This is a genomic window from Streptacidiphilus carbonis, assembly GCF_000787775.1.
Lineage (GTDB): Bacteria > Actinomycetota > Actinomycetes > Streptomycetales > Streptomycetaceae > Streptacidiphilus > Streptacidiphilus carbonis.
In genome coordinates, this window is sequence record NZ_BBPM01000006.1 from 26,430 (window position 1) to 74,636 (window position 48,207).

Annotated in this window: 43 protein-coding genes and 2 pseudogenes; 25 read left to right on the forward strand and 20 right to left on the reverse strand. The window is 71.4% G+C overall.

What is annotated here, in order from left to right:
- Positions 1-445: pseudogene (locus TR46_RS44000) on the reverse strand (hypothetical protein); the annotation flags it as partial.
- Positions 393-1,115 carry a molybdopterin-dependent oxidoreductase gene (locus TR46_RS06305; protein ID WP_174505098.1) on the reverse strand — a complete coding sequence of 241 codons (723 nt, stop codon included), beginning with the start codon at positions 1,113-1,115 and terminating at the stop codon, positions 393-395. The gene TR46_RS06305 and the pseudogene TR46_RS44000, both read right to left, overlap by 53 nt.
- Before the next feature lie 249 nt (positions 1,116-1,364).
- Between TR46_RS06305 and TR46_RS44005 the strand changes: the two genes are divergently transcribed.
- Complete coding sequence (locus tag TR46_RS44005) at positions 1,365-2,774, forward strand: BTAD domain-containing putative transcriptional regulator (protein ID WP_236655221.1); 1,410 nt, start codon at positions 1,365-1,367, stop codon at positions 2,772-2,774.
- Between the two features lie 77 nt (positions 2,775-2,851).
- Here TR46_RS44005 and TR46_RS43035 read toward each other — a convergent pair whose 3' ends face one another.
- Positions 2,852-3,298, reverse strand: coding sequence for a VOC family protein (locus TR46_RS43035; RefSeq protein WP_042395521.1), 447 nt, complete (start codon positions 3,296-3,298; stop codon positions 2,852-2,854).
- 63 nt (positions 3,299-3,361) lie between these two features.
- A pseudogene (locus TR46_RS44010) lies at positions 3,362-3,709 on the reverse strand (DUF2255 family protein); the annotation flags it as partial.
- A 143-nt stretch (positions 3,710-3,852) separates the two neighbouring features.
- On the opposite strand from TR46_RS44010, the gene TR46_RS06325 reads away from it, so the two are divergent.
- Positions 3,853-4,803 carry an alpha/beta hydrolase gene (locus tag TR46_RS06325; protein ID WP_042395523.1) on the forward strand — a complete coding sequence of 317 codons (951 nt, stop codon included), beginning with the start codon at positions 3,853-3,855 and terminating at the stop codon, positions 4,801-4,803.
- Between the two features lie 5 nt (positions 4,804-4,808).
- Here TR46_RS06325 and TR46_RS06330 read toward each other — a convergent pair whose 3' ends face one another.
- The 6 genes from TR46_RS06330 to TR46_RS06350 all read right to left on the reverse strand — a co-directional run bounded on the left by TR46_RS06330 (position 4,809) and on the right by TR46_RS06350 (position 10,386).
- The gene (locus TR46_RS06330) at positions 4,809-5,657 is read right to left on the reverse strand and encodes a helix-turn-helix domain-containing protein (protein ID WP_042395005.1); all 849 of its coding nucleotides are present in this window, start codon (positions 5,655-5,657) and stop codon (positions 4,809-4,811) included.
- Positions 5,658-5,728: 71 nt separating this feature from the next.
- Positions 5,729-6,157: an SRPBCC family protein gene (locus TR46_RS06335; protein ID WP_042395008.1), complete on the reverse strand. Its 429-nt coding sequence runs from the start codon at positions 6,155-6,157 to the stop codon at positions 5,729-5,731.
- 66 nt (positions 6,158-6,223) lie between these two features.
- Positions 6,224-6,460: a hypothetical protein gene (locus TR46_RS40730; RefSeq protein ID WP_152626321.1), complete on the reverse strand. Its 237-nt coding sequence runs from the start codon at positions 6,458-6,460 to the stop codon at positions 6,224-6,226.
- The gene (locus tag TR46_RS06340; RefSeq protein ID WP_042395011.1) at positions 6,457-7,311 is read right to left on the reverse strand and encodes a Bax inhibitor-1/YccA family protein; all 855 of its coding nucleotides are present in this window, start codon (positions 7,309-7,311) and stop codon (positions 6,457-6,459) included. The genes TR46_RS40730 and TR46_RS06340 overlap by 4 nt, the downstream gene beginning before the upstream one ends.
- A gap of 95 nt (positions 7,312-7,406) precedes the next feature.
- Positions 7,407-8,483 (reverse strand): alpha/beta fold hydrolase, encoded by a 1,077-nt coding sequence (locus TR46_RS06345; RefSeq protein ID WP_042395016.1) that lies wholly within the window; start codon positions 8,481-8,483, stop codon positions 7,407-7,409.
- Between the two features lie 292 nt (positions 8,484-8,775).
- A complete protein-coding gene (locus TR46_RS06350; RefSeq protein ID WP_042395019.1) occupies positions 8,776-10,386 on the reverse strand; it encodes a tannase/feruloyl esterase family alpha/beta hydrolase in 1,611 nt (536 codons plus the stop codon).
- A 427-nt stretch (positions 10,387-10,813) separates the two neighbouring features.
- Between TR46_RS06350 and TR46_RS06355 the strand changes: the two genes are divergently transcribed.
- On the forward strand, positions 10,814-12,463 hold the full coding sequence (locus tag TR46_RS06355) for an ABC-F family ATP-binding cassette domain-containing protein (protein ID WP_042395024.1): 1,650 nt from the start codon (positions 10,814-10,816) through the stop codon (positions 12,461-12,463).
- Positions 12,464-12,505: 42 nt separating this feature from the next.
- Positions 12,506-13,057, forward strand: a complete 552-nt coding sequence (locus TR46_RS06360; protein ID WP_042395026.1) for a CGNR zinc finger domain-containing protein — start codon at positions 12,506-12,508, stop codon at positions 13,055-13,057.
- Here TR46_RS06360 and TR46_RS06365 read toward each other — a convergent pair.
- The gene (locus tag TR46_RS06365; protein ID WP_042395031.1) at positions 13,054-13,245 is read right to left on the reverse strand and encodes a hypothetical protein; all 192 of its coding nucleotides are present in this window, start codon (positions 13,243-13,245) and stop codon (positions 13,054-13,056) included. The genes TR46_RS06360 and TR46_RS06365 overlap by 4 nt on opposite strands.
- 318 nt (positions 13,246-13,563) lie before the next feature.
- Between TR46_RS06365 and TR46_RS06370 the strand changes: the two genes are divergently transcribed.
- A complete protein-coding gene (locus tag TR46_RS06370; protein ID WP_042395034.1) occupies positions 13,564-16,305 on the forward strand; it encodes an AAA family ATPase in 2,742 nt (913 codons plus the stop codon).
- Positions 16,306-16,645: 340 nt separating this feature from the next.
- Entirely contained in the window at positions 16,646-17,170 is a 525-nt protein-coding gene (locus TR46_RS06375; protein ID WP_174505099.1) for a hypothetical protein, read from the forward strand.
- Between the two features lie 83 nt (positions 17,171-17,253).
- Here the strand turns inward: TR46_RS06375 and TR46_RS06380 are convergent, their stop codons facing one another.
- Together TR46_RS06380 and TR46_RS06385 are read right to left on the reverse strand one after the other, a co-directional pair.
- Positions 17,254-17,766, reverse strand: coding sequence for a tetratricopeptide repeat protein (locus TR46_RS06380; protein ID WP_236655222.1), 513 nt, complete (start codon positions 17,764-17,766; stop codon positions 17,254-17,256).
- A gap of 106 nt (positions 17,767-17,872) precedes the next feature.
- Positions 17,873-18,724, reverse strand: coding sequence for an MmyB family transcriptional regulator (locus tag TR46_RS06385; protein ID WP_042395036.1), 852 nt, complete (start codon positions 18,722-18,724; stop codon positions 17,873-17,875).
- Between the two features lie 121 nt (positions 18,725-18,845).
- Here TR46_RS06385 and TR46_RS06390 point away from each other — a divergent pair, with 121 nt between their 5' ends.
- The 4 genes from TR46_RS06390 to TR46_RS06405 all read left to right on the forward strand — a co-directional run bounded on the left by TR46_RS06390 (position 18,846) and on the right by TR46_RS06405 (position 24,382).
- Positions 18,846-19,598 carry an SDR family oxidoreductase gene (locus TR46_RS06390; protein ID WP_042395038.1) on the forward strand — a complete coding sequence of 251 codons (753 nt, stop codon included), beginning with the start codon at positions 18,846-18,848 and terminating at the stop codon, positions 19,596-19,598.
- 190 nt (positions 19,599-19,788) lie between these two features.
- Positions 19,789-20,019, forward strand: coding sequence for a tautomerase family protein (locus TR46_RS06395; protein WP_042395042.1), 231 nt, complete (start codon positions 19,789-19,791; stop codon positions 20,017-20,019).
- A gap of 207 nt (positions 20,020-20,226) precedes the next feature.
- Positions 20,227-22,950, forward strand: a complete 2,724-nt coding sequence (locus TR46_RS06400) for a SpoIIE family protein phosphatase (protein WP_084718003.1) — start codon at positions 20,227-20,229, stop codon at positions 22,948-22,950.
- 94 nt (positions 22,951-23,044) lie between these two features.
- A complete protein-coding gene (locus tag TR46_RS06405) occupies positions 23,045-24,382 on the forward strand; it encodes an NADH-quinone oxidoreductase subunit D (protein ID WP_042395043.1) in 1,338 nt (445 codons plus the stop codon).
- Positions 24,383-24,505: 123 nt separating this feature from the next.
- Here the strand turns inward: TR46_RS06405 and TR46_RS06410 are convergent, their stop codons facing one another.
- Complete coding sequence (locus TR46_RS06410) at positions 24,506-25,459, reverse strand: alpha/beta fold hydrolase (protein ID WP_152626322.1); 954 nt, start codon at positions 25,457-25,459, stop codon at positions 24,506-24,508.
- Between the two features lie 160 nt (positions 25,460-25,619).
- Here TR46_RS06410 and TR46_RS06415 point away from each other — a divergent pair, with 160 nt between their 5' ends.
- The 8 genes from TR46_RS06415 to TR46_RS06445 all read left to right on the forward strand — a co-directional run bounded on the left by TR46_RS06415 (position 25,620) and on the right by TR46_RS06445 (position 34,910).
- Positions 25,620-26,210, forward strand: a complete 591-nt coding sequence (locus TR46_RS06415) for a TetR/AcrR family transcriptional regulator (RefSeq protein WP_042395045.1) — start codon at positions 25,620-25,622, stop codon at positions 26,208-26,210.
- A gap of 318 nt (positions 26,211-26,528) precedes the next feature.
- The gene (locus tag TR46_RS06420) at positions 26,529-28,715 is read left to right on the forward strand and encodes an ATP-binding protein (protein ID WP_161790091.1); all 2,187 of its coding nucleotides are present in this window, start codon (positions 26,529-26,531) and stop codon (positions 28,713-28,715) included.
- Positions 28,716-28,938: 223 nt separating this feature from the next.
- Positions 28,939-29,679 carry a dienelactone hydrolase family protein gene (locus tag TR46_RS06425; protein WP_042395047.1) on the forward strand — a complete coding sequence of 247 codons (741 nt, stop codon included), beginning with the start codon at positions 28,939-28,941 and terminating at the stop codon, positions 29,677-29,679.
- Positions 29,680-30,088: 409 nt separating this feature from the next.
- Complete coding sequence (locus TR46_RS40735; RefSeq protein WP_052432585.1) at positions 30,089-30,469, forward strand: BlaI/MecI/CopY family transcriptional regulator; 381 nt, start codon at positions 30,089-30,091, stop codon at positions 30,467-30,469.
- Positions 30,470-30,514: 45 nt separating this feature from the next.
- Positions 30,515-30,979 (forward strand): MFS transporter, encoded by a 465-nt coding sequence (locus TR46_RS40740; protein ID WP_236655223.1) that lies wholly within the window; start codon positions 30,515-30,517, stop codon positions 30,977-30,979.
- Between the two features lie 228 nt (positions 30,980-31,207).
- Positions 31,208-32,287: an extracellular solute-binding protein gene (locus TR46_RS06435; RefSeq protein WP_052432586.1), complete on the forward strand. Its 1,080-nt coding sequence runs from the start codon at positions 31,208-31,210 to the stop codon at positions 32,285-32,287.
- Entirely contained in the window at positions 32,284-33,879 is a 1,596-nt protein-coding gene (locus TR46_RS06440; RefSeq protein WP_201776374.1) for an ABC transporter permease, read from the forward strand. Before TR46_RS06435 ends, TR46_RS06440 begins: the two co-directional genes overlap by 4 nt.
- Positions 33,876-34,910, forward strand: a complete 1,035-nt coding sequence (locus TR46_RS06445) for an ABC transporter ATP-binding protein (protein WP_042395049.1) — start codon at positions 33,876-33,878, stop codon at positions 34,908-34,910. The genes TR46_RS06440 and TR46_RS06445 overlap by 4 nt, the downstream gene beginning before the upstream one ends.
- A 40-nt stretch (positions 34,911-34,950) precedes the next feature.
- On the opposite strand, the gene TR46_RS06450 is transcribed toward TR46_RS06445, so the two are convergent.
- On the reverse strand, positions 34,951-35,730 hold the full coding sequence (locus TR46_RS06450; RefSeq protein ID WP_084718007.1) for a phosphatase PAP2 family protein: 780 nt from the start codon (positions 35,728-35,730) through the stop codon (positions 34,951-34,953).
- Positions 35,731-36,089: 359 nt separating this feature from the next.
- On the opposite strand from TR46_RS06450, the gene TR46_RS06455 reads away from it, so the two are divergent.
- From TR46_RS06455 to TR46_RS06470, 4 genes are all read left to right on the forward strand, one after another.
- Positions 36,090-37,202: a cation diffusion facilitator family transporter gene (locus tag TR46_RS06455; protein ID WP_084718009.1), complete on the forward strand. Its 1,113-nt coding sequence runs from the start codon at positions 36,090-36,092 to the stop codon at positions 37,200-37,202.
- Positions 37,203-37,490: 288 nt separating this feature from the next.
- The gene (locus tag TR46_RS06460; RefSeq protein ID WP_152626325.1) at positions 37,491-37,958 is read left to right on the forward strand and encodes an SsgA family sporulation/cell division regulator; all 468 of its coding nucleotides are present in this window, start codon (positions 37,491-37,493) and stop codon (positions 37,956-37,958) included.
- A gap of 157 nt (positions 37,959-38,115) precedes the next feature.
- Positions 38,116-38,535 (forward strand): nitroreductase family deazaflavin-dependent oxidoreductase, encoded by a 420-nt coding sequence (locus TR46_RS06465; RefSeq protein ID WP_042395050.1) that lies wholly within the window; start codon positions 38,116-38,118, stop codon positions 38,533-38,535.
- Positions 38,536-38,784: 249 nt separating this feature from the next.
- A complete protein-coding gene (locus tag TR46_RS06470) occupies positions 38,785-39,300 on the forward strand; it encodes a universal stress protein (RefSeq protein ID WP_042395052.1) in 516 nt (171 codons plus the stop codon).
- Positions 39,301-39,326: 26 nt separating this feature from the next.
- Here the strand turns inward: TR46_RS06470 and TR46_RS06475 are convergent, their stop codons facing one another.
- Together TR46_RS06475 and TR46_RS06480 are read right to left on the reverse strand one after the other, a co-directional pair.
- Positions 39,327-40,184, reverse strand: coding sequence for an ABC transporter permease (locus tag TR46_RS06475; RefSeq protein WP_042395056.1), 858 nt, complete (start codon positions 40,182-40,184; stop codon positions 39,327-39,329).
- Positions 40,181-41,164 (reverse strand): daunorubicin resistance protein DrrA family ABC transporter ATP-binding protein, encoded by a 984-nt coding sequence (locus tag TR46_RS06480; protein ID WP_042395058.1) that lies wholly within the window; start codon positions 41,162-41,164, stop codon positions 40,181-40,183. The genes TR46_RS06475 and TR46_RS06480 overlap by 4 nt, the downstream gene beginning before the upstream one ends.
- 154 nt (positions 41,165-41,318) lie before the next feature.
- Between TR46_RS06480 and TR46_RS06485 the strand changes: the two genes are divergently transcribed.
- Positions 41,319-41,909, forward strand: a complete 591-nt coding sequence (locus TR46_RS06485) for a TetR/AcrR family transcriptional regulator (RefSeq protein WP_042395060.1) — start codon at positions 41,319-41,321, stop codon at positions 41,907-41,909.
- 78 nt (positions 41,910-41,987) lie between these two features.
- On the opposite strand, the gene TR46_RS06490 is transcribed toward TR46_RS06485, so the two are convergent.
- Positions 41,988-42,422, reverse strand: coding sequence for a nuclear transport factor 2 family protein (locus tag TR46_RS06490; RefSeq protein ID WP_042395062.1), 435 nt, complete (start codon positions 42,420-42,422; stop codon positions 41,988-41,990).
- A 490-nt stretch (positions 42,423-42,912) separates the two neighbouring features.
- Between TR46_RS06490 and TR46_RS06495 the strand changes: the two genes are divergently transcribed.
- Positions 42,913-43,521 (forward strand): hypothetical protein, encoded by a 609-nt coding sequence (locus TR46_RS06495; protein WP_042395065.1) that lies wholly within the window; start codon positions 42,913-42,915, stop codon positions 43,519-43,521.
- 80 nt (positions 43,522-43,601) lie between these two features.
- Positions 43,602-44,885: a flavin-containing monooxygenase gene (locus TR46_RS06500; protein WP_042395068.1), complete on the forward strand. Its 1,284-nt coding sequence runs from the start codon at positions 43,602-43,604 to the stop codon at positions 44,883-44,885.
- A gap of 217 nt (positions 44,886-45,102) precedes the next feature.
- Here TR46_RS06500 and TR46_RS06505 read toward each other — a convergent pair whose 3' ends face one another.
- Together TR46_RS06505 and TR46_RS06510 are read right to left on the reverse strand one after the other, a co-directional pair.
- Positions 45,103-46,572 (reverse strand): aspartate ammonia-lyase, encoded by a 1,470-nt coding sequence (locus TR46_RS06505; protein WP_084718011.1) that lies wholly within the window; start codon positions 46,570-46,572, stop codon positions 45,103-45,105.
- Entirely contained in the window at positions 46,569-48,098 is a 1,530-nt protein-coding gene (locus TR46_RS06510) for an APC family permease (RefSeq protein ID WP_236655225.1), read from the reverse strand. Before TR46_RS06510 ends, TR46_RS06505 begins: the two co-directional genes overlap by 4 nt.
- Between the last annotated feature and the right edge of the window lie 109 nt (positions 48,099-48,207).

Sequence of the window (48,207 nt, forward strand, 5' to 3'; positions counted from 1 at the left end):
GCACCGGTGCCGGTGACCGCGCGGACCTCCCAAACTGCCTGTCAACCGCCTGGAGTCGCCGGGCGGTTCGGTTCAAGGTTGTCCTTGCAAGGTTCTCCTCCGCCCGCACGGCCGGGAGACTTCCCGTTCCGGAAGGGTCAGCCATGGTCATGTCCGCGGCGTTCGATGTGCACCCCACCGCGTGCGAGAGCAGGCCGAGCAGCAGCGGCGCGGGCAGCAGTATCCCCGACCACTCGTGCACGGTGACCATCAGGTGGCGACGGCCCACCAGTTGGGCCAGCGGGTTCAGGTACAGGCAGGCGGCGCTCGCCACGCACAGCAGCATCAGGATGCCGGTGCACCGGTGCACCATGCGCTCCCCGGCGCTGAAGCGGCGGATCCGCTCGGGGCGCTCAGGCTGCGTCACGGTGCTTGTCCGCGCCGTCGAGCCATCCGTCGACCGCATAGCCGTGCTCCTCCCAGTAGCCGGGGACGACCGTCTCGGTGACCGAGATGCCGGAAAGCCACTTGGCCGACTTGTAGAAGTACATCGGGGCCACATACAGGCGTACCGGTCCGCCGTGCTCATAGGTGATCGGCTTGTCCTGCATGTTGAGGGCCACCAGGACGTCGCTGCGGCGGGCCTGTTCCAGCGTCAGGCTCTCGCTGTAGGCCCCGTCGAAGCAGGTGAAGCGGATCGCGGCGCCCTTGGCGTGCGCTCCGGCGGCGTCGAGGAGGTCGGCGAGCCGCACGCCCTCGAAGGGGGTGTTCTCCACCCGCCATCCGTCGGTGCACTGCACGTCGTGGACGATCCGGGTCTGCGGCATGGCCTGCAGGTCCGCCAGCGTGTAGGTGCGCGGCCGGTCGACCAGGCCGTCGATCGTCAGCGCGTAGTCGGCGGCGTCCTTGCGCGGCACCGAGCCGACCACACTGTAGTAGCGGAAGCCGCCGGGGTTGGGCAGCAGGCCGGAGAGCCCGGTGGGGTCCTCCTGGGATGCCGTGGCGAGCACACTCTCCCAACCGTGCTGCAGATAGGGGGCGGCAGCCAGTCCGGCGGCGCCGGCGCCGAGCATGCCCAGCAGCGCGCGTCGCCCGACGGGTGGACCCTGTGTCTCCTTCGGCCGTTTCGCAGCCATGTGCACCTCTCCTCTGACGTCGCGCCGGTCGGGCGGGCTCGATGTTGCTGCCGGTAAACACGAGCGGCGCCGGATGTCAGTTCATTGAACATGTGTTTTGTGGGGCACACCCTTGCCGCCTTGACAACGGCGCCCATGGAGCGGGACCCTCGCGTCACCGGTTTAAGCGGTGACGCGATGGTCTCGAAGATAGCACCGCCTCCGGCACAGGCACGGACACAGGCACAGAAGGGCAAGGTCGGCCGCAAGATGCAGGCGAACGTGCACTACTCGCTTCTCGGCAGCGTGCGGGCGCTGCGCGGTGGCACCGAACTCGATCTCGGGCCGCCCAAACGGCTCGCCCTGCTTGCCCTGCTCCTGCTGCGCGCCCCCGGCCCCATGACGCTCAGCGAGGCGGTGGACATCCTGTGGGACGAGGAACCCCCCGTCAGCGCCGTCAACGTCGTACACCGGCACATCGGTGCGCTGCGCAGAAGCCTGGAGCCGGCGCTGCGCAGCCGCAAGGACGCGGAACACCTGGTGCGCGCCGCCGACGGATACCGGCTCCTGGTCGACGCCTCGTCGTCCGACCTGCTGCGTTTCCGCGAGCTGCGCACCCGGGCACAGGCCGCGGCCGGGGGCGGCGATCCGGCACGGGCTGTGCCCGACTTCACCGCGGCCCTGCGGATCTGGCGCAGCCCCGTCGTCGCCGCAGGCACGTCGGTGGCCCGGCATCCCGTCTTCACCTCGGTGGGCCACGAATTCGTGGCCACGGCGAAGGAGGCCGCCGACGTCGTCCTCGACTCCGCTCCCGAACAGGCGGAGTACGTGCTGACGGCCCTGCGCGCGGCTGCCGGGGCCCACCCCTTCGACGAGGCCCTGCACTCCCGGATCATCAGGGTTCTCGGAGCCACCGGCCGACAGGCCGAGGCGCTGCAGCACTTCGAATCCGTTCGCCGCACCCTGGACCACGAACTCGGCGTCGAACCCGGCCCCGACCTGTCCGCCGCGCGGCGACAACTGCTCCGGCCCAGGTCCTCCCCGACTCCCGGCGGCCCGGTCCGGGCGCCCGGAGCGGGGGCCCGACCACCGACCGCGCCCACACCTTTCATCCGGTGTCCCTGTCCCCGCCGACCGTGGGTTCGTCTCGACCGAGACATGTGTCGGCAATCGAGCCCTGTACTGCCTGAGCAGCCCCTCGGCCGAGGGGCAAACGCCCGGTACACGTATGCTCGGTCCATGAGCACCTCACCGGAGACCGCCGTCGCCAACTTGATCGCCCAGTACGCCGAGCGCGTCGACGCAGGGGACTTCGCGGGCGTCGGCGAGCTGTTCCAGGACGCCACGTTCCTCGGCAGCGGCACGCCGGCCGTGGGCCGCGACGCCGTGGAGGGCATGCTCCGGGAGAGCGTGATCCGCTACGAGGACGGAACACCGCGTACCCATCACATGACGACCAACCTCGTCATCGACGTCGACCCGCAGGCCCGAACCGCCACCGCCCGTTCCTACGTCACCGTCTTCCAGGCGCTGCCCGGCCTCCCGTTGCAGGCCGTGGCCGCGGGGACCTACAACGACCGGTTCAGCGGCGACGGCGGCCACTGGCGGTTCACCCACCGCCAGGTCCGCATCCGGCTGGTCGGCGACGTCAGCCGCCACCTGCGTCCCGCGCCGCGCTGAGCGGCCCCCGCGTTCCGGCGGGGGCCGCCGTCGTCGGCAGGACCTCCGCCGGATGTGTCACACGACCTCTGTGCGTCTCAGCGGCCGGGGGCGCGTTCCGTGATCTCCTGGAGGAACCAGCCGTTGCCGTCGGGGTCCTCGAAGGCGCCGAAGGTGCCGTAGCTGGCCCGGTCGGGGTGCAGGCCGGGCACGCGGTGACCGGTACCCGCGTGGCGGAAGGCACCGGTGGAGTCCCGGAAGGGGCCGGAGACCGTCACCCCGCGGGAGGCCAGCTCCTGCAGGGCCGCGACGATGTCGGTGACGGTCAGCTGAAGGCCGTGCAGGGTGCCCGGCTGCTGCTCGGAGAGGCCCTCCCCGAAGATGACCGAGCACTCCGAACCGGGAGGAGTCACCTGGACGATCCGGTAGCCGTCGTTGATCGGAAAGTCGGCGTCCAGGCGCCAGCCGAGCTGCCCGACGTAGAAGGCCTTGGCACGGTCGGCGTCGGACACGGGCAGGATGACGACTTCGAGCTTCATATCCACGGTGCTGTCTCGCTTTCGCTGGAGGTGTGACGTATGTGTCGGGGCCGGGGATATGCGTACTGTCGCCGTACGTGCCCCGGGGCTCGCCACCAGGGCGGCCGCGGTACTTCCGTACCTGCTGCGGTAGGCTCCGTCGATCTCGTCGGCGGGCCCGGTGTCGCCTGCGTGCAGGAGGACCTCACGGGTGGCGTCTCCGATCCTGACGCTGCCGCGTCCGTACCGCTGTGCCGCCCGGAACCAGCCCGAGCGCACTCCCCCGTAGGCACGGACGAAGAGTTGGCCGCCGACCAGGACCATGCCGAGCTCCACGCCTTCCTGACCGCTGCTTCCGGCGGTCAGGACCAGGGATCGGCTCTCGCTGAGCAGACTGAGTTCTTCGGCTGTCCAGCCGGCGGAGGTCGGCATATCCATGCATCCGAGTCTGGCATCGGCATCGTGGTCCGGTAACACATGTGGGGGGGCAGGTTTCTTCCCAGGCAGAAACCTGTCTCTTCCTCCCGGTGCGATCCGCCGTCATCGTGGAGACGTCAGCACCGATCAACGAGGAGCTCTCCATGGCGAGGACCAACGTCACCTTCGACAGCGCCGGCATCCCGATCGCCGCCCACCTCCACCTCCCCGACGCGCCCGCGCCGGGTCCGCTTCCGGCCGTCGTGGTCGGCCACCCCGGCACCGGGGTCAAGGAGCAGACCGCTGGTACCTACGCCCAGGCGCTGGCCGACCGCGGCTTCGCCGCCCTCGCCTTCGACGCCGCGTACCAGGGCGAGTCGGGCGGTGCGCCCAGGGGGCTGGAGGACCCCGCTCAGCGGGTGGAGGACTTCAAGGCCGCCGTCTCCTACCTCACCACGCGCGGCGAGGTCGACGCCGAACGCATCGGCGTCCTGGGCATCTGCGCCTCCGGCGGCTACTCGCTGTCCGCCGCCGGAGGCGACCACCGCATCAGGGCCCTGGCCACCGTAAGCGGCGTCGACGTCGCCCGCCAGTTCCGCTTCGGCGCCGACGGCGCCCAGGACCCGGCCCTCTTCCAGAGCCTCCTGGACGCCGCCGCCCTGGCCCGCACCGCCGCGGCCCGCGGCGAGGACCCCGGGGCGATGACCATGTTCCCCGACACCGCCGAACAGGCCGCGGCGCTCGGCGGGGAGCACGGTGTGGAGGGCTTCGAGTACTACTGCACCGCGCGCGGACTGCACGAGCGCTCGGCGAAGTCCCTGGCCTGGCCCAGCATCGACAAGCTGGCCTTCTTCGACGCATTCCGGGCCGTCCCGCTCATCGGTCCCCGCCCGCTGCTCCAGATCGTCGGGTCCCGCGCCATCACCTCCTGGATGGCTGTCGAGGTGCACCACCTCGCCACCGGACCCAAGGAACTCCACTGGATCGAAGGCGCCAGCCATGTCGACCTCTACGACCGCAAGGAGTACATCGACCCCGCCGTCGACAGGCTCGCCGACTTCTTCACGGCCAACCTCACCGCCGACCTCACCACCGCCCTCGGCGCCGGACGCTGAGACGGTCAGCCGAACAGGTTCCGGTCGGACGCCGTCAACGAGGTGAGGATGCGCAGGGCGTCATGGCTCGGGCTGCCGGGTTCGGCGGTCAGCACCATCAGCTGACCCGAGCCGTCCGGGCTGCTCCAGGTGTCGCAGTCGAGAGTGATGTCGCCGACCACCGGGTGCCGGTAGTGCTTGGTCCCGTAGTGGGATCCCATCACCCGGTGCTCCGCCCACCAGGACCGGAAGTCGGCGCTCCGGGCCGAGAGTTCAGCTGTCATCCGGGCGAGGCCGGGGTCCTCGTGGTCGGCTGCCGCGGCCATCCGCAGCGCGGCGACGGCGTCGCGGGCGTCGTGTTCCCACTCCCGGTGCATGCCGCGGACGACCGGGTGTGTGAACAGCAGGCTCACATAGTTGCGCCGCTCCGGCGGGACGGCGGAGAAGTCGGTGTACAGGGCCGCGGCGGCGGAGTTCCAGGCGAGGATGTCCAGGCGTCTGCTGAGCAGGATGCCGGGGGTCTCCGCGAGTTGGTCGAGCAGGCGCCGGACCACTGGCCGTACCCGCTGGGCGGGCTGCCGCCGGGGCCGGGCGTCAGCGCGGCCGGCGACCTCGTAGAGGTACCTCTGCTGGTCGTCGTCGAAGCGGAGGGCTCTGGCCAGGGTGGCCAGGACGGAGGCGGACGCGCGGACCCGTCCCTGCTCCAGCCGGGTGTAGTAGTCGACGCTGATGGCCGCCAACCGGGCCACCTCCTCGCGGCGCAGTCCGGCCACTCTGCGTGGTGAGTCCGTCGCGGGCAGGCCGCAGTCGTCCGGGGTCAGTTGGGCCCGCCGGGCCCTGAGGAAGGCCCCGATCTCGCGTTGGTCGGATGCCACGGTCGCACTCCTTCTTTCCCTGTGGTCGGACGTACCCGGGGCCGGCGGCGGGTGCCGCCGGCCCCTTCGGGTCACTTCGCCTTCAGCGGCACCGCGAAGGACTTGCGCAGGGAGGCGGGGGCGGCCAGCGGCAGCAGCGATGCCAGCACCTTTCCCTTGAGTGTGCCGGGCTGCCGTGTCAGTTCGACGTCGACGCGGGTGCCGTCGCCCTCCGGGGTCATGGTGAAGACCCAGCCGCCCCCGGCGCCGAAAAGCTTGGAGTCGAGTGTGGTGATGGTGACCTTGTCGCCCTCGGGGTTCCATTCGTAGCGGGCCCGCTCCCAGGCGGCGGCGGTGCCCTCGGTCACCTCGGCCCAGCCGTCGCCGAGTTGGTGGACCGTGAAGTGCTCGGCGTCGATCGTGGGCCAGGCCTGGGGTCGGCCGGGCCCGAAGTCGGTCAGCACCCCCATGACGTCCTTCGGGCTGAGGGTGGAGACGAGGTGGAAGCGTACGACAGCCATGAGTCTTCCTTCGAAAAAGTAACCGGTCTGACCGGTGATGAATGTTTCACGGAACTCAGTCACCGGTCAAGGCGGTGACGATGGATGCGCCAGGATGTGCGGATCGCACAGGTCTGGTGTGAACTGCTCCGGCGGAACCGTCCAACTGGACGCCAGTGGCACGGCGACGGGCAGACTGCCGGCGAGAACCCAGGCGATGTCGTCGCCACCGGCGAGCTGGGCCCCCGTCAGCGGCCAGGCGCCGCGGGTGATCGTCCGAAACAGCACGACCGGCGCCGAGAGCAGCAGCGCGGTCGGACTCAATCGTCGCCGCGCAGGATGGTCAGCACCCGCAGGGCCTCGAGGTAGATCCAGACCAGGGTCAGCGTGAGTCCGAAGGCCGCCAGCCACGCCTCGTCCCGCGGAGCGCCGTTGGCCTCCGCTTCCTCGATCTGTTTGAAGTCCAGTGCCAGGAAGGACGCCCCGAGGATGATGCCGACGATGCCGAAGGCGATTCCCAGGCCGCCGCTGTCGAAGCCGAGGCCGTTCCCGCTGCCGAAGGCGGAGAACAGCGAGTCGACGACCATGAGCAGGACGAAGCCGGCTCCCGCGGCCAGGACGAAGCCGGAGAACCGCGCCGTGACGCGGATCCACCGCATCCGATAGGCGATCAGCACGCCCGCCGAGACGGCCAGTGTGCCCAGTACCGCCTGGACGACGACGCCGGGTGCGACATACGTCGAGGTGACGTTGGACAGGACCCCGATGAAGACGCCCTCGAAGGCCGCGTAGCCGATGATCAGGGCCGGCACGGCGGTGCGCCTGACATTCTGGACGATCGCCAGGACGAAGGCGACCAGGGCGGAGACCACCGCGATGCCGTACGACCGGTTGACGTCCACTTCGTCCACCGGCAGCAGGGTCCAGGACAGCAGTGCCGCCACTGCGACGGTGCCCAGGGTCGCGGCGGCGCGGACCACGACGTCGTCCAGGGTCATGGTCCTGCCTTCGGCCGGGACCGCGCCCGCGGGGGCGCCGGCGTCGAACCCGGCGTAGCGCCCGGCCGACTGGTGCCCGGCGGCAGTGGCGGCGCCCACCGGGAGCGGGGCACCGGCTACCGGGGCGCCGCGGCGGCCGAATTCCTTCCGGGTCAGGATCGGATTGCTCGATTTCACTCTGGTTCTCCTTCTGGTGCCAGGACCGGCGGCCGCACTGGTACGTGCGGCCGCCGCTCCTGGATGGCGTGTCCTCCGAGCGAGTTGGCGGACCCTCAGAGGTGGTCGGCGTCGACGACGGCCTGGGCGAAGGCGGTCGGCGCCTCCTGCGGCAGGTTGTGGCCGATGTCGCCGAGGGTGCGGTGGGCGTAGGGGCCGGTGAAGAGGCCGCGGTAGCCGGAGCCGTTCCCGGCGGCGGTGAACGGGTCCAGTGCGGCGTCGAGGGTGATGGTGGGGACGGTGATCGTGGGTCGCGCCGCGAGCTGCTTCTCATAGGAGTCGTAGCGGTGCTCCCCGGCGGCCAGACCCAGCCGCCAGCGGTAGTTGTGGATGACGATGGCCGGGTAGTCCGGGTTCTCGAACGCCGCCGCGGTGCGCGCGAAGGTCGCGTCGTCGAAGTTCCAGGTCGGCGAGACGGTGGTCCACACCAGACGGCACAGCTCCGGGCGGTCGGTGGGGTTCTGCATGGCGAGCTGTCCGCGGTCGGTGGCGAAGTAGAACTGGTACCACCAGGTGTGCTCGGCCGCGGGCGGCAGCGGCGTCGCCTGCGAGGCGACATTGGTGATCAGATAGCCGCTGACCGACACCAGTGCCCTGACCCGCTCGGGCCACAGCGCGGCGATGATGTCCGCGGTGCGCGACCCCCAGTCGAAGCCGGCCAGCACGGCCTTGTCGATCCTCAGCGCGTCCATCAGCGCGATGATGTCCAGGGCGATCGCGGACTGCTGCGCGTTGCGGAAGGTGTGTGCCGACAGGAACCGCGTGGTGCCGTGTCCGCGCAGGTAGGGCACGATCACCCGGTAGCCCTGGGCGGCCAGCAGCGGGGCGACGTCCACGAAGCTGTGGATGTCGTAGGGCCAGCCGTGCAGGCAGATGACCACGGGACCCTGCTTGGGCCCGACCTCGGCGTAGCCGATGTCCAGCACACCGGCGCGCACCTGCTTCAGCTCGCCGAACGAGGTGTGCGTCCCCGGTGTGATGGTCGGCACGGTCGGGACGGCCCCGGTGCTCCCACCGGTCCCGGCAGGGGTCGAGGCGGTCGAGGCGTTCGCGGCGGTCGGCAGGCCGGTCAGCGACAGGGCCGCGGCGCCCGCGCTCATCCCGACGCCCTTGGTGAAGGTGCGCCTGTCCATGCTCTCTCCTTGGTGGTGGGGTGTGCAGTTCGTGTGTGGCCACTCTCGGCCACCAGGAAGCGGGTCACATCCGTCAGTTGACGGTGGGCCATGACCGAGTTCGCCGCGCCGCTCCGGGGACCGGACTCCAGGAGGGACTCAGTCATCCGACTGTCTGCCTCCGCCCGATCCCCGGGGGGCGCCTGCAGAAGCGTCGTGCCCTCCCCCGAACGCGACCGTCCCGGCCTGCGTGGACGCGGGCCGGGACGGGACGGGAGACGCGGTGGCCCGGGAGGGCCGGGGACGGTTCGGCTCAGCGGCGGCCGGTGGGGACGCAGCGGAAGCTGGCGGCGTCTGCCACGTCGCCGTGGCCGGTGTAGGCGGACACCAGCGGGTAGCGGCACAGGTCGCGGTTCACGGACTGGCCCGAGGCGGTGGTCAGGGTTGCGGCCAGGGTCTCCGGGGCCCGGCCGTGCTCCACCCAGTTGGTCAGGGCCCCCAGACCGTCGGTCTTGCCGCCGTTGAGTCCGCAGTGGGCGGTGCCCGGGGCGAGGAACAGCCGGTAGAAGGCGTCGACCTCCTTCGTGCCACCCATCAGCTGGTCGACGCGGTTGCGGTAGGCGACGGTGCCCTTGGCCGGGATCAGCTGGTCGGCGTCGCCCTGCCAGGTCAGCAGCTTGCCGCCGGTCTTCTTGAACGCCGACAGGTTCGGGTTGTCGGAGCCGATGACCGTGTCGTACTCGGCCACGGACTGCTTGAACACCTGGTCGAACTGGCTGTAGGTCAAGGTCGCCGTGTTGAAGGCGGGCTGCTTGAGCACGAAGTCGGAGACCCAGGCCGACGGGACCGCGAACGGCGCACCGGTGACGGTGCCGTCGGGGGCGGTCTGGATGGCGGCCAGGTCCCCGAAGGCGGCGCCGACGGGCAGGCCGTACCACAGCTTCTTGCCCGATGTGGTTCGCGGACCGTCCCAGATCCTGGCCACCACCGCGGCGTCGGCCGCCGTGATGGTCACCTGCTGCCCGTTGCACACCAGCGTGGTTCCGATGAGCTTGCGGGGGTCGAAGTGGCAGGCGTCGGGGTTGGAGATCAGGCCGTCGACCGCGCCGTCGAGCTTGTCGCAGGCCTTGACGGCGGCCTGGTTGAAGGCGTTGAACTCACACGTGGTGGGATAGGTCTTCGCCTCGTTCATCACCACCTGCGGCCACAGCGTGGCCACCTCGAACTGGGTCCAGTTGATGGCGGGCGCGTCGGCGAGGATGCCGTTGTAGTCGCCCGGGTACTGCTGGGCCTCCACGTAGCCCTCGCGTCCGCCGGTCGAGCAGCCGGTGAAGTAGGAGTAGGACGCCGCCTTGCTGTAGAAGGCGTCGACCACCTCCTTGCCCACGACGGCGGCCTCGTGCTGGGACCGGGTCGCGAAGTTCTCCAGCAGCGCCGCGTTGACCTGGTTCTTGCTGTTCAGCACCCAGCTGGTGTCGATCACATCGCCGATGCCGGCGTCGGTGGTCGCGGCGGCGTAGCCGCTCTTGACCGCCGTGGCCAGCCCGGTGCCGTTGTCGCCCGCGGCGTAGGCGCTGCCGCCGAGCCCCTCGAAGCGGCCGTTCCAACCGCTCACCGGCAGCCAGACCTGGACCTTGGCATGGTCGCCGGCGCCCGGGTGGGTGAGGGTGAGGGTGACGTCGCAGTATGGCGGGACGTCGGTGACGGTGCCGTTCAGCAGGCCGGTCCCTTGCACGGTCCCCCCGGCCTGGCTCACTGCGGTCACCGACTCGATGGTCGCCCCGGCCGGCGCCTTCACGGTCATGGCCGAGCAGTTGAGCGCGGCGGCCGCTGGACTCGCGGCCTGCGCCGAGGCGCCGGTCGGCAGGTACAGCGCGGCCACCAGCGGCACTGCCGCCACCAGGCAGATCTGAAGTCGTTTCATGGCTCCCTGTCCATAAGAAAAGTGTGTCCTGGAGCTGGAACACATGTGCTGCGAACCACTGCGGCACCGTGTTCCCGGCACCCTCCGGGAGCGGAGGCTGCGATCACCACTCTGGTCCGGGCACAGCTCACGCACATCAGTCACTTGACGGTCAGTCGTCGGCGACACAGGTGTGCGCACTCCCGATGTCACTCCGGCTCCGGGTGTTAGACTCCGAACGAACCTCGATCGTTCATGGAGGAGTCGGACAGAGGAGTCGGGCATGGGGTTGGACGACGACATCTCCGGGTGACAGCCCGGACCGCCAGACCGCCGGCCGCCGCCAGAGGCGCCGCCGCAGTGGCCCCGCTGTCGTTCCCTCACGTCACCATGTCTGCCCGGGCGGCGGCATGTCCCTTCGCCGTCCCCTGTTCACGAGGTCACCACCATGTCCGACGCCTCCGTCGTCTGCTCGAACCTGTCCTTCGCCTGGCCCGACGACACCCCCGTCTTCCAGGACCTGTCCTTCACCGTCGGGGCCGGCCGCACCGGCCTGGTCGCGCCCAACGGCTCCGGCAAGAGCACACTGCTCAAGCTGGTCGCCGGAGAGCTGCGGCCCGGTTCCGGTTCGCTGTCCGTGACCGGCGCCCTCGGCTACCTCCCGCAGAGCCTGCCGCTGACCGGTGACCTCACCGTCGCCGAGGTGCTCGGCATCGCCGAGGTGATCCGCGCCCTGGACGCCGTCGAATCCGGTGACGTGGACGAGAGGCACTTCACCGTCATCGGCGACGACTGGGACGTCGAGGACCGCACCCGGGCCCAGCTCGACCGGCTCGGCCTGGCCGGCCTGGCGCTGGACCGGTCTCTGGGCACCCTCAGCGGCGGCCAGGCGGTCTCCCTCGGCCTGGCCGCCCAGCTGCTGCGACGGCCCGACGTGATGCTGCTGGACGAGCCCACCAACAACCTCGACCTCGACGCCAGGCACCGGCTCTACGACGTGCTGGAGGACTTCACCGGCTGCCTGCTGCTGGTCAGCCACGACCGGGAGCTGCTGGACCGGATGACCCGCATCGCCGAACTGGAGCGGGGTGAACTGCGGTTCTACGGCGGCAACTTCACCGAGTACCAGGAAGCCGTCCGGGCCGGCCAGGAGGTCGCCGAGAAGAACGTCCGCAACGCCGAGCAGGAGCTGAAGCGCGAGAAGCGGGAGCTGCAGCAGGCCCGGGAGCGCGCCGAGCGCCGGGCGGGCAGTGCCGCTCGCAACCTGGGCAACGCCGGCCTGCCGAGGATCTTCGCCGGCACCATGAAGCGGGGCGCGCAGGAGTCCGCGGGCCGCGCCGGCCACGTTCACGCCGGCCGGGTCGGCGAGGCCAGGGCCCGACTGGACGAGGCCGGACGGGCCCTGCGCGAGGAACAGCGCATCACGGTGGACCTGCCGGACACCCAGGTTCCGGCCGGACGCAACCTGTTCCTCGGCGAACGGCTGCAGGTCCGGTTCGGCGGCCGGCCGGTCTTCGCCGGCGAGGGCGTCGCACTGACCGTCCGCGGACCCGAGCGCATCGCGCTCACCGGCCCCAACGGCGGCGGGAAAAGCACGCTGCTGCGGTTGCTGGACGGTGTCCTGGAGCCCGGGTCGGGACAGGTCACCAGGGCCGACGGCCGGGTGGCGTACTTGTCGCAGCGGCTGGACCTGCTGGACCCGCAGCGCACCGTCGCGGAGAACTTCGCCGCCTCCGCCCCGGACAGGCCCGAGGCCGAGCGGATGAACCTGCTGGCCCGCTTCCTCTTCCGCGGCGCGCGCGCCCATCTCCCGGTCGGCGTCCTGTCCGGCGGCGAACTGCTGCGCGCCACCCTGGCCTGCGTGCTGTGCGGGGAGCCGGCTCCGCACCTGCTGCTGCTGGACGAACCGACGAACAACCTGGACCTGGTCAGCACCGGCCAGCTGGAGAGCGCGCTGGCCTCCTACCGGGGGGCGTTCGTGGTGGTCAGCCATGACGAGCGGTTCCTGCGCGAGATCGGCGTGGGCCGGTGGCTGCGGCTGGACGGCGGTGAACTGCAGGAGACCGGCGCCCCGGATGCGCACCGGTCGAACCGGTGACGACTCTTGCGAGCCGAATGAGTCACCTGCCAGAATGGTGACATGAATCCCGAGCATGTCTTTGTGTGCGGCCACCCGGCCCTGGACTTCGCCGCCACGCTGCGGGCCCGTCGCAGCACGCGCTTCGAGATGTTCGGCACTCCCGAACGGCTGGCGGCCTGGTACCTGGAGTCCGGGGTCGTCGACGCTCTCGCCCCGTGCGAACAGGCCGACGTCGACCGGGCCACCGCCGTACGGGAGGGCGTCTACTCGCTGGTCACCGCCCGGCGCCTCGGTTCGGACTACGACGCCGAGGCGCTGGACCTGCTGAACGAGGCGGCACGGCAGCCCAGCGCCGTGCCGCAGCTGACCCAGGCCGGACGCTGGACCCGGGCGACGGCGCAGGAGGCCCTGTCCACCGTGGCCCGCCAGGCCGTCGACCTGCTGAGCGGACCGGACGTGCCGCTGCTCAAGGAGTGCGGCAATCCGGAGTGCACCCGCGTCTACATCGACCGCTCCCGGGGGATGCGGCGCCAGTGGTGCGGCATGGAGTCCTGCGGCAACAAGATCAAGGCCGCCGCGTACCGCGCCCGCAGGAAGAGCGCGGCCGCCTAGAGCCCCAGGTCCAGAGGCAGGCACGAGTAGAAGGTCCACGACCGCTCGGGGTCGTACCCCGGGCCCGCGCCGGCGTGTGACGAGACGTCACTCGTCTCGGTCATGTCCTCGAACCGGATCCGCTCGGGCAGTACCCGGAACCGCTCGCTCCGCGCCTCGGCGGCATCCGCCCCACCGTCGTCAGCCATGGCCGCTCTCCGCTCTCACACCGTGCGCCGTACCTCTGCGTGACCAGCATGCGCCCAGAGTTCGTCACCGGTCAAGGGGGTGACGTAGACGGAATGCCAAGAAGCGACGTCGACGAGGCAGGTGTCATCGCAGGCGCATATACATGTGTTAGCTTCGCACTGACACATGTCTTAGTGGCTCGCGGCGACCGCCGCCTGAACGACACCTCGAAGGCCCTCCGGCCGACCCACATACGCGGGCCCCGTGTCCTCCCCCGGCACGGGGCCCGCCGCCGGTCCAGAAGAAGGAGTGAAGCGGCCGTGGAATCGCTCGAAGCAATGGTCGGCCGGGAGCACGAACTGGCGCTCCTGGGCTCACTGCTGACGTCGCCCGGTGGACGGGCCCTGGTCCTGCGGGGTGAATCAGGGGTGGGCAAGACCACCCTGCTGGACCATGCCGTCGAACGCGCCACGGTGACAGGCCACCGCGTGGTCAGGGCCATCGGCGTCGAGGCCGAGTCGGAGCTTCCCTTCTCCGGCCTCCACCAACTGCTCCACCCGCTGCTCCCGCAGCTGGACCGGCTCGACGAGTCCGGCCGGTCGGTCTTCGGCGTCGTCTTCGGACGAAGCACCGAACCGGCACCGTCGGTCATGGCGCTCGGCATAGCAGTCCTCGATCTTCTGTCCGTGGCAGCCTCCCAGGAACACCTGCTGCTGGTGGTCGACGACGGTCAGTGGCTGGACGCCACCAGCACCGAGGTCCTCGGGTTCGTCGGACGCCGGACCGCGAGCAGCGCCGTGAGACTCGTCGTCGGACTGCGGTCCGACATCCCGTCCGGCTTCGACACGGCCGCCCTGCCCGAACTGGCCGTGTCGACCCTCTCCGCACAGGCCTCGGAACAACTGCTGGACACGCGGTTCCCGCTGCTGGACGCTGGGATCCGCCGACTGGTCCTGGACGAGGCCTGCGGGAACCCGTTGGCACTGCTGGAGCTTCCGCCGTTCCTGAGCAGCGTCACGGCCACGCAGGACACCGGGAAGCTGCCCGGATACAGCGGCCTGCCGCTTCCGCACCGGCTTCAGCACGTATACGGCACACGTATCGGGTCGCTCGGCGCGGGCGTGCGCGCGGAACTCCTCCGCGGCGCCCTGGACGGGGTCCCCGCGGGAGCCGGAACGGTGACCACCCGGGCGTCGCGGTACCGGATGACGGACGCCGACGAGGCGGCGGCCTCCGGTCTGCTGGACACCGATCCAGTCACCGGCGGGTTCGTCTTCCGGCACCCCCTGGTCCGCTCGACCGTCGTGCAGATGGCGACCCCCAATGAACGCCGGGACGCCCATGCGGCGCTGGCGCAGGTGCACCGGCAGGACCCGGAGCGGCATGCCGCACATCTGGCGGCGGCCGCGGTCGACCCGGATGAGCAGGTCGCAGCAGCGTTGGAGGCGGCAGCCGCCTCGGCGACCCGGCGCGGCGGTTCGGCCGGAGCGGTGGCCTGGCTGACCCGCGCCGCCGAACTCAGCGAGAACCACCACGACCGCTCCCGCCGGCTGGGCGACGCCGCCTTCGTCGCCGGCCACTCCGGGCTGCTGGACCACGCCCAGCGCCTGGTCCACTCCGACCGGGACCTTGGCGGAGCCGAATCACCGGCCGCGGTGGTCACCGCCGGGTACGTCGCCCTGTACGAGGACGGGGATGTGCGCTCCACCCGGGGCCAGGTGGTGGCGGCGATCGAGGCCCTGCGCGACAGCGGCCCGAAGGGGCCCGACGAGACACTGACCAGGCTGGTGAACCTGCTGCTGGTGATCAACCAGTACCGCAGCGACCAGGCGTCATGGCAGCAGGCCCACGAACTCCTCGACTCGCTGGACGGCCTGGTCCTGGAGAGTTCCCTGATCTACCAGGATGCCTGGAGCGACGTGGTACGGCGCGGGGCCGGCCTGCGCGAACGTGTGGACCGTGCCTTCGCCGCGCTGCAGGTGCTCGAACCGTGGGACGTGGTGCGGCTGGGGGTGGCCGCCTACCACGTGGACACCCTCAGCCAGTACCGCTCCCAACTGCAGCGCATCGTGGACCGCGAGGTGGAGACCGGCGCCATGGCCAGCGGCATGACCATGCTTCACCTGATCATGCTCGACCAGATGGCCGCCGGCGAATGGGACGAGGCGGAGCAGACCGGCCGGCGCAGCCAGGAGCTGACGACGGCTCACAGGCACCCGCTCTTCGCCCACCACAGCCGCGCCTACCTCGCCCTGCTGGCGGCCATGCGCGGGCAACTGGACACGGCACGGGAACTGCAGGCCGTCGTCGACGCCTGGGCACGCCCGCGACGTGTGGGCTTCCTCACCCAGATCGCCGACGCCGTCGGCACGACCGCCGCCCTGAGCGAGGGCGACTACGAGGCGGCGTACCTCTACGCCATCGGCATCACCCGGCCGGGTTTCTTCGAACCCTGCGCGCACCAGGCCTCGCGCACCCTGCTCGACCTCGTCGAAGCCGCGCTGCACACCGGACGCGCCGAACAGGCCCGGCAGCACGCCCTGGCGGCCCGGGCCGCCGGCCTGCCCGACGTCTCGCCCCGACTGGCCCTGATCACCTACGGGGCTCTGGCGATGACCGCCGCCGACGAGGACGAGGCCGGCGAGATGTACCGACGCGTCGAGGCGCATCCGGCCGGTCCGAACTTCCCCTTCGAGCTCGCCCGCGTCCGTCTGGCCCACGGCATCCGGCTGCGCCACGGGCCGGACCGCCAGGCCGCCCGCCGATCGCTGACCCTGGCCGCCGAATCGTTCGAACGGCTCGGCGCCGCAGGCTGGGCCGAGCGGGCCCGGACCGAGTTGCGTGCCTGCGGCATCGCCGCCCGCGCCTCCTCCGTTCGTCCGGACTCGCTGACCTGGCAGGAACGCCGCATCGCCGACCTCGCCGCCCGCGGCCTGACCAACAAGGAGATCGGCGAGCGCACCCACCTGTCCCCGCGCACCGTCAGCTCACACCTGTACCGGGTGTTCCCCAAACTCGGCATCACCTCGCGGGCCGCACTGCGCGACGCGCTGGGCAGGATCCCCGACGACACGGGCTGACAGGACCGCACACCGGGGACCGGGCGTGGAACCGCGCTCCGTGGATGAGGGCGGCGGGCCCACGGTTCACAGCTGCTCCTCCGGGTGTCGTGGCCGCCCGGCACGGCATGGGGGCGACCGTTCAAGGATCCACCGGGGAGTACTCCGACGGGAACAGTCGAATGACTTAATGTCCGCGAACGGACATGTCTGGCTGCGCCCGGGTACATTGCTCAGGACGCGGGAAATGCCGCACACCCGGTGGATCCGAACCGTCCCACGTCGCTCACACCCCTCGGCGCGGGCAGCCGGGCGTGAGTAGCATACGTGGCAGCATCCCAAGCTGAAGGAGTGAAGGTTTGTGACCAAGCAGGCAGCCGAATCGCTCCGAGCGCGGTACGTGGAACAGGCCGCATCGGATCTGCAGAAGAACCTCCGTCAGCAACACGAACTCGCCGAGCGGTTCAAGGCCCTGAAGGAGGAGGAGGCCCTGCTGGGTGACATCCTGTCGCTCGCCGAGCGGTTCGAAGGCTCGGCCGACCCCTCGGACCTGCCCGAGCAGGCACAGGACGAACCGGCGCTGCCGCGGACCCCGACGGAGCGCCCGGTCGCCGCCGCCGAGCCGAAGAAGCCACGGCAGCCTCTGCTCGGCGACCTCCTGTCGGAGCTGCTCAGTGCCCATCAGGAGCCGCGCCCGGCCAAAGAGCTCCGGGAGGAACTGCTGGAGCGGTACCCGGACCGGAGCCCCACGCCGCAGGTCGTGCGCAACACCCTCGAAGGCCTGGTCGCCAAGGGACGTCTGCGCCGCCACAAGCACCAGCGCTCGGTCACGTACACCCTGGTGGAACCCGGCAAACGTCAGAGCCGGGCAACCAAGGCGCGCTGAGAGACCAAGGCTCCCCGTTCCGGCGCGGGTTCGCGGTGACCGCCTGAATCGAGGCGGCCAACCCAATGTCCGTCCCGGGCCTCCTACTCGGGACGGCCGTCAGCGAGCCACTGGGCGAGGCCGCGCAGCCCGACCGCCCACCGCCCGAGGTCGGTGACCTCGGCGTGCCCGGTGACGACGGTGAGCAACTCGGCCACCGCCTCGTCACCCCGCTGGGCGTCATTGAGAGTCAGAGCGCGGAAGACGCGTACGGCGTCGGAGTCCGGGAACTGCTCGCGGGCGCGTTCGAGCACCGCCAGCGACTCGTCCAGCTTGCCCAGCCACTTCAGGGTGCTGGCGTACTGGCACAGGCACCGACGCAGGATGTCGCCCTCAAGGCCGAGGGCGAGCGCCCGCTCGTAGTAGCCACGGGCGGTCTCCTCCTGGCCCGCGGTGTCGTAGGCGCCGCCCACCTCGTACACCAGGACTGGATGGTCCGGGTGTTCAGCCAGCAGGGCCTGGAAGTAGGCGATCGTCGGTGCCATGTTCTCCCGGTCGCGCTGGTCGTAGCCACGCTGGATCGCTTCTTCCAGTTCGGACGTCAAGCCGATCGCCACAACTGCCCCACTCCCCCATGCCTGCAAGCTCGAAGATCGATTCACCCTATCGCAGCACCGCCCGCGAGAACCCCCCGACGAGCCCGCAGGGCTCTCCGCCCCGGTCTCAGTCGGCGTTCGGCACCAGGTTCTGTGTGCCGAGGACGGCGAGCAGTTCGAGTTTCTCCACTGCGTCCGTGCCCGGCACGGGGCTGAACCAGAGCAGGCGCTGGCGCCCGTCCTCGTTGAGCAGGTTGAGGCAGTTGACGTCGATCACGCCGAGGCTCGGGTGGACGATGCGTTTGGTGTCCAGTCGGCGCACGGCAACGTCGTGGCGCTCCCAGAGCTCGGTGAACTCACGGCTGCGCCGCTGCAGGTCGCCGACCATCCAGTTCGCCTCCTCGTCGCGCCCGCCCCGTCGGGCCACGGCCGCGCGCAGGTCCGCGACGAAGTTCTGGGCATGCCGGTCGTGGTCCTCCGGCGGGTAGATGGCGCGGGAGGCCGGATCGGTGAACCAGCGGTAGACGAAGCTCGCCCGCGGTCCGGTCTCCGCGGGGGCCGGGCCCAGCAGCGCTGCCGCCAGCGGATTCTGAAACAGCACCACATGCAGGTCCGTGATGACGCGGGCCGGGGTACCAGCCAGCCGGTCGAGCAGGTCGAGCATCCCGGGATGCACGTGCGAGGCGCTGCTTCCCGAGGGCGGGACCGGGCGTCCGGCCAGGTAGTAGAGGTGGTTGCGCTCATCGAGGGTCAGTCGCAGAGCTCGGGCGAGCGCGGCGAGCATCTGCTCGGAGGGCTGCGCACCGCCGCCGCGCTCCAGCTCGATGTAGTAGTCGACCGAGGCCCCCGCCAGCTGGGCCACCTCGTCCCGGCGCAGCCCCGGCACCCGGCGACGCGGTCCGGAGGGCAGCCCCACGTCGGGGGGCCGGATCCGGTCGCGCCGTGATTTGAGGAAGGCTCCGAGCTCAGCGAGGTTCACTTCTCCAGTCTGCGTTGGCGTTCGCGCCGGAGCCAGGGGATGGCGACCCCTGGGTGAGCGGCCACTGGATACCCCGGCGCCGGGAGCCCAGGGTGGGGATGTCACGAGAACGGAGCACACCATGAACATTGAGGCTGAGAGCACGGCGCCCCGGGTCGCTGTGGTCACCGGCGGCTCGCGCGGCATCGGCCGGGCGGTGGTCACCCGAATGGCCGACGAGGGATACGCGGTCGTGATCGGTTACGCGGGGCGCAAGGACCTCGCCGAGCAGGCCGCCGCCGAGGTGGCGGAATCCGGGGGCAGGGCGGTCGCGGTACAGGCGGACGTCGCCGACGAGCACGCTGTCGAGCGACTCTTCGACGAGGCACAGGCGCGCTTCGGCGGCGTCGACGCCGTGGTGAACGCGGCGGGGAAGATGTCCCTGTCGACGGTCGCCGACCTCGACCTCGCGGTCCTCGACGACCTGCACCGGACCAATATTCGCGGCACCTTCGTGGTCGCCCAGCAGGCCGCACGGCGTCTTCGGGCCGGCGGCTCCCTGATCACCTTCTCGACCTCGGTCGTCGGCACCAAGTTCCCCACCTACGGTGCCTACGCCGCCAGCAAGGGCGCGGTCGAGGCGTTGACGCTGATCCTGGCCCGCGAACTGCGCGGCCGCGACGTGACCGTCAACGCCGTCGCACCCGGTCCGACGGCGACGGACATGTTCCTCGACGGCAAGGACGAGGAGCTGGTCGCCCGGCTCGCGGACCAGTCTCCGCTCGGCCGGCTCGGTACACCGGCGGACATCGCCGAGGTCGTCGCCTTCCTCGCCGGGCCGCACGGTCGCTGGGTGAACGGTCAGGTCCTGCGCGCCAACGGGGGAATGGTCTGAGTCCGTCGGGGCCGCCCGCCGTCCCACGCGCCGTACCCCACGGCCAAGGCCGGACCGCACCCCCACCCCCCACCCGAATGCCGGGCTGGGCGCAGCCCTCAGGAGCGGCCCCAGGACCGGACGTTTCCACCGCATCGCAATCGCAGGCCTGCCACCTGCAGGCCCGCCACCAGAAGGAGCTGAATCAGTCATGCCGTTCGCAAATTTCAAGGTCCCCGCAGGCACCCTGAGTGCCGAGCAGAAGGAGACGATCGTCCACCGCACCACCGAGCTCTATGTGGAGCTCTACGGCGAGCGTGCCCGCAGCGGCACCATGGTGCTCGTCGAGGAGGTCGCTGACGGCGGCTGGGGCATCAGTGGCCATGTCCTCACGCTCGCGATGCTGCAGGAAGGCGGCAGCGCGCGCGGGTCCGGTTCGTAGGCCCCGAGCCGCTCGCGGACCGCGTGCCCGGGTGCGGCGGCCGTTCGGGCGCCGCACCCGAGGCGGATTCCCACGGGATCCCGGTCACCCCCGCTCCGAGGACCGATACCGATGATCGGTACGCCGACGGAGAGGCAGCCGATACAGACGCTCTTTATGGGTAAAACTGGCTAAACAGCATTTTTTGTCCGGAGGGATGTGGCAACGGTGTCCTCGCAGCCGGGGCGTGCGCCGCTGGGGGTGCGGTTGCCGCGCGTCCGGAAGGGGACGCTCTCGCGGCGGATCCTGATCGCGCTCCTGGTGATCCTCACGACGACGAGTGCGGTCGCTTTCGGGCTGTTCGCGCTGGTCCAGCGGGCCGAGCTGGACCACTTCTACCAGCAGCGCGCCGTGGCCATCGCGCAGACGGCGGCGAACAACCCGGTGATCATCGCGACGATGGCCGCGGGCGGACCGCCCTCCCGCAACGGTGCCGTGCAGGCCGAGGCGCAGCGGATCGCCACGGACTCTGGCGCGTCGTTCGTCGTGGTCATCAATCTGGACCGGGTCCGGTACTCGCACCCGGACCCGGCGCTGATCGGGCAGCAGGTCTCCGAGCCGGTCGTCGCCCTGGACGGCAGGACGCACACGAGGATCGACACCGGGGCCACCGGGCGTTCGGCCAACGGGATCGTGCCGCTGTACGGGCCGGGCCACCGCCCGCTCGGCGAGGTCTCGGCGGGGATCCCGGAATCCACGGCGATGAGCCAACTGTGGCGTGAGCTCCCGTCGTTCGGCGTCTACGCCGGTGCGGTCCTGCTGATCGGGGTCATCGCCGCCTTCCTGCTGGCCGGCTGGCTCAAGCGGAGCACCTTCGGTCTCGAACTGGAGGAGATCGCCGGACTGTTCCAGGAGCGGGAGGCGACACTGCACGGCATCCGGGAGGGCGTGGTCGGCTTCGACGCACAGCGCCGCGTCACGGTCGTCAACGACGAGGCCCGGCGGCTGCTGGGCCTGCCCGAGGACGCCGAGCTGGAGGGACGGCCGCTCACCGGGCTCGGGCTGGAGCGCGAGGTGACCGAGGCGCTGTCCTCGGGGTCCTCGGAGCAGGTGGTGAGCGACCAGGTGCTGACGGTGGGCGATCGGCTACTGGTGGTGAACTCCTGGCCGATGGGCTCGCAGGGCGGCCCCGGAGGCAGTGTGGCCACTCTTCGGGACTCCACCGAACTGCGGCTGCTGTCGGAGAAGGCCGAGGCGGCTCGCCGGCGCCTGAAACTGCTGTACGACGCCACCGGCGCGGTCGGCACGACGCTCGACCTCAGGCATACCGCCTGGGAGCTCGCCCGGGTGGGCGTGCCGCGCTTCGCCGACTTCGCCACCGTCGACCTGGTGGAGAGCGTCCTGGAGGGGGAGGAACCGATCACCGGGGACGGCATCCGGATGTGCCGGGTGGCGATGCACGGCATCCGGGAGGGCTTCCCGTTCTTCCCCGTCGGCAAGGTGTTCTCGCTGGATCCGGCCACACCGCAGGCGTGGGCCTTCGACCACCAGCAGGCCGTCCTGGAATCGGACCTGCCCACCGCGGAGGCATGGCGCGCCCAGTCCCCGGCCCGGGCGCAGGCACTGCTCGACTTCGGCGTCCACTCCCGCATCGTGGTCCCGTTGCGCGCCCGCGGCGTGCTGCTCGGCGTCGCCTACTTCTGGCGGTCCAGCCAGCCCGCGCGCTTCGACGAGGACGACCTGTCGCTGGCCGAGGAACTGGTCGCCCGCGCCGCGGTCTGCCTCGACAACGCCCGCCGCTACACCCGCGAGCACGCGATGGCCGGCGCCCTGCAACGCAGCCTGCTGCCGCGCGGCATGCCCCAGCAGACCGCCGTCGACGTCGCCTACCGGTACCTTCCGGCCCAGTCGGTGGGCGGCGACTGGTTCGACGTCATCCCGCTGCCCGGCACCCGCGTCGCCCTGGTGGTCGGCGACGTGGTCGGCCACGGCCTGCACGCGGCGGCCACCATGGGCCGGCTGCGCACAGCCGTGCACAACTTCTCCGCCCTGGACCTACCGCCCGAGGAACTGCTGTCGCACCTGGACGACCTGGTCGCGCGCATCGACCGGGACGAGACCCCAGGCGACGGGACGGCCCCGGACGGCCGCCGGACCGCCGAGGGCCCGGCGGCGGTCACCGGTGCCACCTGCCTGTACGCGATCTACGACCCGAGCACCCGGCTGTGCACGATGGCCCGGGCCGGCCACCCCCCGCCCGCCGTGGTCCTCCCCGACGGGAGCGCGGCGATCGCCGACGTACCGTCCGGGCCGCCGCTCGGGCTGATGTCCTCGCTGCCCTACCAGTCGGTCCAGCTGCACCTGCCCGAGGGCAGCCGACTCGTGCTCTACACCGACGGACTGATCGAGGACCGCGACCGCGACATCGACGACAGCCTGGCGCGGCTGTGCGCCACCCTCGGCGCCCCGGAGAACCTGGACCGGACGCCGGAGGAGACCTGCGCCGCGCTCCTCGAAACCCTGCCGCCCGCCCATCCGACCGATGACGTCGCCCTGCTCGTCGCCCGCACCCGGGCGCTGCCGGACGACCGGATCATCGAGTGGGAGGTGCCCTCGGACCCGGCGGCGGTCGCCGACGTACGGGTCCGGATCGCCGAGCACCTGGGCCGGTGGGGGCTGGACGACGCCGTCTTCACCACCGAGCTCATCCTCAGCGAGCTGGTCACCAACGCCATCCGCTACGCCACCGGCCCGATCCTGGTGCGGCTGCTGTACGACCGCACCCTGATCTGCGAAGTGTCGGACACCAGCAGCACCTCTCCGCACCTGCGCTACGCGACCCCCACGGACGAGGGCGGCCGGGGACTGTTCCTCGTCGCCCAGCTCGCCGAGCGCTGGGGGACCCGGTACCTCCCCGCAGGAAAGATCATCTGGGCCGAGCAGAGCACCTGACGGGGATGAAGCGCATTCTGGTTGGTGTGTCCCGGTGACGCGCAGCCCGCGCCCCTGGACGCGATCGGCGACCACACCGGAGGTCCCAGCGACGATGAGCAGCTCCGATCCTGGAACGGCAGGCGCCCGCGACACCACCGAGGGCCACGTCTACACGATCACCGGTGGTGACTGGGGAGAGGTCGTCTCCGCGGCGGCGAAGGCGGACGACGAGCGGATCATCGTCAACATGGGTCCGCAGCACCCCTCCACCCACGGAGTGCTGCGGCTGATCCTGGAGATCGACGGCGAGACGGTGCGCGAGGCCCGCTGCGGCATCGGCTACCTGCACACCGGCATCGAGAAGAACATGGAGTGGCGCAACTGGGTCCAGGGCACGACGTTCGTGACCCGGATGGACTACCTGATGCCGCTGTTCAACGAGACGGCCTACTGCCTGGCGGTGGAGCGGCTGCTGGGCATCACCGACGACGTGCCGGAGCGGGCGAGCGTCATCCGCGTGATGATGATGGAGCTCAACCGGATCTCCTCCCATTTGGTCGCCGTGGCCGCGGGCGGGATGGAGATCGGCTCCACCACCCTGATGGTCTACGGGTTCCGTGACCGCGAGGTCGTCCTCGACATCTTCGAGCTGGTCACCGGGCTGCGGATGAACCACGGCTACGTCCGGCCCGGCGGGCTGGCGCAGGACCTGCCGCCCGGTGCGCTGGAGCAGATCCGCGAGGGCGTGAAGACACTGCGCGGGCGGATGCACGAGTACGACAAGCTCGCCAGCGACAACCCGGTCTTCAGGGCCCGGCTGATGGGCGTCGGCTTTCTGAACCTGGCGGGCTGCATGGCGCTGGGCGCGACCGGGCCGATCCTGCGGGCCACCGGCCTGCCGCACGACCTGCGCAAGTCGCAGCCGTACTGCGGCTACGAGGGCTACGACTTCGAGGTCGAGACCGCCGACTCGTGCGACTCCTACGGGCGGTTCCTGATCCGGCTGCACGAGATGGAGCAGTCGCTGCGGATCGTCGAGCAGTGCCTGGAACAGCTCGGGGGCGGCGGCGGCGAGGTGATGGTCGCCGACAAGAAGATCGCGTGGCCGGCCCAACTCTCGCTCGGCGCGGACGGGCTCGGCAACTCGCTGGACTACATCCGCAAGATCATGGGCGAGTCCATGGAGGCCTTGATCTACCACTTCAAGCTGGTGACCGAGGGCTTCCACGTCCCGGCGGGACAGGCCTACACGGCGGTCGAATCCCCGAGGGGCGAGCTGGGTGTGCATGTCGTCTCCGACGGCGGCACCCGGCCTTACCGGGTGCACTTCCGCGACCCGAGCTTCACCAATCTGCAGACGGTGGCGGCGATGTGCGAGGGCGGTCAGGTCGCGGACGTCATCGTCGCGGTGGCCGGCATCGACCCGGTGATGGGCGGCGCGGACCGGTGAGAGCCGTCGCGTGGCCGGACCGTGGGCGACGACGCCCGCGGGCCCGGGCATCGGTGCGGCGGCTGACCGCCGCTCCCCCGCCGACGTCCAGGGCCGCCTCGAGCGACCGCGGGTGATACGCCGTCAATTCGGCAGTCCCGCTGGGACGACGAAACCGGCGATCGCGGCAGCGACGGCCTCGGGCTGCTCGTCGGGGATGAAGTGTCCGGCGTCGGGCACGACGACTCCGGTGACCTGCTCGGCCCACGGGCTGAGGGAGGCCGCCATGTCCGGGATGGAGCCGTGGCTGCTGGAGATCCCGAGGACGGGCACGGTCAGCCGCTGCCGCTCGAGTGCCTCGTGGTTCCTGCGGGCCGATTCGGCGGCGTCCCGGTAGTAGGCCAGGAAGGCGCGAAGGCCGCTGCCGGCGGCGACGGCCGTTGTGTAGTGGTCGATCTCGGCGGCATCGAACGTGTCGGGAGAATGAGCCTTCGCCTTCAGGAACCAGCCGACGTACTCCCCCTCACGGCCGGCAAGCAGCCTCTCGGGCAGGTCGGGCACCAGGTGGAACGCGAAATGCCAGGTCTTCCAGGCCTGTTCCGGGTCGGTGGGAACCGCCGCCGGGAGGGAGACGCCGGGAATGCCGGCGTCGAGCAGGACGACCCCGCCCAACCGGTCCTCGTAGGTGAGGGCGAGGGAGAAGGCAACCCAGGCTCCGATGTCGTGGGCGACCAGCCAGTACGTCGACGCTCCGAGAATCCGCACGGCGGCGTGGACGCGGCGGGCGACCGTGTGCGTGTCGTAGCCGGACTCCGGCCGCTCGGAGTGGCCCTGCCCTGGCAGGTCGATCGCGATGACCCGGAACCGCTCGGCGAGGAGGGGCATCACCTTGCGCCAGGCCCACCAGGTCTGCGGGAATCCCGCGAGCAGGACGACGACCGGGCCGGCGGGGCGGCCGCCTTCGACGGCATGGAGGCGGACGCCGTCCGCATCGACCCATCGGTGGGTGAATCCCGCCAGGTCGTACAGGGGAACGTCGCGGACTGGGTTGCCCTCGAAGCCGTACTGGGCACGGGTCGCGGTGTCGGCCACGGTCATCCTCCATACGTGCATACGTGCATACGTGTCAGCTGTCCTGGTTCGGAGCACGGGCCGGCCGTGATCACGGGTCGAACGCTAGCACATCTTGAACTGATCAGTTCAGGATAGAGTGGAGTCACCAGCCCGACAGATCGACACGGCGGCGAGGAAGTGCCACATGGCAGGCAAGAAGCAGTTCGACATGGATACGGCGCTCGACGCCGCGATGGTCCAGTTCTGGCGCTCCGGGTACGCCGACACCTCGGTGGACGACCTGTCCCGGGCCACCGGCCTGAACCGGAGCTCCATCTACTCCTCGCTCGGGGACAAGGACACGCTCTTCCTGCGCTGCCTGGACCGCTACGCCGCGCGCTACGGCGAGAAGTACGACGCCGCCCTGTCGTGCGCAGCCTCGGAGCCTCTTGCAGCAGTCCGCGCGTTCTTCGACGTCACCCTGGAGCGCATCGCCGATCCCGAACTGCCGGACGGATGCCTGATCGCCCAGTCGGCCATGGCGATTCCGGTGCTGAGCCCTGCCGTCGCCGCGCGCGCGAGGGAGTCGCTGGGCTTCCAACTCTCGCGCCTGCGCACCGCGCTGAGGGCCGGCCCACTGAGCGACCAGGACGCCGAGGCCTTCGCTGTGCACATGGCCGGGGTGAACCAGTGTCTCGCCGTCATGAGCAGGGCTGGTGCGAGCCCGGCACAACTCCTGGACATCGTCGGCGTGACCGTTGGCGCGCTCACGCAGGCATTGCCCGGACGGGAGTAGAGAGCTCGGCGTACTGTCGCAGGCCCTGGCACAAATCGTGCCGTGACGAATGTTCTCACCAGGAATCGACCTCGCGCCTGCCCGACTGCCGCAAAGGCCACTCATAGACTCTGGTTGTCAGGAGCACAGCTACATGGGGGCGTCGTGGGTGAGCAGCGGGGCGAGATGCCGGACCCGGGCGCAGCCACCGATCTGGCCGAGTTCGTCGGTCTGTTGGGTGAACTGCGCGCGTGGGCGGGAATGCCCTCCTACCGCGTGTTGGCGAAGCGTGTCGGGCTGAGGATGCGACCACCACGTGCCGTCTCCGCATCCACAGTCGTGGACGCGTTCAAGGACGGACGACGGCGCCTCGATCTGGACCTCGTGCTGGCCATCGTCCGGGCGCTGGGCGTGGACGAGGCCGCGGTGGCGGACTGGCGCACCTCCTGCGTCAGGGTGCACCGTGACGCCAGGAGCATCCCTGCGGAGGCAGAGGGACAGCCGGTCGAGGGGGAACCCCCGGCAGAGTTGTCCGCAGATCTGACCGATTTCACCGGCCGCGTCGACGAGGCCGAGCAGTTGGTGGCCATTCTCAGGACGACCACGTCCGGGGCGGCGGCGCCGGTGGTGCTCTCGGCGATCAGCGGCGCCGGCGGGATGGGCAAGACATCGCTGGCCGTTCACGTGGCCCACCGCGTGCTCGACCTGTTTCCCGACGGACAACTGCAGGTCGACCTGCACGGCACCGACGCGGAACCGTCCGCCCCCCATGACGTCCTCGCCCGATTCCTTCGAGCACTGGGCGCCGCGCCGGCTCGAATCCCCCTCGATCCCGAGGAGCGGGCGGCCAGGTACCGCAGCCTGCTCGCCCAGCGGCGGGTGCTCGTCGTCCTGGACAACGCCAAGGACGCGGCACAGGTGCGCCCGCTGCTTCCGGGCACAGGAAGCAGCCGGATTCTGATCACCAGTCGAAGCAGGCTCCCGGGTCTGGACGGCGTCCACCGGATCTCGGTCGGCATCCTCGGTCCTGACGACTCGTTGGAGCTGCTCACCCGCATCGTGGACGACCATGTCGTGGCCGCGGAACCGGATGCGGTGCAGGCGCTCCTGGAGATCTGCTCAGGTCTGCCGCTGGCGATCAGGATCGCCGCGAGTCGCCTCGCGGCAGGACTCCACGGCAGCGTCCGGGAACTGACCCGACGACTGGCCGACGAGCGGTCGCGTCTGGACGAGCTCACGGTCGAGGACCGAGCGATCCGGACGACCTTCGCGGTCAGCTACCAGGAGTTGGCCCGCCACCAGGCGCGGGCGTTCCGGCTGCTGGCGGTCAGCGAATGCCCGTCGGTGACGGTCCCGGCCGCGTCCGCGCTGCTCGCTTTGCCGAGGGATGTCACGCAGCGACTCCTTGACGCGTTGGCCGGCATCCATCTCCTGCAGTCCCCGACGCCGGGCCGCTACGAGTTCCACGACCTGCTGCGGCTCTTCGCTGCTGAGCGCGCGGGCGCGGAGGAGCCGGGCGAGGAGCGGGCGGCGGCGGTCCACCGCCTGCTCGGCTGGTACCTTGCGGCAGCGACCGCAGCCAGCCTGGCACTGAACCCCTCAGCGCAGTTGCCGCCCGGTGACCCGGCAGGGACTCCGGGCGGGGACCAGGCGGCGGCGGCCGACCTCGTCCCCGTCTTCGACACGGCCGAGGCTGCGCTGGAGTGGTACGAGGCCGAGCGGGCCAACCTGGTCGTCGCCGTCCGCCAGGCAGCAGAGGGCGGCTTCCACTCCCTCGCCTGGCGCCTCACCAAAACCCTGTGGGCCTTCTTCAACCTGCGCAAGTACTGGGACGACTGGGAGCAGACCGCCCATCTCGGGCTGGCGGCCGCACGGGAGGGAGCCGACTTGGAGGGCGAGGCCGCCGTCCTCGACTACCTGAGCGTCCTGACGCACGATCTGAACCGGTTCCACGACATGGAGACCCACTGCCTCGCGGCGCTTGAGATCCAGCGCCGCCGGGGCGATCAGCGGGGGGTCGGCACCGCGCTCGGCAACCTCAGCGTGGCCTATCGCAAGCTCGGCCGCTTCGACGACGCCCACCGGATCCAGCTCCAGTTGCTGACGCTCTTCACGGATCTCGGCGACACCTACAGCGAGGGTGTGATCCGGCACAACATGGTGCGCACCCTCCAGGACCTGCACCGGCCCGCCGAGGCGCTGGAGCAGTGCCTGCGGTCGCTGGCCGTCTTCCGCGCGCTGGGCAACACCTACGCCCAGGGCGGGGCCCTCAACACCGCCGCCCTGACCTGTCTCCTGCTCGGCGAGCACCAGCGGGCGCTCGACTACGCGACCCAGGCCCTGGCGATCCGCGCCGCCACGAACGACCAGCACGGACAAGCCCGCTCCCTGGACGCGCTCGGGCAGATCCTCAGCGAGCTCGGCCGGGAGGAGGAAGCCCGTAGCCACTGGGCACAGAGCCTTCGCCTCTTCACCGAGCTGAACGACCCGTACGCGCCCACGCTGAGGGCGCGCCTCGGCGAGTGACCGAACTGCGGCGCGGGGGGCGCCGGCAGCGTCCGGATCGGCAGCCCTCGCGGGAACTCATTGGCGAATGGCAGCGGGCATTGCTAATCTGCCGGAGGCCGTGCGAGAGAACGAGGAGGTGGTACCCGTGAACGTTTTGACATGGGTGCTCTCCTCCGGGGTCATGGTCGGGCGATAGGCCGTCCGGGAGCGCCGTTCACTAGCACTCCCGAAAGGCACGACCATGCACGTCACTTCTGAGCAGCGCCTCGACGACGGCGTCATCGAGCGCACATTCACCCTCGGCGAGATCCCCGGCATCCTGTGGACGCCCGGATCGGCAACCGCATCCGCCCCGGCGCCGCTGATCCTGCTCGGCCTCCCACCGCTGGGGCTGCGCGCGATGTACCCCCGACTGGTGGGGCGGGCCCGGCAGGCCACGGCGGACGGCTTCGCTGCGGCCACCATCGAGCTTCCCGGCAGCGGCGACCGGCCCCGCTGGGCCGCCGTCGACCAGGCCCGCGCAGACCTGCGCCGGGCCATGCAGGCCGGCGAGCCGATCAGCGACGAGATCATCGACGCCCTCACCCTCCCGCTGGTCGAAAAGGCGGTCCCCGAATGGCAGGCCGCCCTGGACGCCCTGCTCTCGCTGCCCGAGATCGGCGGACCCGTCGGCTACTCGGGAGGAATCATCTCCATCGGCATCCGGCTGGCGCGGGTCGAGCCGCGGATCAAGGCCGCCGGGCTCTTCGCCGGGAGCCTCGTGCCCCGCTCCATCGTCGAGGAGGCCCGGCAGGTCACCATTCCGCTGCACGTCCTGCTGCAGTGGGACGACGAAGGCAACGACCGGCAGGCGGCCCTGGACCTGTTCGACGCCTTCGGCTCCAAGGAGAAGACCCTGGAGGCCAACATGGGGGGCCACACCGGCGTCCCGCAGTTCGCGGGGGGCACCGCGGCCAGGTTCTTCAGCCGGCATCTGGGCTAGCCCCCGCCCCCTCCCTCAAGCCGGCAGCAGACTGGAACCCGCGTCGGAGGCAGCCCAGGACACCGGGCCGCCTCCGGCCACGGCTCGGGCGAGCCGTAGCCGGAGGAAGGTGTTGGGCGGGTCGGTGGTGACGCAGCGGGTGGAGGGCATCTCGGCGGCCCAGAACATGTAGCCGAGGCAGTGCGGTGCCGGGCGGTGCGGTCGTGACGCGGTGGTCGCGCAGGGGCCGCCTTTCCAGCCGTGGTCCCGGCAAGGTCTACATTGTGTAGTAGCTTGTGTGGTCGGCCCGACCTGACCGGAGCGCCGACACGCACAGCTGAAGCACTGCCCATGCCCTGCCGCGCAGGCGCGCGCTAATCTCTGGGGCGGCCGCAGCAGCCGAACAGGAACACGACGGGAATGGGGAGCGATGAGCGATCCGGTGCGCGGCGGCGGCCGGCGGGCTGCCGGTGAGCTGGAGGGCGACGTGCTCGGCGTGCTGTGGGCCGCTTCCGGTGCTCTGACGGCGGCTCAGGTCAACGAGGCCCTGCCCGGGGACCTGGCCTACACGACCGTCATGACGATCCTGGCCAGGCTGTACGACAAGGGCATGCTCACGCGTCAGCGGGTGGGCCGCGGGTACGCCTACACCCCGGTGCGCGACGAGGCGGAGCACACCGCCGAGCAGATGGTCTCGCTGCTGGAGCACGGCTCGGACCGCGAAGCCGTGCTGGCCCGCTTCGTCTCGGACCTCTCGCGGCAGGACGAGCAGCTGCTCCAGCAGCTGCTGCGCGGGGACCAGGAGCAGTAACCCGGTACGCGTCAGCTGTCCGGGATCGGCGCCGGTCTGGGTACCGTGGCCACCGGCGCCGTGGTCTCCCTGCTGGCCCTGACCGCCGCCCTCGCGCAGCCCAGGGCCGGCCGCGCCCTGGACGGCGGACGGATCACCACCGCCTCGGGACTGCGCGCCGGGCTGCTGCTGACCGGCGCGGGGCTGGCTGCCGCCATGCTCCCCGGGCTGCTCGGCCTGCTGCCGGCCGCCGTGCTGATCGGTGCGGGCACCGGCCTGATCACCCCGCTCGGCTTCGCCGCCCTGGCCGCAGCCACCGCACCCGAACGGATCGGGCAGACCATGGGCGCGGCCGAGTTGGGCCGCGAACTGGGCGATGCCGGAGGGCCGCTGCTGGTGGCCGGTGTCGCCGCCGTCACCACGCTGACCGGCGGCTTCGCGGCTCTGGCAGCGCTGACCGCTGTCGCCTCCGTCACGATCACCCGCCGCGGCCACAGCACCGACGAGCACGGCGACCCAGCCGGAACCTGACCCGGCCGGCCATGTCGAGCGCAGCACGCTGGTGCTGATGCGGCCGACGGCCGGCACGGTCGCCGCGGCAACGACCGGCCGTGCTGCACCGGGCCACCCGTCTACGGGCGTGTAGACAGCACTGCCTCCCTTGACTAAGGTATGCCTAAGCTAAGCGGCGGCAGTAGTGCGCCCCCGTCCCCTGCAGCCCCCTGCTCGGCCCGAGCACCCCACAGCGAAGGATCTTCCATGCCCGTTTCCCGACGCCCGGCGGCCCTGGTGCTGGCGGTCTCCCTGTCGTTGCCGGTCCTGGCCGGATGCGGCAGTTCGGGCAGTGCCGCGGCCGGTGCGAGCGCCACCGGCTCCGGCTCGGCGGGGAGCGCGTCGTCGCTGGCCGGGCAGTCCCTGACGCTCTACAGCGGGCAGCACGAGCAGACGGTCAAGACCTTGGTCGCGGACTTCGAGAAGCGCACCGGCGTCACCGTCCGGGTGCGCTCCGGCGACGAGGCCGAGCTGGCCACCCAGCTGCTGCAGGAGGGCAAGGCTTCACCGGCGGACGTGTTCTATGCGGAGAACCCGCCCGCGCTGACAGTCCTTCAGGAGCAGGGCCGGCTGGCCCCGGTACGGCCGGCCACCCTGGCCGCGGTGCCCGCCGCCGACAGTTCGCCCAAGGGCGACTGGGTCGGCGTCTCCTCGCGCGCCGCGGCGTTCGTCGCCGCCACCGGCACCCCGGCCGACACCGCGCCCCCGACCTCGGTGCTGGACCTGGCCAAACCGCAGTGGAAGGGGCGGCTGGGCATCGCCCCCGGCGAGACCGACTTCTCCCCGGTGGTCACCGAGGTCATCAAGTCGATCGGGGTGGCGGGCGCCACCGAGTGGCTGAAGGGCCTGAAGGCCAACGCCAAGGTCTACGCCAGCAACGAGGACCTGGCGGTGGCCGTCAACAGCGGCGAGGTCCAGGGCGGCGTGGTGGACCACTACTACTGGTACCGGCTGCGCGACGAGAAGACCGCCGCCGGTACGCACAGCAAATTGCACTACTTCGCCAAGGGCGACCCCGGCGCCCTGGTCGACGTCTCGGGCGCGGCCGTGCTCGCCGGCAGCAAGCACCAACAGGCCGCCCAGGCGTTCCTGGCCTACCTCACCAGCGTCCCGGCCCAGCGGTTGATCGCGGCCTCGGAGAGCTACGAGTACCCCCTGGCCGCGGGCGTCAGCGCCAAGGCCGAACTGCCGCCGCTGACCTCGGTCGGCGCCCTGGCCCCGGTCGCCGACCTGGGCGACGGCAAGCAGGCCCTGCAGCTGCTCCAGGACACCGGACTGCTCGCGTGACCACCGCACCCGTCGAGGCCGGCCGCCCGGCACCTGTCCTGCGGCGCCGGGCCGCCGGCCTGCTCCCGCACCGCCCCGTCCTCGCGCTGCTGGCCTGCGCGGTGGTCGCCGCCCTCGCCGTGCCGCTGGTGTTCACCCTGGTCCAGGCCGGCCAGGCGGGCACCGGCCAGGCCCAGCGGCTGCTGGAACGCCCGCTGATCGCCACCCTGCTGTGGAACACCGTCACCCTGGCGGCCGCGGTCACCACGGCCTGCTGCGTGCTCGGGTTCGGCGCCGCCTACCTGGTGGAGCGCACCGACCTGCCCGGCCGCCGCTGGTGGACCGTCGCGCTGACGATGCCCCTGGCCGTGCCGGAGTTCGTGCGCGGCTACTCCTGGGTCTCGCTCTTCCGCCAGGTGCACGGCTACTGGGGCGCGGTACTGGTGATGACCTGCTCGCTCTACCCCCTGGTCTTCCTGCCCGTCGCCGCCTCACTGCGCAGCTCCGACACCGCCTGCGAGGAGGTCTCCCGCAGCCTGGGACGCGGACCGCTGGCCACCCTGTGGCGGGTCACCCTGCCGCTGTCACGGGCCGCGGTGGCCGGCGGCGCCCTGCTGGTCTCGCTGTACCTGCTCGGCGAGTACGGCGCCTTCGCCATGCTGCGCTTCACGACCTTCTCCACCGCGATCTTCACGGAGTACCAACTCGGCTTCGACGCCGCCTCCGCGGCCCTGCTCACCCTGGTCCTGGTCCTGCTGGCGCTGCTCCTGGTGGCCCTGGAGGGAACGCTGGGCCGCCACGGCGGGCGACCGGCGCGAACCGGCACCGCGCCGCGCTCGGCGAGCCGGGTCCGACTGCGCCGCTGGACCGCCCCGGCCGCGGCGGCGCTCGCCGTCCTGGTCGGCACCGCGCTGGGCGTACCGCTGTACGCGCTGGGCTACTGGCTGGTCGTCGGCGGCTCCACGACGCTGCCCCCGGCCTCGATCGTGGACGCCGCGCTGACCACCTTGGGCTACGCCTTCGCTGCGGCGCTGGTGGCCACCGCCGCCGCGATCCCGGTCGCGCTGTACTCCTGGCGGCGCGGCACCCGCTGGGCCCGCAGCCTCGAACGCCTCTCCTACCTGACCCGCGCCCTGCCCGGCATCGCCGTCGCACTGTCGGTGGTCTACGTCGCCATCCGCTACGCCCAACCCCTCTACCAGCAGCCCCCGATGCTCGTCGCCGGGTACGTCGTGCTGTTCTTCCCGCTGGCCCTGACCGCCCTGCGCGCCGCCCTGGCACAGATCCCGCCGGGAACCGAGGAGGTCGCCCGTTCCCTCGGGGCCGGCCCGGCGACCGTGCTGGCCCGGGTCACCCTGCCGCTGATCCTGCCCGGACTGGGAGCAGCCGTCGCCATGGTCGGCCTGACCGCCAGCACCGAACTGACCGCCACGCTACTGCTGCGCCCCACCGGCACCGAGACCCTGGCCACCCAGTTCTGGACCTACACCAGCGGCCTGGCCTACGGCGCCGCCGCCCCCTACGCCGCCCTGATGGCCGCCCTGTCCGTCCCCCCGGTCCTGCTGCTGACCCGCCGCACCCTGGGCACCCACCACCGCGCGGAGAAGCGATGACCGACCTGACCGTCACCGACCTGCACGCCGCCCACGGCCGCAGCCCGATCCTGAACGGGGTCGACCTGACCGTCGCCCACGGCCAACTGGCGTGCGTCCTGGGGCCCTCGGGCTGCGGAAAATCCACCCTGCTGCGCGTCATCGCCGGCTTCCACCCCGCCTCCCGCGGACAACTGACGCTGGACGGACGGGTGCTGGACGACGCGACGCGGCGGCCGGTGCCCGCCGAGCGCCGCCGCATCGGCTACGTTCCCCAGGACGGCGCGCTGTTCCCCCACCTGACCGTCGCGGCCAACATCGGCTTCGGCCTCCCCCGCCGCGAACGCCGCAAGCGCGTGAGTGAACTCCTGGACCTCATCGGCCTGCCCGACCTGGCCGAACGCCACCCGCACCAACTGTCCGGCGGCCAGCAGCAGCGCGTCGCACTAGCCCGCGCACTGGCCCCGCAACCCGAACTCCTGCTCCTGGACGAACCCTTCTCCGCCCTGGACACCGCCCTGCGCGCCACTCTTCGCACCGACGTCGCCGTCCTGCTGCGCAGCACCGGCACCACCGCCGTCCTGGTCACCCACGACCAGGAGGAGGCACTCGCCATCGCCGACACCGTCGCCGTCATGCAAGGCGGCCGCATCACCCAACAGGCCACCCCGCACCGGCTCTACCACCAGCCCACCGACGCCGACACCGCCCGCCTGCTCGGCGAGGCGAACCTGCTGCCCGCCCGCCTGGACACCACCGTCGCCCACACCGCACTGGGCCCGCTGCCGCTGAGCGGAAGCGCCGGCCCTGCCACCGACGCCACCGTACTGCTCCGCCCGCACCAACTGCGCCTCTCGACGACGGACGGACCCGACCGCGTCCGGGTCCGGGTGGTGCGCTCGGTCTTCCGCGGCGCGGACCACCGGGTCGAACTGGTCCTGGAAGCCGGCGCCCAACCGCTCCAGCCGCTGGTCGCCCACACGGACACCGCGCCCCCGAGCGACGGACAACCGCTCTACCTGACCGTCACCGGCCACGCCCACCCGGTCTGACCCCCGGCTACGCCCTGGCCGCCAAGAACCTGAGGTGTGTTCAGGGGGCCGCGTGGCGGTGGCGTCGGCTGGACTCGATCCGCGACCGGCGGCCCGCTGAGCCGCCCGCGGCCGCCTGCGAGGCGGCAGGCTGGACCTCCAGCGGGCCGAAGCGCGCCAGCAGCGGAGAGGCGACCGGGACGGTGTGCAGCCGCGGCAGCAGCCAGCCGTGCCACAGCCCGGTCAGGAAGATGATCGCGGAGCTGGAGACCAGCAGCGAGCCCAGGACGTCGGTGGGGTAGTGCGCGCCGATGTACAGGCGCGAGAACGCCACCAGTGCGACCACGGCCGCGCCGATCACCGCGACCGGGCGGCGGGCCCGGGTGTGGCGGGCCAGGAAGTAGGCCGCGATCACAGCGGAGACGGTGAAGGCGACATGGCCGCTGGGGAAGCTGTTGGAGCCGATCTCGGGGTCCAGGGAGTGGACGGCGGCGATCGGGGGCCGGTTGCGGGCCACCAGGATCTTCGCGACCTCGCTGCTGTTCCAGCCGACCGCCACCACCAGGAACGTCGACACCGCCTGGACCGGCCGGTGACGGCGGATCAGCAGCCAGCCGCACCACAGCGCCAGGATGATCAACCCGCCGACCGGCGACACGATGTCGCTGACCAGCTTCATCACCGGCGTCAGCGCGGAGGAGCGGGTGTCGTCCTCCAGGTGCTGGTCCCACTTCAGGTCGTGCGGCTGGATCAGCGACGTGTGCGCCGCGACCAGGCCCAGGGCGATCGCGACCGCGAACAGGAGAACCGAGTTGCGCAACCAGTGACGCACGAACGGCATGCGGGAAGTCCTTCCAAGGGACGGGGCGGCACCAGGCGGTGCGGGCGGCCGCCGCGCGCCACGGGCCACGACTGCACGACCCGGGGGAAGGTGACGCGGAGATGGCGCACGGATGACGCGGCGGCGACCGCCCGGCATAACCTACTACACGCTGTAGAGTCCTGCACGGTTCCGCCACCCGCCGAAGTCTGTTGAGGAACCGTGATGCCGCTGTACCCGGCGATCCGGGCCCCGGTGGGACCGGCCGGTCGCGGGCCGCCGCGGATTGCACCGGCCTCGCTCCTGCATATCCATCGCAGCAGCTCACGACTGGTACGAGGAGAGTGGCTGCAACGGGATTCGGCTGTCACGGTGGTCCCATGGAGGCCAGCCAGCACGATCACGAGCCGCACGACCACACCGGGCATCCGCACCCGCATGCCGATGGCGGGCATCACGACCACGGGGACCACACCCACACCCACACCCACGGCCACGACCGTGGCCGGTGGACGGAGCTGCGGCACCAGTTGTCGCACCTGGTCGCCCCGCACAGCCATGAGGCGGTGGACAAGGTCGACTCCGCGATGGAGACCTCCCGCGAAGGCATGCGCACCCTGTGGCTGTCCCTCGGGATCCTCGGCCTTACCACCGTGGTCCAGGTCGTGGTGGTGGCGCTGTCGGGGTCGGTGGCGCTGCTGGGCGACACCATCCACAACGCCGCCGACGCGCTGACCGCCGTCCCCCTCTGGATCGCGTTCGTCCTGGGGCGGCGGGCAGCGAACCGCCGCTACACCTACGGCTACGGCCGCGCCGAGGACCTGGCCGGGATCGCCATCGTGCTCACCATCGCCGCCTCCTCCGCGCTGGCCGCCTACGAGGCCGTCGACCGCCTGCTGCGCCCGCGCGCCGTGGACCACCTGTGGGCCGTCGCCCTGGCCGCGATTGCCGGGTTCGTCGGCAACGAGTGGGTCGCCCGCTACCGCATCACCACCGGCCGCAGGATCGGCTCGGCCGCGCTGGTCGCCGACGGCCTGCACGCCCGTACCGACGGCTTCACCTCACTGGCCGTGCTGCTGGGGGCCGGCGGGGTCGCCATCGGCTGGAGGTGGGCCGACCCGGTCGTCGGCCTGCTGATCACCCTGGCGATCCTGATGGTCCTCAAGGACGCCGCCCGCGAGGTCTCCCGCCGCCTGATGGACTCCGTGGACCCCGTGTTGGTCGACACCGCCGAAACCGCCCTGCGTGGCGTCGACGGAGTCCTCGGCGTCGGACAGGTCCGGATGCGCTGGATCGGCCACGCCCTGCGCGCCGAGGCGGACATCGTGGTCGATCCGCACCTGACCGTCGTCCAGGCCCACGCCCTGGCCGTCGCCGCCGAGCACGCCCTCATCCACGCCGTCCCCCGCCTCACCGCCGCCACCGTCCACACCGACCACCTGACCCACGGCAGCGACCCCCACCAGGCCCTGCACCATCACGCACACCACTGACTCCGGACCGTGGCGTCGGTCGGTGCCAGGACAACAACCGGCACAGGGTTACCCCGCCCGCGGCTGTGTCGTTGCTCTGGATATGCATGTCCAACCACATGGTTCGAGCGCCCCGGAGGAAACGTTTCTCTCCGAGACCCCGATCTACTCCCGTCTGGCTGAGCTCTGGCGCCGCGAGAACCGGATGGTGCCCGGAAGCCCCGATCCGGATTGGGACCGGCTGACACAATTCCCGCCCGGCTCCCGCAGCCGGGCCGGCAACGGCTCAGCACGGCCCCGGGGCGACAGGTGACGCCCCCGGAGGAACCGCCGCGCTTTCCGCCGCAGCGGTCCAACGCCGAGGCGTGCACTGTGCGCCTGGAGCTGATGACGGCCGTCTTCCCCGGCATCAGCATCGCTGTCCCCGCAGCCCTGGTGTACCGCCGAGCGGAGCCGTACGCGGTGTACCTGCACACCGATATCGACACGGACGAAACCGTGACCTGGGTCTTCGCCCGCGACCTTCTCGCGACCGGGTTGCACACCTGGGCGGGCATGGGCGACGTGTCGGTCTACCCCGGCCCGGGCGACGCACGGATCGTGTACATCTCCCTGGCCTGCGGGGACGAAACCGCCGTGCTGCGGGCCCGGTCGGGGCCGGTCAGGGCCTTCCTGCAGCAGACCCAGTGCCTGGTACCGCTCGGCCTCGAACACGAACACATCGACCTGGACACCGCCGCCCGCCGGCTCCTCGACCCCCCACCGCCCCGTCCGTGACGGAGAGCTGCACCCCGGCCGGGCCGCAAGTCCGTTCGACGTCAGCACCGTGCAGCGAACCGCCGGAGCCCGCCCGGTGCTCGCCGGACGAACAGGTGACGCAGAGCCAATATCCTTGCCCCACCGAGCACAGGAAACCCGCCGAAGGGCTGAGTCCATGTCAGAAAGACTGCACCGCAATCAACTGGTCATCGACGAGTTCCGATCTGCCGACGGCGTGGTCGGCGGCGATTTCGCGGGCGTACCGCTGCTCCTGCTCACCACCACCGGAGCTCGCAGCGGGGAGCGGCGCACCATGCCGTTGACCTTTCTGAGGGACGGGGCGCGACTGGTGGTCTTCGGGGCCAACGGAGGGCGGGAGAACCGTCCGGGCTGGTACTACAACCTTCTGGCCGACCCATCGGCCACGGTCGAGGTCGGCAGCGAGGCCTTTCGCGTGACTGCCCGAGTGACCGAGGGCGCGGAACGAGAGCAGTTGTGGGCCCGGCAGCTGCCGCACACCCCCTACTTCGAGGACTTCCAGGAGCGGGCCGAGCGGCCGATTCCGGTGATCGCGCTGACGCGCGTGGACGCCTGAGGTCCACTGCCCGCACGAGCGGGGCGAGTCATTCCCGTTCTCGCTGGGTCGTGCCCCCTCCTGGCTCACCTGACTGCCGCCGCCCATGGCCGGCCCGACCGGGGAGCGTCCGAGATCCGCGCCAGGCCGGCCGCCGAGAGGCCGGCGAACGCGCGGGGCGCGGTTTCAGCGAGCTCGATCGGGCTCCTGAAGGGCTGACCGGTTCTAGCATGAAAGGGGTATCCGCGCAGGCGAAGGAGCGTGGCGACGATGACCGGGGACCAGGGCCGAGGCCGGATCGTGGTCGGTGTCAGCGGGTCGCTGGCGAACCTGGCGGCGCTGCGCCACTCGGTGTTCCAGGCCCGCACGACCAACCGGCCGCTGGTCGCGGTCCTGGCCTGGACCCCGCCGGGCGGCGAGGTCGGCTACCGTGCCGCGCCCTGCCCGCCGCTCGCCCAGGTATGGCGCGAATGTGCCCAGGACCAGCTGCGGACCGCCTTCGAGCAGGCCCTCGGCGGCCTTCCGGCGGACCTGGACATTCAGCCCATGGTGATCCACGGCCCGAGCGGACCCGCACTGTGCGCGATCGCCGACAACCCCGACGACCTCCTGGTCATCGGGGCCGGCCGGCGCGGGACGCGGGCCCGTACGCTCCACGGGCACGTCAGCCGTTACGTCCTGGCCAACGCCCGCTGCCCGGTCCTGGCCGTCCCCTGGACCTGCCCGTTCAAGACCAGTCGCCATGCACTGAGACACCTCGAACGTGAGGCCACCTCGAACGGCTAGCACCCCACCGTTCGGTCCGGTGGCGGTCACTCGTGGCGGCGGTACGCGCGCATGGTCAGCGGTCCGAACACGGCGACGAGGGCGGCGGAGGCGGCCAGGACGGTGGCGATCTGGACGGCGGTCACCGTCCCGTCCATGGCGGCCCGGGTGGTGGTGACCAACTGGGTAACCGGGTTGGCGTGGACGACGGCGCGCAGCCAGCCGGGCATCGTGCCCGGTTCGACGAAGGCGTTGCTGGCCAGCGTGAGCGGGAAGAGCACCACCACCGCCAGGCTCATGATGGCGCTGGCGGAGCGCAGTACCAGGCCGAGGAGGGTGAAGACCCAGGACAGGGCCACGGCGAACACGACCACGAGCGCGATCGCGATCAGGACGCCGCCGACGCCGCCGTGGGGCCGGTACCCGAGCAGCAGTCCCAGGCCGGTGACGAGGGCGGAGGCGAGCAGGTAGCGCAGCGCGTCGCCGATCAGCGCGCCCACGATCGGGGCCGGCTGCCAGATCCGCAGGGTGCGGAAGCGGTCGTAGACGCCCTTGGCGAGATCGCCGTTGAGGTTCACCCCGGTGTACATGGTGGCCAGCAGCACGGCCATGACCAGGGTGCCGGGCAGCAGGAACTGCAGGTAGCGGTGCGGCGATCCGGCGAGCGCGCCGCCGAACAGGTACGTGAACAGCAGGGTGAACACGACGGGCACCGCGATCACGTCGGAGAGCTGCTCGGGGATCCTGCGGATTTTCAGCAGCGCCCTCCACGCGAAGGTCAGCGCCGCCGTGACGGGGCCGGGGGGAGCGGGCCTGGGCCGCGCCGGGGCCGCGCTGAGGGCCTGGGCGTCGGACGAGGTGTAGCCGGGACCGCTGCTGGGGGCCGCTGCGGGGACGGTGGTCATACGACGGGCTCCTTCGCTGGATCTGCCGAGTCGTCGGCGGCGCGGGTGGTGAGGGCGAGGAAGACCTCGTCGAGGCTCGGCCGGGCCAGCGCGAAGGCGGCCACCGGGATGGAGTTGCGGTGCAGGTGGGCGACGGCGAGTGCGGCCTGGTCGGCCGCAGGTCCGGCCACGGACAGGCTGCCGGGGTCGGTGCCGGGGCGGACGGGGAGGTCGAGCACCCGGCGCAGCGCCGCGGCAGCCTGCGGGGCCTGTTCGGGTGCGGCGAGCTGCACGTGCAACTGTCCGGCGCCGGTGGCCGCCTTGAGGTCGCCCGGGGTGCCTTCGGCGATCACGGTGCCGTGGTCGATGACGGCGATGCGGGCGGCGAGCCGGTCCGCCTCGTCGAGGTACTGCGTGGTCAGCAGCACCGTGGTGCCGGCTTCGGCCAGGGCGCGCACGGTGTCCCACACCTGGGCGCGGCTGGACGGGTCCAGGCCGGACGTGGGCTCGTCGAGGAAGAGCAGCTCGGGGGTGGCGATGAGGCTCGCAGCCAGGTCCAGGCGTCGGCGCATGCCCCCCGACCAGGTCTTGACCGGCCGGTCGGCGGCATCGGCGAGTCCGAACGCGTCGAGCAGTTCCTGGGCCCGTGAGCGCGAGGCGCGGGAGTGGTGGCCGATGAGGCGGCCGAGGACGCGCAGGTTCTCACGTGCCGTCAGGTCCTCGTCCAGGGCCGCGGACTGGCCCGCGAGGCTGATCCTGGCGCGGACCGCATCGGGCTCGCGGGCCACGTCGTGGCCCAGGACCCGGGCGGTGCCGGAGTCGGCCCGCAGCAGAGTGGCGAGGATGCGCAAGGTGGTGGTCTTGCCTGCTCCGTTGGGGCCGAGGAATCCGTAGATCGTCCCGGCGGGAACGGTCAGGTCGACGCCGTCGAGGGCCACGGTCGCGGCGAAGCGCTTGGTCAGTCCGGTGGCCTGGATGGCGAGTTCGGCGGCTGCTTCCACAACTGGCCTTCTCTCGTGAGGTCGTGGGTGTGGTGCCGCGTCACAGGACGCGAGGCGATCGTCAGGGCGCGCCGCGGCCTGGCCCCAGCCGCGCTAACTCTGACAGCAGTGTCAAAGCTACTCTCGCCCGCTATCATTGACAACCGTGTCAGACATGAAATCCGATCAGCCCCTCCGTCGGCGTCGTGCGGACGCGCGACGCAGCATCGCCGCGATCCTCGACGCCGCCTCCCGGGTACTCGCACGGCGACCGGACGCGAGCATGGAGGAGATCGCGAAAGAGGCCGGAACCAGCCGCCAGACCGTCTACGCGCACTTCCCGACCCGCGACGCACTGATCGCCGCTCTCGTCGACCGCGCCACCGGGCGCGTCCTCGCCGCCATCGATGCCGCGGACCTGGACAACGGGGCCGCCGACGCGGCGCTCGTGCGGCTGCTGGAGGCCGGCTGGCAGGCGTTCGACACCGACCCGTTCCTGCTGCACCTCGCCCAACCCGACGTCACCGCGGAGCAGGACCGCGAGCGGCACCAACCGATCATGAGCCACCTCGAACTCGTGGTCGTCCGCGGTCAGCGCGACGGGGAGATCGCCGCTGATCTGCCGGTCTCCTGGATCATCGCCGCGGTGCTCGGCCTCGCCCACGCCGCCGGGGAGGAGGTCCGCGCCAACCGCATGACCTCTGACCAGGCCGTCCAGGCCCTGCGCGTCAGCATCCCCCGCCTGGTGCGGCCCGAGGACGCCTGACAGTCGCATCAGTCCTGCTCCGGCGGCTCCGGCGGCTCCGGCGGCTCCGGGACGCTTTCAGCCCGGCAGCCGGGCTCGTCAGCGCCGGGACCAGGGCGCGCGGTGACCGTGCAGTGGTGATCCTTCGGCCGGCACCGGGCTGTCGGCCGCCATCAGTGCCTCCTCGCGGGTGTTGTAGCCGCGGATGTCGATGATCAAGCCCCCGGCGAGGCGGAACACCTGGAAGACGTGCTCGGGTCGCCGGCCGTCCGGGCCCTGGCCCGGGCCCGTCAGGATCAGGTCGAGGACCACCGCGTGGTCACGCACCACTGTCTCGGTGACCTCGGCGCGCACGCCGACGGCCTTGGCGCCGCCATACCAAGCCAGCACGTCGGCGCGGGAGTGGCAGGTCTGCGCGGTCTCCTCCTCGCCGCCCCAGCGCACCCGCGGATCCAGCAGCGGTGCCAGCCGGGCGAGGTCTCCGTTGGTGAACGCCTCCCCCAGTTGCGCGGCGAGGTCCTGCGTCTCGGGCATGAGCGGTCCCTTTCCGTCGGGCTTTCAGCCGGTCGCGGCCAGGGCGTCCGCGGCCGGCCCCTGCCCGCAGGCTTCGCGAGCCACCGGTGCGTCGGCAGGGACGACGGCAATCCCTTCCCGAGGAAGGAGCAGATCTCGCGGCGCCTGTCGACCACCACACTGGGCCCGACCCCCCGGACCGGGCCCGGTAGTCCCGCTGTCCAGGGGCACGGCGGCGTTCCACGACGGCTGCCAGGTGGCGGCGGACGGTGCGCGTGGACATACCAGGACGTTGTGCTGTGCGGCATCCCTGTTCGCGAAGACGCCTCAACGGCTGGGAAGTACGTCCCCAGCCGTTGACAGCCGGCGCCTCGTGCGAGGCCGGGCCCCCCGATGGTTCGCTGCCCGGCTTCGGTGAACAACGATGCCGTCGGGCACGATCGTGAGCCAGTATTCCGTACGATTCCGTACACTCGTACGCACACGAGGGAGAGTTGACGGGGTACGAGTTGTGGCTGACGCCGATCTGCCGGATCCTGACCGGTCCGTCGACCTTGCCGAGTTCATCCAGGATCTCAACCGGCTCCGGCTGGCGGCGGGGAGCCCGTCGTTCCGGGTCCTGGCCAAGCGGGTGGGACCGCTGCTGAGACCCCCTCAGGCGATCGCGCATTCCACCGTGACCGAGGTGTTCCGGTCTCATCGTCGGCGACTCGACGTGGACCTGGTGACCGCCGTGGTCAGGGCGCTGGGCCTGGCCGAGCCGGAGGTGGCGCGGTGGCGGGCGGCCTGCATCCGGGTCCATGCGGAGGCGAAGACCGGTGGGCCGGCCGGGGTGTTCGGTCAGCTGCCCTCGGATCTCGCCACGTTCACCGGACGACGCGAGGTTCTCACCCAACTGATCGCGGCCGCGACGCGCCACCACGACGGCGGCGCGAACACGGTGGTGATCTCCTCGATCGAGGGCATGGCCGGGGTGGGCAAGACCCAGCTCGTCGGCGATCCCCGCGCAGCCGAGCTTCGACGACGCCTCGAAGATCTGGCCACCGACCCTTCCGCGACAGTCCGCTGGCCCTACAGCAGGCATGAATTGCGGTACATCTATAAATCAGATCACCTATAGCAAAAACGTCTATTGGACAGAACTCGTGGCACGGCAGACGATTTCCCTGCGGTAGGACTACCGCCTGAGCGGAGGTTGAAATGCCGAGAGAAGAAACCGAAGTAGTCGTCGTCGGGGCAGGTCAGGCGGGCGTCGCCATGAGTGAGCACCTCGGCGCCTGCGGCATCCCGCACATCGTCCTGGAGCGGCATCGGATCGCTGAGCGCTGGCGCTCCGAGCGCTGGGACTCCCTGGTCGCCAACGGCCCCGCGTGGCACGACCGGTTCCCCGGAATGGAGTTCTCCGACGTGGCGCCGGGCGCCTTCGCCTCGAAGGAGGAGGTCGCGGACTACTTCGTCGCGTACGCCGAGAAGATCGGCGCCCCGGTCCGGTGCGGGGTCGAGGTCACCTCGGTGCGCAGGCACGCCGGTCGGCCCGGCTTCCGGGTCGAGACGTCCCAGGGCGCCATCGACGCGCGCTTCGTCGTGGCCGCGACCGGCCCGTTCCAGCGGCCGCTGATCCCGCCCATCGTGCCGGACGGTGCCATCGACGTACAGATCCACTCCTCCGGGTACCGGAATCCGGAGCAACTGCCCGAGGGCGCGGTCCTGGTGGTCGGGGCCGGCTCCTCGGGGGTCCAGATCGCCGACGAGTTGCGCCGGTCCGGGCGCCGGGTCCTCCTGTCGGTCGGTCCCCACGACCGTCCTCCGCGCGAGTACCGCGGGCGTGACTTCTGCTGGTGGCTGGGCGTGCTGCGGCTCTGGGACGCCGAAACGCCTCCCCAGGGCGCCGAGCACGTCACCATCGCGGTCAGCGGTGCCCGCGGCGGCCACACCGTGGACTTCCGCGCCCTGGCCGCCGACGGCATCGAACTCGTCGGCCTGACCGCCTCCTACGACGACGGTGTCCTGCGCTTCGCACCGGATCTCGCCGCGAACATCGCGCTCGGCGACGCCAACTACACCGCGCTGCTCCGGGCAGCCGACGAGTACGTGGAGCGCAACGGGCTCGACCTGCCCGAGGAGCCGCGGGCCCACGTCCTGGGACCGGATCCGCAGTGCGTGACCGAGCCCCGACTGGAACTCGACCTGGCCGACGCGGGCATCACCTCGATCGTCTGGGCGACCGGCTTCGCCAGCGACTACAGCTGGCTGGAGGTCGACGCGTTCCACGAGACCGGCCGGCCCGACCAGCGACGGGGCGTGTCACGCGAGCCCGGCGTCTACTTCCTCGGGCTGCCCTGGCAGTCCCGCCGCGGCTCCAGCTTCATCTGGGGCGTCTGGCACGACGCCAGGTACGTCGCCGACCACATCGCCACCCAGCGGGGCTACCTCGCCCACCAGGCCGCCGAAGGGGACGGGGCGCGAACGCCGGCGTCAACGTGATCCCCGAGGCGCGGCAGGCATGAAGGACGGGCCTCTTGGTGAGCGCACGGTCATCGACCGGCGCTGTGACCCGAGGGGCCCGCCGCCGTGCCGGCCGCCGCGTCGAGCCGACCGGGGCACCCACGCCGTGAGTACCACTGGCTCGGCCCGGATGACGGTTCATCCGGGCCGAGCCAGTGGTACTCACAGATCCCACCGTGGTCGTAGGAGCCTGCGGTCACTCCCCCGCAACGGGCCGCGTGCTGAAGGCGAGGTTCTCCGGACGGAGCAGCTCGTCGAGCTGCGCCACGGTCAGCAGGCCGCGTTCGAGGACGAGTTCCCGGACGCCGCGCCCGGTGGCCAGGGCTTCGGCGGCGACGCTGCCGGCGGCCGTGTAGCCGATGAAGGGGTTGAGGGCGGTCACGGTGCCGATCGAGCGGTCGACGTTGCGGCGCAGGTGCTCGGGATCGGCGGTGATGCCGGCCACGCAGCGTTCGGTCAGGGTCCGGCAGGCGCTGCCGAGTTGGGACAGCGAGTCGAGCAGGCTGTGGGCGATGACCGGCTCGAAGGCATTGAGCTGGAGCTGCCCCGCCTCGGCGGCCATGGTGACGGTGGTGTCGTGGCCGATCACGCGGAAGGCGACCTGGTTGACGGCCTCGGGGATGACGGGGTTGACCTTGCCGGGCATGATGCTCGACCCGGCCTGGACGGCCGGAAGGCTGATCTCCCCCAGACCGGTGCGCGGACCGGAGGAGAGCAGCCGCAGGTCGTTGCAGATCTTGGACAGCTTCACGGCGATCCGCTTGAGCACTCCGGAGAGCTGCACGAACGCGCCGACGTCCCAGGTGGCCTCGACGAGGTCCGCGGCGGTGCTGAGCGGCAGGCCGGTCAGGTCGCACAGCTGCGCGCACACGGTCGCCGCGTAGCGGTCGGGGGCGTTGAGTCCGGTTCCGACGGCGGTGCCGCCGAGGTTGATCTCCAGCAGCAGCCCGCAGGCCTCGGTGAGGCGTTCGACGTCCTCGCGGATGGTGACGGCGAAGGCGCCGAACTCCTGACCCAGCGTCATCGGGACGGCGTCCTGCAGCTGGGTGCGTCCCATCTTCACCATCGGTGCGAACTCGGCGGCCTTCGCGGAGAAGGCGTCGGCGAGGCCGGTCAGGGCGGTGCGCAGCTGCCGTGCGCCGATCTGCAGGGCGATCCGGACGGCCGTCGGATAGGCGTCGTTGGTGCTCTGGCTGAGATTGACGTGCTCCAGCGGGTGCAGTTCGCCGTAGTGGCCGCGGGGGTGGCCGAGGAGTTCCAGGGCGCGGTTGGCGATCACCTCGTTGGCGTTCATGTTGGTGGAGGTGCCGGCGCCGCCCTGGATGACGTCGACGACGAACGCGTCGTGCAGCCGGCCGGCCCGGATCTCCTGGCAGGCGCGGACGACGGCGTCGGCCCGGCGGCGGTCCAGCAGCCCGAGCTCGTGGTTGGCCTGGGCTGCGGCCTGTTTGACGCAGGCGAGGGCCACGACCAGCTCGGGGTGGACGCTGATGGGTGTGCCGGTGATGGGGAAGTTCTCCACTGCCCGCAGCGTGTGGACGCCGTAGTAGGCGTCGGCGGGGACCTCGCGGTCGCCGAGCAGGTCGTGTTCCGTGCGGTGCGGCCCCGCGACGGAGGTCGGATGCGGGATCGGCCGCGGGGCCGGGGTGGGGGCCGGGGCGGTCATGCCTGGTACTCCGGGACGGCCGGGGCGACCGGGTTCCGCGGGGTGCGGCGGTCCAGGCGGGCGGCGACGGCACGTCCGAGCACGCCGATGGCGAGCAGGACGGCCACGGTGCCGAGGGTGAAGGCCTCGAAGACGGTGCGGGAGACACCCCAGGTGCCGGCGAAGTCGTAGGGGACGCCGAGCAGATGCTCCAGCACGCCCGGGAACAGGGCGATCCAGGAGCCCAGGACGATCCAGGCGTAGACCAGGCCGAGGCTGATCCGGAATCCCCAGGCGCCGAACGGCACCCGGTACGGGCGCTCGACGTCCGGGTGGTTCCTGCGCAGGGTGCCCAGCGCCGGGATGACGACGAGGTAGGACAGCAGCAGGGTGGTGACCGCGACGGTGAGGACGACCTTGAAGACGGCGGCGGCCGTGCCGTCGACCAGCAGGGTGGCAGCGAGCATGAAGACGGTCGCGGCGCAGCCGGAGACCAGGTTCATCCGCACGGGGGTGCCCAGGCGCGGGTGGAACGCGCCGAGCGCCCGGCTGAAGAACCCCCCGTCGGCGGCGGCCATGGCCTGCATCCGGTCGCTGACGATCATCCAGGCGCTGCCCTGGGTCATCAGCACGAAGACGAACAGCACGCAGGTCGCCGTCAGCAGTGCGTGACCGGCGCTGCCGTAGCTCCCGAAGACCAGGGAGGCGGCGTCGAGGAATCCGGCGACACCGGTGACCTGCTTGGCGGGGACCACGGCGAGGATCGCGAAGACGGGCAGCAGGTAGCAGGCGGCCGCGACGCCGCCGGAGACTCCGATCGACACCGGGACGTCCCGCTTGGGATTGCGCATCTCCTCCCCCGCGGCGTTGGGGGCCTCGAAGCCGACGTAGGCGAAGAGCAGGATCGGCGCCAGCGCGAGGAGCCCGCCGGTGGTGGGCGCGAAGCCGGTGCCGGTCAGGCCCTTGAAGCCGTGCTGGATACCGTAGACCAGCGCGGCCGCGGTGACCGTCAGCATCACGGCGACCTTGGCGATCGCGCCGACGGTGGTGATCCACTTGCCGCGCCGCAGCGAGACGACGGCGGTGAGGATGGAGACCCAGATGAAGACCAGCTTGAAGGTGTAGTCGGCCACGGTGCCGTTGCCGAGATGGGTGACGTGGCCGTCCCAGGCGGAGGCGGCGGCGAAGACCAGGGAGCCGCCGAGCCAGACCGGGTTGGTGACCCAGTAGAACAGCGTGGTCAGCGCGGCAGCCGTGCGCCCGTAGGCGAGTTTGACCCATACGTACGGGCCGCCCTCCTGCGGGAACGTGGCACCGGTCTCGGCGAAGAGCAGGGCGTAGGGGACGAGGAAGAGCAGGGCCAGCAGCGCGGTCCAGGTGACGGCCTCGCCGCCGCCGGTGGCGATCTGTCCGATCACGTCGGCGGAGATCACCGCGGCGACACCGAGGGCCATGATGTCGAAGCGGCCGAGGCTGCGCTGCAGGTTCGGCACCGAGTCGGATCTGTCGTCCGGGGGCGGGCCGTCGGATGCGGGGGTGTGGGACACGGGAACTCCTCGAGGATGCGGGGGCGAGGGGAGGTTCAGCGTGGTGTGGAATGCGGGCTGGGGCGGGCCGGGCCGTTCCGGCCGCGGTGGGGCGGGGGGGGGGGGGGGG

Excerpts from the sequence above, each read along its gene's own strand:
- TR46_RS06485 (WP_042395060.1), top strand. The coding sequence starts at position 41,319 with ATGAAATCCGATCAGCCCCTCCGTCGGCGTCGTGCGGACGCGCGACGC.
- TR46_RS06445 (WP_042395049.1), top strand. The coding sequence starts at position 33,876 with ATGACCGACCTGACCGTCACCGACCTGCACGCCGCCCACGGCCGCAGC.
- TR46_RS06470 (WP_042395052.1), top strand. The coding sequence starts at position 38,785 with ATGACCGGGGACCAGGGCCGAGGCCGGATCGTGGTCGGTGTCAGCGGG.
- TR46_RS06505 (WP_084718011.1), bottom strand. The coding sequence starts at position 46,572 with ATGACCGCCCCGGCCCCCACCCCGGCCCCGCGGCCGATCCCGCATCCG.
- TR46_RS06390 (WP_042395038.1), top strand. The coding sequence starts at position 18,846 with ATGAACATTGAGGCTGAGAGCACGGCGCCCCGGGTCGCTGTGGTCACC.
- TR46_RS06410 (WP_152626322.1), bottom strand. The coding sequence starts at position 25,459 with ATGACCGTGGCCGACACCGCGACCCGTGCCCAGTACGGCTTCGAGGGC.
- TR46_RS06435 (WP_052432586.1), top strand. The coding sequence starts at position 31,208 with ATGCCCGTTTCCCGACGCCCGGCGGCCCTGGTGCTGGCGGTCTCCCTG.
- TR46_RS06370 (WP_042395034.1), top strand. The coding sequence starts at position 13,564 with ATGGTCGGCCGGGAGCACGAACTGGCGCTCCTGGGCTCACTGCTGACG.
- TR46_RS06465 (WP_042395050.1), top strand. The coding sequence starts at position 38,116 with ATGTCAGAAAGACTGCACCGCAATCAACTGGTCATCGACGAGTTCCGA.
- TR46_RS06335 (WP_042395008.1), bottom strand. The coding sequence starts at position 6,157 with ATGGCTGTCGTACGCTTCCACCTCGTCTCCACCCTCAGCCCGAAGGAC.
- TR46_RS06425 (WP_042395047.1), top strand. The coding sequence starts at position 28,939 with ATGCACGTCACTTCTGAGCAGCGCCTCGACGACGGCGTCATCGAGCGC.
- TR46_RS44005 (WP_236655221.1), top strand. The coding sequence starts at position 1,365 with ATGCAGGCGAACGTGCACTACTCGCTTCTCGGCAGCGTGCGGGCGCTG.
- TR46_RS06395 (WP_042395042.1), top strand. The coding sequence starts at position 19,789 with ATGCCGTTCGCAAATTTCAAGGTCCCCGCAGGCACCCTGAGTGCCGAG.
- TR46_RS06450 (WP_084718007.1), bottom strand. The coding sequence starts at position 35,730 with ATGCCGTTCGTGCGTCACTGGTTGCGCAACTCGGTTCTCCTGTTCGCG.
- TR46_RS06305 (WP_174505098.1), bottom strand. The coding sequence starts at position 1,115 with ATGGCTGCGAAACGGCCGAAGGAGACACAGGGTCCACCCGTCGGGCGA.
- TR46_RS06415 (WP_042395045.1), top strand. The coding sequence starts at position 25,620 with ATGGCAGGCAAGAAGCAGTTCGACATGGATACGGCGCTCGACGCCGCG.
- TR46_RS06325 (WP_042395523.1), top strand. The coding sequence starts at position 3,853 with ATGGCGAGGACCAACGTCACCTTCGACAGCGCCGGCATCCCGATCGCC.
- TR46_RS06360 (WP_042395026.1), top strand. The coding sequence starts at position 12,506 with ATGAATCCCGAGCATGTCTTTGTGTGCGGCCACCCGGCCCTGGACTTC.
- TR46_RS06475 (WP_042395056.1), bottom strand. The coding sequence starts at position 40,184 with ATGACCACCGTCCCCGCAGCGGCCCCCAGCAGCGGTCCCGGCTACACC.
- TR46_RS06350 (WP_042395019.1), bottom strand. The coding sequence starts at position 10,386 with ATGAAACGACTTCAGATCTGCCTGGTGGCGGCAGTGCCGCTGGTGGCC.
- TR46_RS06355 (WP_042395024.1), top strand. The coding sequence starts at position 10,814 with ATGTCCGACGCCTCCGTCGTCTGCTCGAACCTGTCCTTCGCCTGGCCC.
- TR46_RS06405 (WP_042395043.1), top strand. The coding sequence starts at position 23,045 with ATGAGCAGCTCCGATCCTGGAACGGCAGGCGCCCGCGACACCACCGAG.
- TR46_RS40735 (WP_052432585.1), top strand. The coding sequence starts at position 30,089 with ATGAGCGATCCGGTGCGCGGCGGCGGCCGGCGGGCTGCCGGTGAGCTG.
- TR46_RS06500 (WP_042395068.1), top strand. The coding sequence starts at position 43,602 with ATGCCGAGAGAAGAAACCGAAGTAGTCGTCGTCGGGGCAGGTCAGGCG.
- TR46_RS06345 (WP_042395016.1), bottom strand. The coding sequence starts at position 8,483 with ATGGACAGGCGCACCTTCACCAAGGGCGTCGGGATGAGCGCGGGCGCC.
- TR46_RS06365 (WP_042395031.1), bottom strand. The coding sequence starts at position 13,245 with ATGGCTGACGACGGTGGGGCGGATGCCGCCGAGGCGCGGAGCGAGCGG.
- TR46_RS06490 (WP_042395062.1), bottom strand. The coding sequence starts at position 42,422 with ATGCCCGAGACGCAGGACCTCGCCGCGCAACTGGGGGAGGCGTTCACC.
- TR46_RS06455 (WP_084718009.1), top strand. The coding sequence starts at position 36,090 with ATGGAGGCCAGCCAGCACGATCACGAGCCGCACGACCACACCGGGCAT.